Below are 57,092 nucleotides of genomic sequence, written 5' to 3' on the forward strand. Positions count from 1 at the left end.
CGGCAGCTCCGGGCTGCGGCGGTTGAGGAAGGCCATCTTCGGATGCATCTTCTGCAGCGAGATCAGGTCCTCGTCGTATAGATCGTGGCCCAGAACGACGATGCCGTCGCAATCGCGGCCGATCAGGAACTTGACCGCCTCGATGGCCTCGTCGCGCGGCGTGCCGTCGCCGCAGCCGGTGGCCACGACCACGTGCCGGCGCATGGCGCGCAACTCGATGTCGGTCTGCTTGAGGATGGTGCCGTAGTAGGCGCCGAAGAACGAGGGCGCAAAAATCCCGATCATCCCCAGCGACTGCGCGGACAGCGAGCGGCCGATGGAGGAGGGACGGAAGTTGAGCTGTTCTATCGCCGCCTGGACTTTTTTCATCGACTCGGGGGATACCGGACCGGCGCCGGAAATGGCGCGCGATGCTGTCGACATGCCTACACCGGCGAGCACTGCGACGTCTTTCAGCGTTGCCACAAACTCTCCTGAATTGAATGATGCGGCCTCTCGAGGCGGGCCGCCGGGTCAAACGCTATCCTATCATGATCTCCCTATGGCCAATGGGGTATAATGCTCGATTGCCCGCAATTTTCATGGCGCATTTAGCAACCTAAAGCAACCTATCATGCAATCGCAACCACTCACTCGTCTCCCCAAGCCAGCCGCCGGTGCGCCAGCACCCAAAGTGGGCTTCGTCTCGCTCGGCTGCCCCAAAGCGCTGGTCGACTCCGAACAGATCCTGACCCAGCTGCGCGCTGAAGGTTACGAGACCGCCAAGTCCTACGACGGCGCCGACCTGGTCATCGTCAACACCTGCGGCTTCATCGACGCCGCCGTGCAGGAATCGCTGGACGCCATCGGCGAAGCGCTGGCCGAAAACGGCCGCGTGATCGTCACCGGCTGCCTGGGCGCGAAAAAAGACGCCGCCGGCGACGACATCATCATGAAGGTGCACCCGAAGGTGCTGGCCGTGACCGGCCCGCACGCGCTGGCCGAGGTGATGGACTCGGTCCACCTGCACCTGCCGAAACCGCACGAGCCTTTCCTCGACCTGATACCGGCGCAGGGCGTCAAGCTCACGCCCAAGCACTATGCCTACCTGAAGATCTCCGAAGGCTGCAACCACCGCTGCTCGTTCTGCATCATCCCGTCGATGCGCGGCGACCTGGTCTCGCGCCCGATCGCGGACCTGATGCTGGAAGCGGAAAACCTGTTCAAGTCCGGCGTCAAGGAACTGCTGGTGATCTCGCAGGACACCTCGGCCTACGGCGTCGACGTCAAGTTCCGCACCGGTTTCTGGAACGGCCGTCCGATCAAGACCCACATGACGCAACTGATGGAAGCGCTGGGCGAGCTGGCCAAGTCCTACGGCGCCTGGGTGCGCATGCACTACGTGTATCCATACCCGCACGTCGACCAGGTCATTCCGATGATGGGCGAGCACATCCTGCCTTACCTGGACATCCCGATGCAGCACGCGCATCCCGATGTGCTGAAGCGCATGAAGCGTCCCGCCAGCGGCGAGAAAAACCTGGACCGCATCCTGGCCTGGCGCGCCATGAATCCGGACCTGACCATCCGTTCGACCTTCATCGCCGGCTTCCCGGGCGAGACCGAGGCCGAATTCGAATACCTGCTGGACTTCCTGAAGGAAGCGCAGATCGACCGCCTGGGCTGCTTCGCCTATTCGCCGGTCGAAGGCGCCACCGCCAACGAGCTGGCCAATCCGGTGCCGGAAGAAGTGCGCGAAGAGCGCCGCGGCCGCGTGATGCTGCTGCAGGAAGAGATCTCCAAGGCACGCCTGAAAGCCAAGGTCGGCAAGACCGTGCGCGTGCTGATCGATGAAGTCAACCGCAGCGGCGGTGTCGGCCGCTCCAGCGCGGACGCGCCGGAAATCGACGGCGTGGTGTATGTCAAGCCGCCATACGAGCCGCACAAGAAGCTGGCGGTCGGCCAGTTCGTCGACGTGAAAATCACCACGTCCGACGCCCACGACCTGTGGGGCGAGGCGCTGTAGGGCGATGCACTGTAAAATGAAGGCGGACGGCATGTCCGCCTTTTTTTTCGCCTGAAATTACCATGACCATCAAAAAATCCCCGCAGACCGCACTCGTTCACACCGACTACCAGGCGCCGGAAGGCTTTGCCGCATTCCCCAGCGCGATCCACCACGCCTCGACGGTGCTGTTCAAGAACGTCGCCGCCATGCGCTCGGGCGACTGGAAAGAGAAAAACGCCTATACCTACGGCCTGCACGGCACGCCGACCACCTTCACGCTGGAAGCGCGCCTGGCAGAGATCGAGGACGGCAAATACTGCCTGCTGGCGCCGAGCGGCCTGGCCGCCATCGCGATGATCGATTTCGCGATGCTGAAAACCGGGGACGACGTGCTGCTGCCCGATAACGTCTACAACCCCAACCGCGAGCTGGGCCGCTGGTTGACGGCCGACTACGGCATCACCGCGCGCTACTACGATCCGCTGATCGGCGAGGGCATCGCCGCGCTGATCCAGCCGAACACCAAACTGATCTGGACCGAGGCGCCCGGTTCGGTGTCGATGGAAGTGCCGGACCTGCCGGCCATCTGCAAGGCGGCGCACGAGCGCGGCGTGGTCGTCGCGCTGGACAATACCTGGTCGGCCGGCCTGGCGCTGCGCGGCTTCGACCTTGGCGTCGACATCATCATGCAGGCGCTGACCAAGTACCAGTCCGGCGGCTCGGATGTGCTGATGGGCGCCGTCATCACGCGCGACCAGGCGCTGCACGACCGCATCAGCCTGTCGCATATGCGCCTCGGCATGGGCGTGGGCGCGGACGATGCCTATCTCGTCTCGCGCGGCCTGCCGACGATGCGCATGCGCTTCGACGCGCACGACGCGGCGGCGCGCAAGCTGGCGGCGTGGCTGCAGGCGCGGCCGGAAATCACCAAGGTGCTGCACCCGGCCTTCACTGATTGTCCCGGCCACGAAATCTGGAAGCGCGACTTCAGCGGCGCCGGCGGCCTGTTCTCCGTGCTGTTCGACGAACGCTTCACCGAGGCGCAGACCGACCGCTTTGTCGACTCGCTCAAGTTCTTCAAGATCGGCTACAGCTGGGGCGGCGCCAACAGCCTGGTCATGCCTTACCGTATTCAGAACATGCGCAAGGACTGGCCGGATAAGGGTGTCCTGGTGCGCTTCAACGTCGGCCTGGAAGACGTCAACGACCTGATCGCCGACATCGAGCGCGCGCTGGGAGAAATGCAATGAGCCGCTTCTGGAGCAACGTCGTCCACGGCCTGACGCCGTACACGCCGGGCGAGCAGGTGCAGATGCCCGGCCTGGTCAAGCTGAACACCAACGAGAACCCGTACGGCCCGTCGCCCAAGGCCATCGCCGCGATGCAGGCCGCCGTCGGCGACCAGCTGCGCAAGTACTCCGATCCCGGCAACGCGGCGGTCAAGGATGCCGTCGCCCGCCGCTTCGGGCTGACGAGCGGGCAGGTCTTCGTCGGCAACAGCTCGGACGAAGTGCTGGCGCACACCTTCCACGCGCTGCTCAAGCACGAGTTGCCGCTGCTTTGCCCGGACATCAGCTACAGTTTTTATCCGACCTACTGCAGCCTGTATGGCATCGATGCGGTGCAGGTGCCGCTGAACGAACGCTTCGAGATCGACGTGGCGGACTACCAGCAGCCTTGCGGCGCCATCATCATCGCCAACCCCAACGCGCCGACCGGCATCGCGCTGCCGCTGGAGCGGATCGAGGCGCTGCTGGCCGCGCATCCGGACCAGGTGGTGGTGGTCGACGAGGCGTATGTGGACTTCGGCGCGCAAAGCGCGATCCCGCTGCTCGGCCGCTACGACAACCTGCTGGTGATCCAGACGCTGTCCAAATCGCGTTCGCTGGCCGGCCTGCGGGTCGGCTTCGCCGTCGGCCATCCTGACCTGATCGCCGGCCTGGAGCGCGTGAAGAACAGCTTCAATTGCTATCCGCTGGGGCAGGTCGCGCAAGCCGGCGCGGTGGCCGCGCTGGACGACGTGGCCCACATGGAGCAGACCTCGCAAGCGATCATCGCCACGCGCGCATGGCTGACGGCGCAGATGCAGGTGCTGGGCTTCGAAGTGCTGCCGTCGCACGCCAACTTCATCTTCGCCCGCCACCCGCGGCACGACGGTGCCCAGCTGGCGGCAAGCCTGCGCGAGCGGGCCATCCTGGTGCGGCACTTCAAGCAGGCGCGCATCGATCAGTTCCTGCGCATCTCCATCGGCACCGACGAGGAGTGCGCGAAACTGGTCGATGCACTGAAAGCGGTACTTCCTTAAATCGTTCTGATATACTGTATATAAACACAGTATATCGGGGCGATGATGGAATTGACGGACAAGCTGGAAATTCTCGCCGATGCGGCAAAGTACGACGCCTCGTGCGCCAGCAGCGCGGCGCCGAAGCGCAACTCCATCGGCAAGGATGGCTTCGGCGCCACCACCGGCATGGGTATCTGCCACAGCTACACGCCGGACGGGCGCTGCGTCTCGCTGCTGAAGGTCCTGCTGACCAATTACTGCCTGTACGATTGCCAGTACTGCGTCAACCGCCGCACGTCCAACGTGCCGCGCGCGCGTTTCACGGTCGCGGAGGTGGTCAAGCTGACCACCGATTTCTATCTCCGCAATTACATCGACGGGCTGTTCCTCAGTTCCGGCATCATCCGCTCGGCCGACTACACGATGGAGCAGCTGGTGCAGGTGGCGCGCGAGTTGCGCGAGGTGCACCAGTTCCGCGGCTATATCCATCTGAAGACGATACCGGACGCCGATCCGGCGCTGATCGCCGCCGCCGGCCGCTATGCCGACCGCCTCAGCGTGAACATCGAGCTGCCGACGCAGGACAGCGTGCAGAGGCTGGCGCCGGAAAAAAGCGTCCACACCATCAAGCTGGCGATGGGCTCGATCCGCCGCAAGCTGGACGAAAAGGCCGAGGAGCCGAAGTCGCCGCGCTTCGCGCCGGCCGGGCAAAGCACGCAGATGATCGTCGGCGCCGACGCCAGCGACGACCAGCAGATCCTGTCGACCGCCGAAACGCTGTACGGCAGCTACAAGCTCAAACGCGTGTACTACTCGGCGTTCAGCCCGATTCCGCAAAGCCCGAAGAGCGTGCCGCTGGCGCCGCCGCCGATGCTGCGCGAGCACCGGCTGTACCAGGCCGACTTCCTGCTGCGCAGCTACGGCTTCCAAGCCAATGAGCTGCTGCCGGCCAGCGGCGGCAACCTGGCGCTGGATATCGACCCCAAGCTGGCCTGGGCGCTGGCGCATCGCGAGCATTTTCCGCTGGACCTGAACTGCGCCGAGCCGCACATGATCGCGCGCGTGCCCGGCATCGGCTTGCGCAACGCGCAGCGCATCGTCGACCTGCGCCGGCTGCGGAAGGTGCGCTATGCCGATCTGTCGCGGCTGCGCTGCAGCATGAAGAAGATCTCGCCGTTCATCATCACGGCCGACTATTTTCCGGCCCGCGACGCCAGTCCGTCCGAACATCTGCGGCGCGCCATGGCCGACACGCCGCAGCAGATGAACCTGTGGCCGGAGCTGCAGGCGGCATGATGCGCATGGTCGTGCAGTCCTTCGACGAGTGGCGGGCGGCGGTTCGGGAACTAATTGCGCGCCGTGTCGCGCCTGAATCCGTAGAATGGACGTCCGGGCTTGGCGGCGGCGATTTATTCTCGTCCGCTGCCGACGACCTGCCCGCCGCGCCGTCAACGGCGACGTCGACGTCGCTGCGCGTGTCGCGTGAGCTGCTGGACTTGCTGGACAGCGCAGCCTGTTTCAGCGCGTGCGACCGCTGGGTCTTTCTCTACAAGGTGGTCTGGCGCTGGCAGTTGGGCGAGCATGACGTCATCTCGCCGGCAGATCCGGACGGCGCCCGTTTGCACGCCATGGTCAAGGCTGTTCACCGCGAGGAGCATGATATGCACGCCTATGTCCGTTTTCGCGAACGCTCCGAGGCTGACGGCGCGCCGCGCTTTGTGGCGTGGTTCGAGCCGACGCATGAAGTGTTGCCGCAGGTGGCAGGTCATTTCGCGCGCCGCATGGGCGGCATCACCTGGATGATCGCCACGCCGTCGGCAACGATGATGTGGGACGGCGCCAACCTGCACGCCGGCCCGGCTGTGATGCGCGGCCCGGCGGACATCGACGATGCCGGCGAATCGATGTGGCTGACCTACTACCGCAGCATCTTCAATCCGGCGCGGCTGAATGCGGACCTGTTGCGCAGCCATATCCCGTCGCGCTTCTGGAAGAACTTGCCGGAAGGCGCCATCGTGCCGCAGATGATCAGCGCCGCCGCCAACGGCGAGCGCCGCACCGGCCAGACCGAAACGGTAGGGCGCCGTGCCGGCGCCACCACGATACCGATCAGCGCCGAACGCGCCCAGCCGCAGCGCGAGCATCCCAGTTCGCTGGACCAGTGCCGCCGCTGCGACCTGTGGCAGAACGCCACGCAGGCCGTGCCCGGCGTCGGGCCGAAAAAGGCGCGCATCATGCTGGTGGGCGAACAGCCGGGCGACCAGGAAGATCTGCAGGGCCTGCCGTTTGTCGGACCCGCCGGCGCGCTGCTGGACCAGGCGATGGACGAAGCGGGCCTGGACCGCGGCAGCATCTACCTGACCAACGCCGTCAAGCATTTCAAGTGGGAGCTGCGCGGCAAGCGGCGCCTGCACAAGACGCCGGCGCAAAAGGAAATCAGCGCCTGCCATCTGTGGCTGGAAGAGGAGCTGGAGCGCGTAAGGCCGGAGGTGATCGTCGCGCTGGGCGGCACCGCGCTGAAGTCGGTGCTGCAAGACGGCAGCGCGACGATGAAGTCCGTGATGGACGCGCCGTTCCAGCATGAAGGGCGCTGGGTGATCGCGGTCTACCATCCATCCTACGTCCTGCGCGCGCCGGACGAGGCCAGCCGCCGGCAGGCCTACGAGGTGATCGTGGACGGCCTGCGGCAGGCGCTGCGCCTGCTGAAGGACTAAGGGACTAGACGGCGGCAGCCTCGTTGCGGTTCAGCCGAACGATGCCGCTGATCAGGCGGTAGGCCTTCCACAGCCAGGCGCCTACCCACACCACCCAAGCCAGCGGAATGCCGATGATGGTCACGAACAGCGCCGCGCCGACCACGATCCACACGACGTACCACCAGAAGGAGCGGATCATCCAGGTGTGGTGGCTGTGGACGAAAGTGCCCTCGGTGCCCGGCCGCTGCACGTAGTTGAGCACCAGCGGAATGAAGGAAAACGCACCCAGCGAAAACACGAAGCTCACCGCGTGGATGACGTACAGCCACCACGCGGTGCTTTTTGCCGACTCGAGGCGGCCATCCAATACCAGTTCTTGGGACATGGTGATTCCTTTTTTTAAAAGCTACAACTTAGTATAACGACAAGCAGGACTAAACGGCGCACAGTGTCCGCGTCAGAAAAGCGGTGATGTCGGCGAACAGTTCGGGCTGGATCGCCTCGCGGTCGAAGCCGGGCAGGTCCTGCGAAGGCTGGAAGTTCGGCCGTGTCATCTCGGGCGGGAACTTGCTCATGAAGGCGAAGTGGTTGGCGCCGGGGATATCCTTGTGCTCCACCAGCGACGCGTCCGGGACGCCGTCTATGACCCTGTATGCATGCTCGAGCGGCGTGAGTTTGTCCTGCTCTCCGGTGCGGATCAGGATGGGAACCCGCACCTCGCTGAATGATCCGGCCACGTACCAGGGCGTCGCTGGATTGAGCAGCACCAGCGCGCGCACGCGGCTGTCCGCGCGGACCTTGACGGGACTGGGCGGCGCGCCCTTGCTTTCGTGCGGGCCGGTCCAGGGCTGAGCACCGGCAACGGCCAGCGCAGTGTAGGCGCCGATGGAATGGCCGATCACCGCCACGCGTGCGTCGGCGATATGCGCGCCGAGCACGGCGTCTCCCAGCGCAGCATCGATGCTCAGCGAGATGTGGCGCGGCCGGTTTTCCAAATTGGCGGCGGTGCCGGCCAGCGTATTGTCCAGCCGCGTATTGCCGGTATGGGCCGGCAGCGCGACCACGTAGCCTGCCTGCACAAGGTGCTTGGCCATCTGGCGGTACGCCCACGGCGTGCCCGAATTGCCGTGCGAGATAACGACCAGCGGCCAGCTCCCCGCAGTCGGCGGCGAGTCCTTCGCCACCTCCAACGGGTACGGGCCGAAGTGCTCCTCGCTCTCCGCGCCGACGGCTGGATACAGCAGGGCCAGGGGAATGGCCGCGCCCTGGACAGCGTCTTGGACGCTGAGCAGGCGGCAACCGCAGGATAGGTTTGGGTCAGTGTTGGTCATTTTTCAATTATAGCAATGTGCTTCCATCTGGCGTACGGTAGCTGCTTCTCCAGATTGACTGAGTGTTTTCATGGGCAAGCCAATTTCGGTTCTCTTCGTATGCATGGGGAACATCTGCCGTTCGCCGACGGCTGAAGGCGTGTTTCGCCACCGGGTGGAGGAGGCCGGCCTGGCCGGGCGCTTCGTCATCGATTCGGCCGGCACGCACGGCTATCACGTGGGCGAGCCGCCGGACACGCGTTCGATGGAGTTCGCAGCCAAACGCGGCTACGACTTGTCGGCGCAGCGCTCGCGCAAGGTGGCCGCCAGCGACTTCGAGCAATTCGACCATGTGCTGGCGATGGACCACGACAATCTGCGCCTGCTGGAGGCGGCCTGTCCGCCGCAGCATCGCCACAAGCTCGGCCTGTTCATGGCGCATGCCAGCCGCAGCGGATCCGACGTGGTGCCCGATCCGTACTACGGCGGCGGCAAGGGCTTCGACCTGGTGCTCGACTATATCGAGGACGCTTCCGACGGCCTGATCTCCGCGCTGAAGGCGAAATAAGGTGGCGCTGAATAACCTGCTGCGGCGCCTGGACCTGACGACCCTGCAGCTGTTCCTGGCCATCCACGAGGAAGGCACGCTGACCAAGGCCGCCGAGCGCGAGGCCATCGCCGTATCGGCCGCCAGCAAACGCCTGCTGGAGCTGGAGCAGGCCATCGGCGTGGCGCTGTTCGTGCGCAAGGCGCGCGGCATGGACCTGACGCCGGCCGGCGAGACGCTGCTGACCCACGCGCGCCGCATGCTGCTCAGCGTCGAGAAGATCGGCCTGGAACTGGCCGAGCATGCGCAGGGCGTGCGCGGCTACGTGCGCATGGTGGCCAACCTGTCGGCCATCGTCGAGTTCCTGCCCGAGGATCTGCGCGGCTTCCTGCAACAGCACGAGCAGGTCAAGCTCGACCTGGAAGAGCGTCCCAGCGGCAGCGTGGTCAAGGGCGTGGAGGACAGCTGGGCCGATATCGGCATCTGTTCCGGCGACGTCGACACGCGCGACCTGCACACGGAGCTGTACCGCCGCGACCAGCTGGTACTGGTGGCGCGCGCCGATCATCCGCTGGCCGCGCGCGCCAGCGTCGCGTTCGAGGAGTCGCTGGACTACGACCATGTCGGCCTGCATACCGACAGTTCCATCAACGCCCGCAGCCACCTGGCCTCGCGCGCGGCGGGCAAGCTGCTGAAGGTGCGCATCCACGTGCCGGGCTTCGATGCCGTCTGCCGCATGGCCCAGGTGGGCATGGGCGTCGGCCTGATCCCGCGCGACGTGTTCAACGCCATCGGCCGTCCGCTGGGGCTGGCCGCCGTGGCGCTGGACGACCAATGGGCCGAGCGTGAACTGAGGATCGTGGTGCGCGATCCGGCCGGCCTGTCGCCGGCAACGCAGGCGCTGTTCCAGCATTTGCGCAGCGCCGAGGCGCGCGCCGCCGCGTAACGCCGAGCGTTCGCGTTTCGCGAACGCTGCTTGCGGATTTGCGGTTGGACGCCGGCGCCGCCATTTCCTATCCTGTCATTCATTAGCTAAAACGACAGGAGACAATCATGAGCGGACCGCTCACCGGAATTCGCGTCATTGAAATCGGCACCCTGATCGCCGCGCCGTTCGCCGCGCGGCTGATGGCCGAATTCGGCGCCGAAGTGATCAAGATCGAGGCGCCGGGCGACGGCGACCCGATACGCAAATGGCGCAAGCTGCACGAAGGCACCTCGCTGTGGTGGTATCTGCAGTCGCGCAACAAGAAATCCATCGCCGTCAACCTGAAGTCGGCCGAGGGCGTGGACATCATCCGCCAGCTGGCCTGCAATGCCGACGTGCTGATCGAGAACCTGAAGCCGGGCGCGATGGAAAAGCTCGGCCTGGGCTGGGACGTGCTGCACGAACTGAACCCCAAGCTGACGATGGTGCGCATCTCCGGCTACGGCCAGACCGGCCCGTACAAGGAGCGTCCCGGCTTCGGCGCCATCGGCGAGGCGATGGGCGGCATCCGCTACACCACCGGCGAACCCGATGGCGCGCCGGCCCGCGCCGGCATCAGCCTTGGCGATTCGCTGGCCTCGCTGCATGCGGTGATGGGCGCGCTGATGTCGCTGTTGCGCGTCAAGAGCGGGCAGGGCGATGGCCAGATGGTGGACGTGTCGCTGGTGGAAAGCGTATTCAACCTGATGGAAAGCCTGGTGCCGGAATACGACCTGCTGGGCCATGTGCGCGAGCGCAGCGGCGGCGCCTTGCCGGGCATCGCGCCATCGAACACCTACCCGACCCGCGACGGCGCCTACATCGTCATCGCCGGCAACAGCAATCCGATTTTCCGCCGCCTGATGCAGGCCATCGGCCGCGCCGACCTGGCCGACGATCCCAAGTTCGCCCACAACGACGGCCGCGTGGCGCGCGTGGCCCTGCTGGACGCGGCCATCGCCGGCTGGACCTCGTCGCTGCCGATCGCCGATGCGCTGGCACAGCTGGAGCAGGCCGGCGTGCCGGCGGGACGCATCTATTCGGCCGCCGACATCGTCGCCGACCCGCACTACCTGGCGCGCGACATGGTGCTGCAGGCCGAGCTGCCGGGCGGCGTGCGGGTGAAGATGCCGGGTATCGTGCCCAAGCTGTCGGAGACGCCGGGGCAGGTCAACTGGCAAGGTCCGTCGCTGGGCCAGCATACGGCGTCGGTATTGACGGAGTTGGGCATGAGCGCGCAGCAGATCGCCCGCCTGCAACAGGAAGGGGTGGTGCAATGAGCGCGGACCGCCTGATCGTCCAGGAAGTCGCCCCGCGCGACGGCCTGCAGATAGAACCCGTCTGGGTGCCGACCGATGAAAAGGTCAGCCTGATCAACCAGCTGTCCGGCGCGGGCTTCTCGCGCATCGAGGCCGGCTCCTTCGTGTCGCCGAAGGCGATACCGGCGCTGCGCGACGGCGCCGAGGTGTTTTCCCGCATCCGCCGCGCGCCTGGCGTGATCTATGTCGCGCTGATTCCGAACCTGAAGGGCGCCCAGCGCGCGCTGGAGGCTGGCGCCGATGAGCTCAATCTGGTGCTGTCCGCCAGCCAGACCCACAACCGCGCCAACATGGGCATGAGCGGCGACGATTCGATGACGGCATTTGCGGCGGTGGCATCGCTGACGGCGGCCGTCAACCGCGACGCCGCCAGCGCCTATAGCGTCGACGGCTTCCGTACGGCGGTCACGCTGAACGGCACCGTCGCCACCGCCTTCGGTTGCCCGTTCGAGGGCGCGATCGCGGAAGACCGCGTGCTGAAGCTGGTCGACCGCTACCTGGCGCTGGGCGTCGGCGGCATCACGCTGGCCGACACCACCGGCATGGCCAACCCGCGTCAGGTGGCGCGGCTGGTGCGGCGCGTGCTGGAGCGGGTGCCGGCCAAGGCACTGACGCTGCACTTCCACAACACGCGCGGCCTCGGCCTGGCCAATGTGCTGGCGGCCTATGAAGCCGGCGCGCGGCGTTTCGACGCCGCGCTGGGCGGCTTGGGCGGTTGCCCCTTCGCACCGGGCGCCTCGGGTAACATCTGTACCGAGGACCTGGTGAACATGTGCGAAGAAATGGGAATCGCCACCGGCATCGACTTGCCGCTGCTGATCGCGATGTCGCGCCGCCTGCCGCAACTGCTGGGCCACGACACGGCGGGGCAGGTGGCCAAGGCCGGCCGCAATTGCGACCTGCATCCGGCGCCGGCATCGATATCGGCAACGCGGCCGGCTGTACCGGCGGCGGCCTGAATCACCGCCGCATCATCCTTTTAAAACAATAGCCGGCGCCACGCAGCGCCGGATCAGGAGACTTACCATGCAAAGCCACACCACACTGGCCGCCCGCAACGCGGCCGCACCGGCGGTACTCGACGAAGCCACGGTTGTCCGCAAGGCGGCCTGGCGCATCATGCCGCTGATTATGATCTGCTATCTGTTCGCCTTTTTCGACCGCATCAACATCAGCTTCGCCAAGTTCCAGCTGCAGGGTGACCTGGGACTGAGCGACACCGCCTACGGCCTGGGCGCGAGCCTGTTCGTGGTCGGCTACGTGCTGTTCGAAGTGCCGAGCAATATGTTCCTCTACAAGGTCGGCGCGCGGCGCTGGATCGCCCGCATCATGATCTCGTGGGGCCTGGCCACGACGGCGATGGTGTTCGTGTCCAGCGAATGGCAGTTCTACGGCCTGCGCTTCATCATCGGCGCGATGGAGGCGGGCTTCGCGCCCGGCGTGCTGTACTACCTGACGCTGTGGTTCCCAACCACCTTCCGCGGCCGCATCACGTCGATGCTGTTCCTGGCTTCAGCCTTCGCCGGATTGTTCGGCGCGCCGGTATCGGGCCTGATCCTCGGCCACATGGAAGGCGTGGCCGGCATGCGCGGCTGGCACTGGCTGTTCATGCTGGGCGGCCTGCCGTGCATCGCGCTGGGGCTGGTGGTGCTGAGCCAGCTGAAGGACCGCATCGAGGACGCCGGCTGGCTGTCCGCCGACGAGAAGGCCCTGCTGCGCAGCCGCATCGAGCAGAGCGCGCCGCAGCAAGGCGGCCATTCACTGCTGAGCGCCATCAAGACCCCGGGCTTCCTGACGCTGGGACTGGTGTACTTCCTGATCCAGGTCGCGTCGTATGGCCTGAACTTCTGGGCGCCGCACCTGATCCGCAGCGCAGGCACGCAAAACCCGACCATCATCGGCCTGCTGACCGCCGTGCCCTATATTTGCGGCGCGATCTGCATGGTGGTGGTGGGGCGCATGTCGGACGCCAGCGGCGAGCGGCGCAAGTTCGTCACCGGCCTGCTGGTGCTGGCGGCGCTGGGTTTCTTCAGCGCCGGCATCTTTGACAAGCAAACCGGCTTGCTGATCGTGGCGCTGGGCGTGCTGGGCGCCGGCGTGGTCGCCGCGATTCCGGCCTTCTGGGCGCTGCCGCCCAAGCTGGTCACCGGCGCCGGCGCGGCGGGCGGCATCGCGCTGATTAACACGCTGGGCCAGCTGGGCGGCATCGTCAGCCCGGTGATGGTGGGCCGGGTGCGCGACCTGACCGGCAGCACCACGCCGGCGCTGTACGTCATCGGCGGCTCGACCTTGCTGTGCGCGCTGATCGTCATGTACGGCCTGCCGCAGCAGCTGCGCGAGAACGAGAAAAAATAAGCGTTGCTATAAAAATAAGTTGATGGCAGCATATGCCGGTCGATCGCCACTTGAGCGCGATCCGCACCGGGAGAACATATGTCGCAACACCGCAAGTGGATGCATGCCGCCGGCCTTGCCGCGGCCCTCACGTTCAGCGTCGTGGTTCAGGCGCAGGACGTCAAGCGGCTGGAAGCCGTCGCCGATTCCTTTGCCGCCACCAGCAAATTCTCGGGCACCGTGCTGGTGGCCAAAGGCGACCGGGTCTTGCTGGACAAGGGCTACGGCTCCGCCAACCTCGAATGGAACATCCCCAACGCGCCCAGCACCAAGTTCCGGCTGGGCTCCGTGACCAAGCAGTTCACGGCGGCCGGCGTGCTGCTGCTGGAGGATCGGGGCAAGCTCAAAGTGTCGGAGCCGGTCAGCAAATATCTGCCTGACCTGCCGGCCGCCTGGAGCAAGATCACCATTGCGCAGCTGCTGAACCACACTTCGGGCATCGCCAACTTCACGTCGCAGAAGGAGTACCAGTCGATAGAGCCGTTCACCAAAAAGCCGGCGGAAATCGCCGCGCTGGTGCGCGATCTGCCATTGCGGTTCGAGTCCGGTTCCAAATTCGAATACAGCAATACCGGCTATGTGCTGTTGGGCCAATTGATCGAACAGGTGAGCGGGGACAGCTACGCCACCTTCCTGCGCAAGAATATCTTCGAGCCGCTGGGCATGAAGGACACCGGCTACGACTGGAACGCCGCCATCCTGCCCAACCGCGCCGCCGGTTATGCACGCGGCAAGAGCGGCATCGCCAACGCCGGCTTTATCAACATGAGCATTCCGCACGGCGCCGGCGCGCTGTATTCCACCACCGCCGACCTGCTGCGCTGGCAGCGCGCGCTGTACGAGGGCAAGCTGCTGTCCGCCGGCGCGCTGCAGGCGATGACCACCGCCTACGAGTCCGGCTACGGCTACGGCCTCGCGGTGCGCGAAGCGCCGGGCAGCAAGGAACTTGCGCACAATGGCGGCATCGAGGGCTTCTCCACCGAACTGCATTATCGCGTCGCCGACAAGATCAGCGTCATCGTGTTGAGCAACGTGGAAGGCAGTCAGCTCGATCCATTTAGCTATGCCTTGTCGGCGGTGGCACGCGGCGACACGACGCTGCTGCCGTCCGAGCGCAAGGCGGTCGCGCTGACGCCGGAGCAGGTCTCCAGCGTGCTGGGTGCCTATGCGATGCCCAATGGCCGCCGCTTCTGGGTGCGCGAGCGCGGTGGGCAGATGACGGCGCGGCTGGACGGCCAGCGCGCGCTGCCGGTGTATGCGGAGTCGCCGGACCGGTTCTTCGGCCGCCTGATCGACGCGCAAGGCGAAATCAAGCGCAACGCCGCCGGCGCGGTCGAGTCGATAACGCTGGTGCAGGGCGGCCGGCGCATCCCCATGCTGAAGGTGCCCGATGTGGAACCGGACTACGATACGGCCGCGCTTTATCTGCGCGGCGACATGAACGAATGGGGCATCCGCGACCGCCTGCAAAAGACCGGGGCCGGCAGCTACGCTGCCACCATCGAACTGGCGCCGGGACGCTACGACTTCAAGGTCGGCTCGGAGGATTTCAAAACCGTCGACCTGGGCGGCCTGGAGGACGACCAGCAGGTGGCGCTGGGCGCCGCGCAGGTCATGGATGCTGTCGGCCCGAATCTGTCGGTCGAGATCCCAAGGCCGGGCAAATACACTTTTATTTTGAATGTCGCCAACGCGCAGGAGCCGGTCATCAATGTCGCGCCAGCCGCACCATAAGGGGAAATCATGAAATCTATTTTGTTCGCAGCCATCGCCATCGCATCCTTCCCGCTGCACGCCGAGGAAACGGCGCAGCAGCAGTTGCTGAAACTGGTGCAGGCTTATACCGAAGCGCAGCGCGACTTCGAGCCGTCGAAGATCGACGCCATCGTCACGCGCGATTTCTACGAGATATCGCCGGTCGGCGAAGTCGATCCGCGCGAAAAAGTGCTGGGCTTCTATCTGTCGGCCAACAAGCGCGAGGCTCCAACGATGGAAGTCTCCGAACCGGCCATCCGCACCTACGGCGGCACCGGCACCATCCTGGTCAAGCTGAGCGGCACCATGACCATGGGCGCCGAGAAGCGCAGCTTTGCCTTCCGCGCCGGCTACGTGGCGGTGAACGAGGGCGGCAAGTGGAAGCTGGCGTCGGCGCAATACACCGGCATCCGCCCGCCCAAGCCGCAATAGGCGAACCCGGGCCTCCCGTCCATCCCTCCATAACGACCTTTCATCGCCGTCGCGGCGGTGTTGGTCGGATTTCGCGCGCAAGCCGTGATTATTTTGTCTAAAGTGTGCATGTTGCCATCCACATTGTGAGCGATGGCGATCTTGACCTGGATGGAAAATATCATGCGTACTTTAGTATTGGCTTTGGCGCTGGGCTGCTGCATGGCCGGCGCCGCCGGGGCTGCCGAAAAAACGCTGCCCGCGTCGGACCTACAGGATTATCGCGGCCAGTACGAACTGGCCGACGGGCGGCTGTTGACCGTCACACAGCGCGGCAATAAATTGTTTGTGCGGATGAACAACGACACGCCGATCGAGGTGGTGCCGGCCGGGGACGGCGTGTTCGTCACGCGCTGGGGAGGCGTGCGGGTGGAGTTCGACCAGCGCGACAACGGCAGCGTGGCGGGCGTCCGCCTGCGCGGCCCGGACCGGCAGGTGGCGCGCAGGCAGGAATAGAAGTGCAGGCAGGGCGGCAACGGGGCCGCCGCGCCGCTCAGGTCAGCAGTGGCAGGATGCCGTCGAGGCCGACGAAGTTCAACGCGACGTTGGCCTGCTCGCGCACCACCGGCTTGGCGCGGAACGCCACCGACATGCCCGAGATGCTCATCATCTTCAGGTCGTTGGCGCCGTCGCCCATGACGATCGCCTGCGATGGCTTGATGCTCAGTTCCGCGCAGACGCGTTCCACCGTGCGCTTCTTTTCGTCCGCATCGACAATGCCGCCGACCACGCGGCCGGTGAGGCGGCCGTCGACGATTTCCAGTTCGTTGGCGTGGGTGTAGTCCAGCCCCAGACGCTCTTTCAGGCGCGAGGTGAAGAAGGTAAAACCGCCCGATACCAGCAGCGTTTTCAAGCCGGCCTGCTGTACCGCCTTCAGCATCGCCTCGGCGCCCAGCGACAGCTGCAGGCGCTCCGTGTACACGCGCTCCAGCGCCGACGCATCCAGGCCTTCTAGCAGCGCCACGCGCCGCTTCAGGCTCTCGGAGAAATCGAGCTCGCCGCGCATGGCCGCCTCGGTGATCTCGGACACCTGCGGCTTCAGCCCCTGCATGTCGGCGATTTCATCGATGCATTCGATGGTGATCAGCGTCGAATCCATGTCCATCGCCACGAGCTTGAATTCGCTCATCTTGTGGATGCCGATGGAATAGGTGGCGTCGAGTTGCGCCGCTTGCGCCGCCACTTCGATGGTCTGGCGCAGCGCGGGCGAGAAAGCGATGCCTTCGCAACGGACGGCGCGGTCGCTCAGCCATGTCAGGCTTTTGGGTGCGGTGAGCGCGGCGATACGCTCCAGTCGGGCCTTGCAATCGTCAAGCCCCTGCAGTACTAAATTCATGGTGTTTTTCATAAAAGGCATTAGCGTTTTTTGGGCTAAGTGTTTAAATTACGTGGTATGCGTCAGGCGGTCAACTGTTTGATGGCGCCTTTGATTTGCGCGACACGCGCCGCCAGGTCCGGCATGGCGGCGGTGATCTTCAGTTTGTCCTGGCCATTGAGCTTGATCTGGCGGTTTTTCTGTATCAGTTCGATGATGCGCATCGGGTCGATCGGCGGCTTGGCCATGAACTGCAGCGTGGCCGCTTCGCCATGGGCGTCGATCTTGATGATGCCGACCGTCTTGGCGGCGATGCGCAGGCGGTGCGTTTCGATCAGCGCCTTGACCGCGTCCGGCAGCTTGCCGAAGCGGTCGATCATCTCTTCCTGCATGTCGTCGATTTTGTCCTGGACGGTGCAGTTGGCCATGCGCTTGTAAATCGATAGCCGTTCGTGCACATCGCCGCAGAAATCGGCCGGCAGCAGCGCCGGCACGTGCAGGTTGATCTCGGTGGTGGTGGCCAAAGGCGCCGCCAGGTCCGGCTCCTTGCCGGCCTTGAGCGAGCGCACCGCCTCGTTCAGCATGTCCGAATACAGCTGGAAGCCGATCTCGGTCATCTCGCCGGACTGGCTGTCGCCCAGCACTTCACCGGCGCCGCGGATTTCCAGGTCGTGCATCGCCAGATAGAAGCCGCTGCCCAGTTCCTCCATCTGCTGGATCGCGTCCAGCCGGCGCTGCGCCTGCTTGGTCAGCGACAGCAGGTCGTGCACCAGCAGGTAGGCATAGGCCTGGTGGTGCGAACGGCCGACGCGGCCGCGCAGCTGGTGCAGCTGCGCCAGGCCGAACTTGTCGGCGCGGTGCATGATGATAGTGTTCGCGGTCGGCACGTCGATACCGGTTTCGATAATCGTCGTGCACAGCAGGATGTTGAAGCGCTGCGCCACGAAGTCGCGCATCACTTTTTCCAGGTCGCGTTCGTGCATCTGGCCGTGAGCCACGGCGATGCGCGCTTCCGGCAGCAGTTCGGTCAGCATCGCCATGCGGTTCTGGATGGTCTCGACCTCGTTGTGCAGGAAGTACACCTGGCCGCCGCGTTTCAGTTCGCGCAGGCAGGCTTCGCGGATGATCGATTCGCCTTCGCTGCGGACGAAGGTCTTGATCGCCAGGCGCTTTTGCGGCGCGGTGGCGATGACGGAGAAGTCGCGCAGGCCTTCGAGCGCCATGCCCAGCGTGCGCGGGATCGGCGTGGCGGTCAGGGTCAGCACGTCGACCTCGGCGCGCAGCGCTTTCAGCGTTTCCTTCTGGCGCACGCCGAAGCGGTGTTCCTCGTCGATGATGACCAGGCCGAGGCGGGTGAACTTGACGTCGTCCGACAGCAGCTTGTGGGTGCCGATGACGATGTCGAGCGTGCCGTCGGCCATGCCTTTGATCGCCTGCGTGATCTCCTTGCCGCTGCGGAAGCGCGACATTTCGGCGATGCGCACCGGCCAGTCGGCGAAGCGGTCGGCGAAGGTTTGCGCGTGCTGTTCGGCCAGCAGCGTGGTCGGCGCCAGGATCGCCACCTGCTTGCCGCCCATGACGGCGATGAAGGCCGCGCGCAGCGCCACCTCGGTCTTGCCGAAGCCGACGTCGCCGCAGACCAGCCGGTCCATCGGTTTACCGGACGTCATATCCTTGATGACGTTGTTGATCGCTTCCTGCTGGTCCGGCGTTTCGTCGAAGCCGAAGCTGTCGGCGAAGCGCTCGTAGTCGTGCGCCGAATATTCGAACGAGTGGCCCTGGCGCAGCGCGCGGCGGGCGTACAGGTTGAGCAGCTCGGCGGCGGTGTCGCGCACCTGCTCGGCGGCTTTTTTCTTGGCCTTTTCCCACTGGCCGGAGCCCAGCGAGTGCAGCGGCGCGTCGTCCGGCGAGGCGCCGGAGTAGCGCGAGATCACGTGCAGCTGCGACACCGGCACGTACAGCTTGGTGTCCTTGGCGTATTCCAGATGCAGGAACTCGGTCTCGCCTTCGCCCAGGTCCATGCTGGTCAGGCCCATGTAGCGGCCGATGCCGTGGTTGATGTGCACCACCGGGTCGCCGATCTTCAGCTCCGACAGGTCGCGCACCATCGATTCGACCTGCGTGACCGCTTCCTGCTTCTTCTTGCCGACGCGGCGGCCGGAGCCGGCATACAGCTCGGTCTCGGTGATGAAGATGATGTTCTCGTCCGGCGTCGACAGCTCGAAGCCGGCGTGCAGCGGCGCCACGCCCAACATCAGCTTCGCATCGGACGTGACGAAGCCTTGGTAGCCCTCGACCGGCGTCAAGGCCAGGTTGTATTCGTTGAAGTACTGCTGCAGCGTTTCGCGGCGGCCGTTCGATTCGGCGCAGATCATCACGCGGCGGCCGGCCTGCAGCAGGTAGGCGCGCAGGTTGGTCAGCGGGTCGTCGGTGTGGCGGTTGACGGCGATGTTGGGCACCGGCGCGGACAGTTCGGAGGCGCTGCCGTCGTTATCTTTCGATATCACCAGCCGGCCGTAGGGCTTGGCCAGCGTGAAGAACTGCTCGTCCGACAGGAACAGCGCTTCCGGCGCCAGGATGGGGCGGTCGCGGTCGGCCTTCAGGAAGCGGTAGCGCGAACCGGTGTCGGTCCAGAAGCGCTTGATGGCGGCGTCGATGTCGCCCACCAGTGCCAGCGCTGCGCCTTGCGGCAGATAGTCGAACAGCGTGGCCGTCTCGTCGAAGAACAGCGGCAGGTAGTACTCGATGCCGGCCGAGGCGATGCCGCTCTTGATGTCCTTGTACACCACCGTGCGCGAGGGATCGCCTTCGAACTGCTCGCGCCAGCGGTTGCGGAAGGTGGTGCGCGCCGCTTCGTCCATCGGGAATTCGCGGCCCGGCAGCAATCGCACCTCGTTGACCGGGTACAGCGAGCGCTGGGTGTCGGCGTCGAAGGTGCGGATGGTTTCGATGGTGTCGCCGAACAGGTCGAGGCGGTAGGGCAGCGCGGAACCCATCGGGAACAGGTCGATCAGTCCGCCGCGCACCGAGTATTCGCCGGGCGACATCACCTGCGTCACGTGGGTGTAGCCGGCCAGGCTCAATTGCGACTTCAGGCGCGCTTCATCGAGCGACTCGCCTTTTTTGAAGAAGAAGGTGTAGGCCGCCAGGAACGACGGCGGCGCCATGCGCACCAGCGCGGTGGTGGCCGGCACCAGCATCACGTCGCACTGGCCGCTGGAGATTTCGTGCAGCGTGGCCAGGCGCTCGGACACCAGGTCCTGGTGCGGCGAGAAGGCGTCGTAGGGCAGGGTCTCCCAATCGGGCAGCAGATGGCAGCGCAGCTGGTCGCCGCCGAACCATGGAATCTCGTCGAGCAGGCGCTGGGCGTCGCTGGCGCTGGCGACGATCACGGCCAGCATCCGGCCCTGGGATTTCAATTCCAGCGCGGTGAGCGCCAGGGCGTAGGCATCCGACGAGCCGTGCAGCGCGGGCAGGGCGAAGCGGGTGCCGGGTTTGGGGAGGGATTTTTTTAAGACCAGGGACACAACAGCCATTCAACGGTAGGGGGAGTGAGGGACCTGCCGACATTATAGTCGAAGCCCCGCTCCGCCGCCGCCTGCCGTTCACGCCGGCTTGGGCGGCCGGTTGGCTATGCCGAAGGGCACATGCACCATCGGTATATTGCCGCCGGCCGACTTCAGGTGGCTGAGCTGGTCGTCGAAGAATATATGCGGCTTGAAGATGCCCAGCACCCGCGCCTTTTCCATGCCGCCGAGGAAAAAAGTTTCATTGGCGGAAACGCCCCAGCTCTTCAGCGTGGTCACCACCCGCTCGTGCGACGGCGCGCTGCGGGCCGTGATGATGGCGATGCGCAGGATCTTCCTGTACGACGGATCGCGCCGCTGCGCGCGCTCCTCCAGCCGCTGCATCAGCGACAGCTTCTGGAACAGGTCGGCCAGTGGGCCGGGCTGGTGCGGAATCGCCACCCGCTCGCGTTCGTGGGCGTGGAATTCGTCGACGTCGTTGTTGCGCTTGAAGACGGTTTCCGATTCGTCGTCGGCGATCACGCCGTCGAAGTCGAAGGCCACGCGCAGCTCGGCGTCGCTGTCGTCGTCCTCGGTGCGCGACGGCAGCACCAGCCCGGCTGGATAGTTGGCCGCCAGCGCGTTGCGCACGTCTTCCTCATTGGCGCTCAGGAACAGCGAGGTATTGAAGGCCGGCAGATAGGTGTACGGCGATTGGCCGGTGACGAAGCAGGCGCGCGAGATGTCCAGCCCGTAGTGGGCGATGGAATTCATCACCCGCAGCCCGGTTTCCGGGGAATTGCGCGAAAACAGCACCACCTCGACCGGCGCCGATTGCGCGTAGTGCTTGTTGATGCCGAGAAAGCGGCGGATGAACGGAAACGCCACGCCCTTGCCGAGGATGACGTCGATATTCTGTTCCTGGTATTTGCGGTACTCCTCGGCGCCGCCTTCCAGGTAGATCTTGTGCGATTCGGTGAGGTCAAACAGCGCGCTGGAGGCGATGCCGATGACCAGCTTGTGCTCGATAGGGTAGGCCATGGCTGAAATGGATAAATTGCTATAAGCGCCACTTTAACCGATATGCGCGGTTTCCTCCGCGAATTTGACCGGCCGTCTGCGGTTTTTTGTTTCTATTTTGCATGAGCGATTGCCACCTGTGTTGCACTGAGATACATTGTCACATCATCAGGACGGACCTCAGCGTGCTCAATTTCGACACCTTATTGCTGGTTCAAGTCTGCATCACGCTGTTGACGACGGCGCTGCTGATTGCTTCCGCATGCTATTCCGGCAGTCCGCCCGAACTGCGTTGGTGGGCGGCGGGCAACCTGCTGGTGGCGCTCGGCCTGGCGATGGCCAACCTGGACAGCGCCCCGCCCATCTTCAACGCTATTCTCGGCTATGGCGTGATCGCGTTCGGCAATATGCTGGTGCTGCGCGGCCTGCGCGTGCATGGCTCGGACACGCTGCCATGGCGCACCGTCGCCATCGCCACCGCGCTGGCGATGTTGATACCTGCTTACTTTACCGTCATCGTCCCCAGCCTGCGCGCGCGGCTGTGCTTTAGCGGTTTTTATTTTGCCCTGCTCAACTGGTGGTGTGCGGCGACGATCGCGCGGCATGGCGGCTGGCGCGGCATCGCCATCAGCCTGATCGGCTTCACGGTGCTGGGCCTGGCCATGTTCCTGCGCGGCGCGCACATGCTGCTCAACGCCGATGCGGGCGACGTCGCCAGTTCGCGGGTGATGGGCATGACCTTGCTGGCGATTCCGCTGTCGCAGGTCTGCATCGCCTTCGGCCTGATCCTGATGGTGATGTGGCGCTATGCCGAACGCCTGCGCCACCTGTCGACGCTGGATGCGCTGACCGGTGCGCTGAACCGCGCCGGGCTGGAAATCCACGGCAAGCGGGTCGCTTTGCGCGCACTGCGCGCCTCCCGCAGCATGGCGCTCATCATGGTCGATGTCGACCATTTCAAGCTGATCAACGATACCTATGGACACCCGGTCGGCGACGAGGTGCTGCGGCATATCGCGCAGGTGCTCAGGCTGGAGCTGCGGCCCTACGACCTGCTGGCGCGCTTTGGCGGCGAGGAGTTCGTGCTGGTGCTCGACGGCCTGAATCTGGACGGGGCGACCAAGGTCGCCGAACGGCTGCGCGCCCGCATCGAACTGGAACTGGTGGAGATCGACGCGCTGTCGGTGCGCTACACCGCCAGCGTGGGCGTGGTCTCTTCGGACGAGCACGGCTACGACCTGATACGCCTGATCTCGGCCGGCGACGCCGCCATGTACGAGGCCAAGCGCTCCGGCCGCAACCGCGTGATCGGCGGGTGAGCTCTTAGGACAGCAGCGCGATCAGCGAGTCCGGGTGCAGGCCCCAGCCGGCCAGGCCGGACAAGCCCATCAGCACGCCGAAGGCGGTCGGCACCAGCGCCGTGAAGTACAGCGCCCACAACTGGGTCAGCGCGGTGATGGCCAGCAGGGAAATGGCGATCGCCAGCAGGGCGTCGGACAGGTCGAACTGGTCGTCCTTGAAATTGGCCGCGTCGTAGGTTTTCTGGTCCTCCTCGGCCTGCGCCTTGGCTTCGGCCTTCTTGCTGGCCTGATCCTGCGCCACCTTCTCATATTGCTGGATCGCTTCCTGATACGCCGCCTGTTCCGCCGCCGGCTTGCCAGCCGCCGCCAATCGCAGTTGCACCACGGTGGATTTGGCGACTTCCTCGCGCACGTTGCGGGCCTGGTAGAACGCCCAGTGGTCGACCCGGTTGGCCTGGGCCTGTTGCATGCCCTGGTTGATGTTGTCGTCCTTGACCTTGCAGATGCCCATGAAGGTGGCCAGCAGGGCGACGGTGATGGCGACGGTGGCGTTGAGTTTCTTGCCGGTGGCGGGGGTGTCGTTCTGGGTGTCGACGATGTCCAGTGGTTCCATGTTTCGGTGTTCCGAGTGTCAAAACCGCAAGCTTAACCTACAACTGTGCACTCGGCGCCACAGACTGAAAGAATGTGATTGACGGTATCCCGACGGAGCATCATATTGACCGACGAGAACCAACAATAAAGCAAGCCACTATCTGGCGCAGTAGTACAGTAAGGCAGCCCTAGTGGCTGCCTTTTTTTATTCGTATGCCGCCAGCCGCTTCTGCTCGTCGCTGGTGAAACCATTGTCCCGCAATTGCTGCAGTGCGGAAGGGTCGGTGCGGTTTTGTTGCTGCAGTTGTTGCCGTTGCGCCTGGTAGGCGGCGATGCGGCGCTGCCAGTCGGCTTCCTCGCGGTCGACGTTGGCCAGCCGCGCGGCGGCTTCGGGCGACAGGGCGCTTGAGCGCATGCGGTAGATCTCATTGTCGCCAGCTCCTTGCGCGCGCGCCTGCGCCACCGATTCCTCCAACCGCAGCACCTTGGTCGGCGCTTCGCGTTCCTCGCGTACTTTTTGCGGCAGCCGCGCGTCCAGCGCGGCGATGCGCTCCTTGCGCTGCGCGCTGGTCAGGCTCTTGTCGTTGTTGATTTCCAGCCGTACCAGCGCATCGAGGTCGTAGGCGTCGGTCGCGCTGAAGAGGCCTTCGGCTTCCTCCGCGCTGAAGTAGGCAAGGCGCAGGCGGCGCATCGCGTCCATCCGCTGGCGCGCGCCCTGCGCCTGATCCGCCACCACCGGCAGGCCGCGCTCGACGTCGACCAGCGCGCGCTTGTAGGCCAGATAGGCGTCCAGCAACCGCCTGGCCTGGGCCGCCGGCTTCGCGCTCAGGCGGCGATCCAGCTCACGGCCGATTTCGGTGCGTATCGCGTCCAGCGGCTTCTCGCCCAATCCGGCCAGGTAGTAGTCGAACAGGTAGGCCAGTTCGGCGTTGACGGCCAGCTTGTCGGCACCGTCCTGGCGGATATCGCCGTCGGGACGCGTGCCCTCCATCGAGCGCACAAACGCAAAATAGTTAGCATCGGCGGGTTTGGCCGGCGCCGTTGGCGCCTCGTTGCGCGCCTGCGTCAGATACAGGCCGGCACCGAGGACGGCGGCCAGCGCCATGAGCCACGACAGTTTTGCGTTTGTGTTCATTGCCGCTCCTTACAGTCCCAGGCCCTGCAGGCGATTGGCCTGTTGGCGGAAGATGGTCACCGGGCTGGTCTCGAACAGATTGGTGATGCCGATCAGCTGATTGACTTCATCGAGATGGTTCAATGCGTAGTCGTCGCGGATCACGCGGCCCAGGTGGCTGGAGCAGCTGCTGACCAGGCCATCGTTCTTGGCGCCGTCGAAGGCGATCGCGGTCAGCGCCAGCACGGGATCGCTGGCGTCGAGCACGTTGGTGTACGGCTGGGCGCCGCTCCACGAGAAGTAGGACACGCCGTTCACCTGGTACGCGCCTTCGCCGCAGGCGGACGTCGGCACGCCTTCCGGATGGCGGCTGTTGAACGCCAGCGTGCCGGCGGTGCTCAGCGAGGTCGCCGCCGCGCGCGCGTTCTGCGGCAAGGTCGGGCTGCCGGACAGGAAGCTGATCAAGCCCGATACCGCGTTGGCCAGGCTGTAGGTCACGTTCGGCACGGCGCCGATCAGCACATCGGCCACCTTGGAGCCTTTGTTCACGCCGCCCACGCTGCTGACCGACGCCACCAGGTCCGGCCGCACCGATGCCACGTAGCGCGCGGTCGGGCCGCCATGGCTATGGCCGATCAGGTTGACCTTGGCGGCGCCGGTGGCGGCCAGGATCTGCTTGACCTGCACCAGCAGCTGCTCGCCGCGCACCTCGGTGCTGTTGGCCGCCGACACCGACGTCACGTAGACATCGGCGCCGCCGCTGCGCAGCGCCGAGGCGATGCCGTAGAAGTAGTCGACCGGGCCCACGCTGTCGAAACCGAACAGGCCGTGCACCAGCACGATCGGGTATTTGGTCTGCGTGTAGCCGGCGGCCCAGGACGGGGCGGGCAGTGAGGTGAGGGCGATCAGACAAATCGCGACGATCTTCCAGAAGCGTTTTTGCATTTGTGGTCTCCGATTATTTTGTGATCCGGATATGCGTCCCGGTCAGTAAAATGTAGCACCGAGCCGTTGGCCTTGCAGTCCGCACGCTAGGCCTGCGGAGCCAAATTGCATTCCTGCTGAGCGGAGTTGTTTTCCTGCGCTATAATCGGACCAAAAATCACATCGAGACAACCTTGCAGGCACAATTCGACTTCCAACAATTCCAGGCGATGACGCCGCTGGACGGCGAAAATATCTGGGCCTATCTGCTCGACCACAATGCCGGGCGCATCACGGTCAAGCGCCGCAAACCTGCGCTGGAAAATCTGGAAAAGATATTCCGCGCCACCTTCAAGCTCGCCAACGACGTCGGCTTCCGCGCGATGAACCTGCGCGACCTGTGCCGCGAGACGGGGCTGTCGATGGGCGGCCTGTATGGCTACATCAGCGGCAAGGACCAACTGGCGGAAATGATCGAGGACGTGGTGCGCCACGCCACCCACGAAATGCCGCGCATGTTCGAGGACGTCACCGATCCGCTGGACAAGCTGGAAGCGCTGGTGCGGGCCTCGATCTACGTGTCTGAGATCTTGCAGCCGTGGTTCTACTTCGTCTTCATGGATTCGCGCGTGCTGCAGGCGGCGCAGCGCAACACGGCCAAGGAATCGGAGCTGCATGTGCAGGCGCTGATCGCCGGGGTGATCGCGCAGATGCCGCGGCGGGCGCAAGGCAAGCCGGAACTGCTGGCCGCGCACGTGATGGCCATGTTCCAGGATTGGTATGTGAAGCGCTGGAAGTACCGGGCTGCCGATGTCAGCCCGGACCAGTTTGCCGATAGCGCCGTGCGCATGATGCGCGGCTATCTCGCCCCTTAGTTGGACGGTGGTGGCGGTGGCGTTGCGCCCGTAGGCTGCGGCGTGACGTTCTCCGCTCCCGGCACCGCGTCGGCTTCGTCCATGTCCAGCGAGTGGCGCGCGGCGTCGCCGGTGAACTCGTCGTACAGCCATTCGCCGCCCACCTGGGTCAGGCCGGTCGGCACCTGGCGTTCCTGCGCCGGACGATTCTGCATCGCCACCTTCATGTAGTCGATCCAGATCGGCAGCGCCGCCGTCGCGCCGAACTCCTTGCCGCCCAGCGATTTGGAATCGTCAAAGCCCATCCACGACACCGCCACGATGCCGCCGCCGTAACCGGCGAACCAGCCGTCGACCGCGTCGTTGGAGGTGCCGGTCTTGCCGGCCAGGTCGGCGCGGCCAAGCTTGCCCACGGCCGCGCCGGTGCCCGAGCGCGTGACCTCGCGCAGCATGCCGTCGATGACAAAGGCATTGCGCGGATCGAGCACGCGGGCGTCGTCGGGCAGCGTGGTGCGCGGCTTGGCCTCGGAAATGAGCTTGCCGTTGCCGTCGACGATCTTGGCGATCAAATAGGGTTCCACCGTGTAGCCGCCGTTGGCAAACACGGCGTAGGCGCCGGCCAGCTGGTTGGGCGTGACCGAGCCGGTGCCCAGCGTCATGGTCAGGTTTTTCGGATGCTTGGACAGGTCGAAGCCGAACTTGCCCAGGTAGTTATGCGCAAACGGCACGGTGATCGAACGCAGGATGCGCACCGACGCCACGTTCTTCGATTCCGCCAGCGCGCGGCGCATGGTGATGGGGCCGTCGAACTTGCCGTCGTCGTTTTTCGGGCTCCACGGCTCGTTGCCGGTCTCCGCGCCGGTCAGGTCCAGCGGCACGTCGTTGATCATCGTCGCCGGCGAGAAGCCTTTTTCCAGCGCCGCCGAATACACGAAAGGCTTGATCGACGAACCGGGCTGGCGCCAGGCCTGCGTCACGTGGTTGAACTTCTGCAGGTTGTAATCGAAGCCACCGACCATCGCATGGTAGGCGCCGCTGACCATGTCCATCGACACGAACGCCGCCGATACCTGCGGCACCTGGGTGATGCTCCATGTCTTCTTGTCCTGCATGATGCGGATCACCGCGCCCGGACGCAGGCGCACAGTGTCCTTGGCCTTCTCGCTCAGCGCGTTGGACGCCAGTTTCAGGCCGTCGCCGGTGATGGTGATTTCCTCGCCAAACGGGTTCTGCACCTTGACCGCCTTGGGGCCCGCTTCCAGCACCACGGCCGGTATCAGGCGGTCGCTGCCCGGGCGGCGCTGCAGCGCTTCCTCGATGGCGTCGTCGCGCTCGTCCTCGCCGGCCGGCAGCGTGATGAAGGCTTCCGGGCCGCGATAGCCGTGGCGCTGGTCGTAGTTCAGCACATTGCGGCGCATCGACTCATAGGCGGCATTCTGGTCGGCCTTCAGGATCGTCGTGTAGACGCTGATGCCCTTGGTGTACGAATCTTCCTTGAACTGCGCATACACCACCTGGCGCGCGAGCTCGGCCACGTACTCGGCGTGGGTGTCGAATTCCTGGCCCTTGTGGCTGACGTGCAGCGTCTCGTGCAGCGCCTTCTGGTACTGGTCTTCGGTGATGTAATTCAGCTCGCGCATGGACTTCAGCACCACGTGCTGGCGTTGCTTGGCGCGCTTGGGATTGACGGCCGGGTTGTGACGGGCGGGATTCTGCGGCAGGCCGGCCAGCATCGCCATCTCGGCGACATCGAGGTCCTTCAGCGACTTGCCGAAGTAGACCTGCGCCGCCGCGCCGAAGCCGAACGAGCGCTGGCCCAGGTAGATCTGGTTCATGTACAGCTCGAGGATCTGTTCCTTGGTGAGCGCGGCCTCGATCTTATAAGCCAGCATGACTTCATTCAGTTTGCGGCCGTAGAACTTCTCGCGCGTGAGGAAGAAGTTGCGCGCCACCTGCATCGTGATGGTGGAGCCGCCCTGGCGCATGGCGCCGCCGAGGTTGGCACGCGCGGCGCCCAGCGCGCGGCGCCAGTCGATGCCATTATGTTCATAAAAACGCTTGTCCTCGATCGCCAGCACGGACTTCTTCATCATCTCGGGGATGTCCTTGATCGGCACGAAATCGCGGTGCTCCTCGCCGAATTCGCCGATCAGGGCGTTGTCGGCGGTGTAGATGCGCAGCGGGATCTTGGGCCGGTAGTCGGTGATGACGTCGAGCGACGGCAGGTTGGGGGCCACGTAGAGCAGCAGGTAGCCCAGCAGCAGGGCGCCGGCCACCAGCGCGGCGACGCCGGCCAGGATGAAGCCGCGGATGGCATTACGGCGGGTGAGCCACTTGGAGAAATCGATGGGGGAAGCAGTCAAAACTCAGTCTCACGGTTGCATCGGTTACCGGATTATAGACCATCAAAATTTGGCCACACTTAAAGAGAAACTGATAATTTGTGCAAATTTGGCCGCTCAGCCCTATGACTAATGGTGATTTTGTCGTAACGTACTAGGTATCTACATCTATTTGCTCTACCGGGGAAGACATGGCGGAACCGCAGCACACTCTCGATTGCGATGTCCTGGTGGTGGGAGGCGGCATCAATGGCGCCGGCATCGCGCGCGATGCGGCGGGGCGGGGATTGTCGGTGGTGCTGTGCGAGAAGGACGACCTGGCTTCGCACACGTCGTCCGCTTCCACCAAGCTGATACACGGCGGCCTGCGCTATCTGGAGTACTACGAATTCAACCTGGTGCGCAAGGCGCTGATCGAGCGCGAAGTGCTGCTGCGCGCCGCGCCGCACATCATGTGGCCATTGCGCTTCGTGATGCCGCATGCCGAAGGCCAGCGCCCGGCGCTGCTGATACGGGCCGGCCTGATGCTGTACGACCTGCTGGCCAAGCGCGAGCTGCTGCCCGCGTCGGCCGGCATCAACCTGCGCTGCCACCCGGCGGGCAAGCCGCTCAAGCCGGAATTCCGGCGCGGCTTTATCTATTCGGACGGCTGGGTCGACGACGCGCGGCTGGTGGTGCTGAACGCCATCGACGCCTGCGAGAAGGGCGCGACCATCCTGACCCAGACCGCCTGCACCGCGCTGGTGCGCAAGACCGGCGGCTGGGAGGCGGCGCTGCACAAGGCCGGCTGCGGCGACATCCGCGTCAATGCCCGCTTCGTGGTCAACGCGGCCGGGCCGTGGACGGCGGACTTCCTGCATGCGGCGGTGCCGAAGGAGGGCGGCGGCCACCTGCGGCTGATCAAGGGCAGCCATATCATCGTCAGGCGCATCTTCGAGCATGACAATGCCTACATCTTCCAGCACCGCGATGGCCGCATCGTGTTCGCCATTCCGTATGAGCGCGACTTCACGCTGATCGGCACCACCGATCTCGATTATCACGGCGACGCCAACCAGGTCGCCATCAGCGCGGATGAAATCTCCTACCTGTGCCAGCTGGCCAGCGAGTATTTCGTCCAGCCCATCGTGCCGGACGACGTGGTGTGGACCTACTCGGGCGTGCGTCCGCTGGTGGAGGATGGCGCGGACGCCAAGGCCGTCACCCGCGACTACCGGCTGGAGGTCGACAGCGACGGCGCACCCATCCTCAGCGTTTTCGGCGGCAAGATCACCACCTTCCGCAAATTGGCCGAGGAGGCGGTCGACCAGATCGCCAAGGCGCTGGGCAACCGCCACGGCGGCTGGACCCACAACGCCTGCCTGCCGGGCGGCGACTTGTTCGGCGCCGAACCGCAGAACCGTTCGGTCAAGGAATTCGACACCTGGGTGAACGGGGTCTGCGCCCGCTACAGCTGGCTGCCGCCGCTGCTGGCGATGCGCTATGCCCGCGCCTACGGCACGCGCATCCACACGCTGCTGGCGCAGAAAGAGGGCATCGATGGGATGGGGGACGAGATCGCGCCGGGATTGTACGCGGCGGAAGTGGAATACCTGCGCCGCTACGAATGGGCGCGCACCGCGCAGGACATCCTGTGGCGGCGCTCGAAACTGGGCCTGCACCTGCCGCAGGACGCCGGCGACACGCTGCAAGCCTGGCTGCTTGCGCATCCGATCAAATAAAAAAACGGCGCTTGAATCAAGCGCCGTTTTTCATAGTCTGGCTTTTTACTTCACGCCGTGCATCAGCTTCTGGATCAACGGTGCGAGCAGGAACAGCAGCACGCCGCCCGCCATCAGCGACCAGAAGCCGAAGGTGTAGCCGGACAGCGCCGACGTCACCGACATGCCGCTTTCGCCGCTGACCGCCGAGGCGAAGATGCCCGACAGGTTGTTGCCGATACCGGTCGACAGGAACCAGCCGCCCATGCCCAGGCCCACCAGGCGCGTAGGCGCCAGCTTGGTCACCATCGACAGGCCGATAGGCGACAGGCACAGCTCACCGACCGATTGCAGCACGTAGACCATGAACAGGGTCCAGAACGGGATCTTGTTGTCGATATCGACCAGCATCGACAGCGCGTACATCAGCAGGCCGAAGGCCGAGCCGTTGAACAACAGGCCCAGGCCGAATTTGCGCGGGATCGAAGGGTTGTTCTTGCCCAGCATGACCCAGATGAACGCGATCACCGGAGCGAAGGCGATAATGGCCAGCGAGTTCACGGTCTGGAACCACGCCACCGGGAAGATCCAGTCGCCGAACATCTTGCGGTTGATGATGTTCTCGGCCAGGAAGGTAAACGAGCTGCCCGCCTGCTCGAAGAACATCCAGAACATGATATTGAAGAAGAAGATCACCAGCATGGCGATGACCTTGTCGCGCGCCACTTTGCCGTTCCTGATCCCTTCGACCATCAGCATCACCGACAGCAGCACGAACAGCACCGACAGCACGGCCTGCAGCTTGTTGGCGCCGGCGGCCAGCAGGAAGTACACGACCGGAATCACGAACAGCGAACCGACGATCACGTACAGCAGGCGCTTTGGATCGGCGTTGGATGCGTCCGGGGCGCCGATGCCTTTGAGGTTGCGGCGGCCGATGAAGAACCATACAAGGCTGATCAACATGCCGACGCCGGCCGACATGAACACCACTTTGTAAGCGGGCATGCCGTTGTGGCCGAAGACGGTGGCAGCCAGCCACTCGGTCAGCACCGGTGCGACCAGCGCGCCGGAGTTGATGCCCATGTAGAAAATGGTGAAGCCGGAGTCGCGGCGGGTATCGGCCACGCTATACAGCTTGCCGACCATGGTCGAGATGTTCGGCTTGAACATGCCGTTGCCGACGATGATGGTGGCCAGGCCGAACTGGAACACGGTCTCGTTGGGGAAGGCGATCATGAACAGGCCGGCCGACATGAAGGCGGCGCCGACCAGGATCGAGCGCTGGTAGCCCAATACGCGGTCGGCGACATAGCCGCCGAACAGCGCGGCGGCGTACACCAGCGCGAGGTAGGAGCCGTACACCAGGTTGGCGGCGGATTGGCCGGATGGGTCGCCGTTGTGGAACTGGGCGACGACGTAGAGCACGAGCGCCCAGCGGATGCCGTAGAACGCGAAGCGCTCCCAGAATTCTGTCATGAACAACATCCACAGCGGAGCAGGGTGGCCCATGATCTGCTTGAATTCGGGAATGGCGACTTCCGTATTGGTGGTGGTAGCACCGCTCATGCGGCTTCTCCTAATTTTATGGATCTGTGAAAAGGGGATCGAGACTCCCTTGTGGGGAATCCAAATTGGGCGCCATTTTAATCTACAAACGGTTCCTGTCCAGCTTTTTGAGGCCTGTCCTGCACGATTGTGTCAATTGTGCTAATAAATGTGGCGATTCCCGCTATTGCAATCTCCGACCCAAAAAGTGCCGAGTTGTCGTATATTGGCACTGCAGGCTTACCTGTTATGCATCGAATTTGAATAAGGATTTACGCATCATGGAACATGACGTTGTCGATACCCTGATTTCGCCCGAAGGCCAGCTGGAGGTCCTTTCGAAGGCGGAAGTGAACAAGCTGCTCGACACTAGCCAGGGCGGCCTCTATAACATCTTCCGCAATTGCGCACTGGCCGTGCTCAATTGCGGCAGCACTATCGACGATGGAAAGGAATTGCTGGAACGGTATAAATCGTTTGACATCAGCATCGTGCAGCGCGAGCGCGGCATCAAGCTCGATATCAAGGGGGCGCCGGCGATCGCTTTCGTCGACGGTAAAATGATCAAGGGCATCCACGAACACCTGTTCGCGGTGCTGCGCGATATTGTCTTCGTCAGCAACGAGGTGACCGACAATCCCAAGTTCGACATGAGCGCCACCGAAGGCATCACCGACTCGGTGTTCCACATCCTGCGCAACGCGGGTGTGCTCAAGCCGATGCTCAATCCTAACCTGGTGGTGTGCTGGGGCGGCCATTCGATCAACCGCGCCGAGTACAACTACTCGAAGGAAGTCGGCTATCAAATGGGCTTGCGCGACCTGGACATCTGCACCGGCTGCGGTCCCGGCGCGATGAAGGGCCCTATGAAGGGCGCCACCATCGGCCACGCCAAGCAGCGCCTGCACAAGGGGCGCTATCTGGGCATCTCGGAGCCTGGCATCATCGCGGCCGAATCGCCGAACCCGATCGTCAATGAGCTGGTCATCATGCCGGACATCGAAAAGCGGCTGGAAGCGTTCGTGCGCACCGGCCACGGCATCGTCGTGTTCCCGGGCGGCGCGGGGACGGCCGAGGAGATCCTCTATATATTGGGCATCCTGCTGCACCCGGATAACGCGGACATCCCGTTCCCGCTGGTGTTCACCGGGCCGGAGACGTCGCGCGAGTACTTCGTGCAGATCAACCAGTTCATCCACGACACGCTGGGACCGGAGGCGCAGCAGCGCTACAAGATCATCATCGACGATCCGGAACTGGTGGCGCGCGAGATGCAGGCCGGGATCAAGCAGGTGCGCGAGTTCCGCAAATCCCGCAGCGACGCCTACTACTACAACTGGGGCCTGAAGATCGACCAGGAATTCCAGAAGCCGTTCGCGCCGACGCACGAGAACATGCGCAACCTGAGCCTGCACAAGAACCAGGAAGTGCACATGCTGGCGGCGAACCTGCGCCGGGCGTTTTCGGGCGTGGTGGCCGGCAACGTCAAGGACGAGGGCATCCGCGCCATCGAGAAGTTCGGCCACTTTGAAATCCATGGCGACAAGGAGATCATGGGCCCGATGGACGCGCTGCTGGCATCGTTCGTGGCCCAGCACCGCATGAAGCTGGCCGGCAAGCAGTACACGCCTTGCTATCGGGTGATCCAGTAAGCGTGTTATAGCGCGTGTTAACCTGAAAATGCCGCTCCCACCGAGCGGCATTTGTTCTGGCGAGCGCGTCGCGATCGATGTCAGTGCGGCTTTGCGGCAAAGTCGAGCACGATGCGACCTTCAATATCGCCCTCACGCATGCGCTGGAAAACATGGTTGATATTGTCAAGGCTATCGGTGGCGACTGTCGCCTTGACCTTGCCCTCGGCGGCGAAAATCAACGACTCCTGCAAATCAAGCCGGGTGCCGACGATCGAACCGCGTACGGTGATGCCGCCCAGCACCATGTCGAAGATCGGCAGGGGGAAATCACCCGGCGGCAGGCCGTTTAACGCGACCGTGCCGCCGCGGCGCACCATGCCCAGCGCCTGAGAGAAGGCGATCGGCGAGACGGCGGTCACCAGCACGCCATGCGCGCCGCCGATCTCTTTTTTGACCATGGCCGCCGGGTCCGTGGTCTTCGCGTTGATCGTCAGGGCGGCGCCCAAACGTCGGGCCAGCGCCAGTTTGTTGTCGTCGATATCGACCGCGGCCACATTGAGTCCCATGGCGCGGGCATATTGGACCGCCATATGGCCGAGCCCGCCAATTCCTGAGATGACCACCCAGTCGCCGGGTTTGGTATCGGTCATTTTCAAGCCCTTGTAGACCGTGACGCCGGCGCACAGAATGGGCGCGATATCGATGAAACCTATATCCTTCGGCAAGTGGCCGACGTAGTCGGCATCGGCCAGCGCGTATTCCGCGAATCCTCCGTTGACCGAATAGCCGGTATTTTGCTGCGACTCGCACAATGTCTCCCAGCCGCCCAGGCAATGCGTGCAGTGCCCGCAGGCCGAATACAGCCATGGAATGCCGACCCGGTCGCCGCTTTTGACATGCTTGACGCCGGCCCCGACCTCGACCACATAGCCCACCCCCTCGTGTCCGGGAATGAACGGCGGCGCTGGCTTGACCGGCCAGTCGCCTTGAGCGGCGTGCAGGTCCGTATGACAAACCCCGCAGGCCTCGATCTTGACGAGGATCTGTCCTGCCCCCGGCGTCGGCACCGCGACGTCCTCGATTTGCAGCGGCAGGCCGAACGCGCGCACCACCGCAGCCTTCATCATTTTGCTCATTGCTCGCTCCAGTTGGAATATATGATCTGATGTGGGACTGTTGGTATTCATACTATGAATCGACGTTCGAAAAACCTTTGATCTGGATCAAAATCATCCCCATCTTTTCAAACTAGCCCTCACACGGCGTCGTGTGGGAATCCGGAACGCTCCGTGGCATCAGGCTGGCTTTCCGCACAAATCGGGCCACCGTTCTCGGCAAATCGGCCTAAAATATCAAGCACTTGGCCGCGGTTGAGGAGGGCGCGCGCGATGGCATGGGAATTGCGAAGTACCGGACCACCATTAAAACAACCAAGGAGACATGCATGCGCAAATTTTTCTACCTGGCCCTGGCCATCCTTACCTTCAGCCTGGGCACCAGCAGCTGGGCGGCCGATTCCCACGGCACCCCCGAAGAGGCGGTGGCAATGGTGAACCGGGCCATCGCCGCCATCAAGACCGACGGGTTCGACAAGGTCGTTGCCGAGATCAACGAGGGCAAGCCGGGCCGCTTCAGGGACCGCGACCTCTACATCACGATCAACGACTTAAACGCGAAGAATATCGCGCACGGCGCCAATCCCAAGATGCAGGGCAAGGATTTGATCGAGTTGAAGGATGCCGACGGCAAGTACTTCATGCGCGAACGCATCCAGCTGGCCGTGGCCAAGGGCAAAGGCTGGCAGGACTATAAATTCGTCAATCCCGTCAGCAAGCAGATCGAAGCCAAGTCGATGTATTTCGAGCGTTATGGGGACCACATCATCAATTGCGGCATCTACAAGTAGACTGCGGAAACGCAGCCTGGCCGCCGGCGCCGAGCCGGCGGGCGCCAGGCTAAGGCTGCCCGGCCTGGGTCAGCGCGGCCACCTCCGGGCGGCCGGTCAGTATGCCGACATACCCGGTCAGCGCCTCGCGGATGGCGATGCCGTCGGACGTGATGTCGAAAAAGCGGATCTCCTTGCTATGGTCGCTGGCGCGTATCTTGATTACTGAAATCACACGCTTGAACTCGCCCTCCAGTTCAACGTAACGCTGCATGACGATGGCGTCGGCCAGGAAGGCGTTGCCGTAGGAGCTGAAGCGCAGCATCTCGTAACGGTCTTCCAGTTCGGCCGTCATCAGCACGGTCACACCCATCGCCGTCAGCACCGCCACCATGCGGTACAGCGATTCGCGGAAATCGTCGCGGAACGACGACGCCAGCGCCAGCTCGAAGCCGGACAGCGAATCGATCACCACCCGCTTGGCCTGCATGCGCTTGATCATGCCGACCAGGTCATGCAGTATCTCGTCGATCGACAGGTCCAGGGTGCGGGTATTGATCATGCCGACCTGGCCGCTTTCAAGCAGCGCGTTCAGCTGATGGCTGAGCAGCTGGTTCGGACTCTTCTCAAACGCCGCGATCACGCCGGTCTCGCCGTTGCGCACGCCCTCAGCCAGGAACTGCGTGGCCAGCACCGACTTGCCCGATCCCGACGGCCCGACCAGCAGCAGCGAATAACCGGCCGGCACGCCGCCGCCCATCATCGCGTCGAGTTCCTGCACGCCCATCGACAGCCGCTGCTGGCCGTCGATAATGACTTTGGCGGTGGTGGCGCTGAGCATCGCGCGCGGGAAGATATCGACGCCGCTGTCGCTGATGCGGAAGGTGTGCACGCCCAGGCTCTGCGCCTGGCCGCGCATCTTGACCACCTGGATCTTGCGCACCAGCGCGTCGCGGTGCACCAGCTGCGACATCCAGATGATGCCGTCGGCCACGGTAAACACCGGGCTAGACTCCGCCTCCGGCGCCAGGTATTCGCCGATCAGGAAGGTGGTCGCCAGCCAGCTGGTCATCTGCATGCCCAGCTGCTGCACAAAGTGCTGCAGGCCGGCGGCGCCGCGGTCCATGCCCTGGGCCGACTGCACCACCGAGCGGAACGAATCGACAAACACCAGGCTCGGCGCGAAATTGCGCACCTCGTCGGCGATGCGCGCCAGCACGCGGTCGAAATCGCCGTCCAGCAGGTCGGACGCCAGGTTGATGAACTTGATCGACTGGTTGACCTTGCTGACGTCGAAGAACGGGAACTGCTGCTGGTAGCGCAGCATTTTCAGCGGCGGCTCGCCCAGCACGGTGAAGAACAGCGCGCGCCGGTCCGGGTTGGCCAGCGAAAACATGATCTGGTGCGCCATCGTGGTCTTGCCGCTGCCCGGCGTGCCCGCCAGCAAATTGAATGAAAATTCCGGAATGCCGCCGCCCAGCAGTTCGTCCAACCCCGGCACACCCGTCGCCAGGCGCTGAATGTTGACTTTATTGCTCATTGTTGAATTCCCTTAGCGGCAGTGTCCGCAGTATCCTGGCCCCAGGCCGATTGGAGTATGGCAGTGGTCAATGACTCGCCGATCAGTTGGATCAGCGTGTCGGTGAAAGTAGTGAGCAGGGCGATGCTGGCGGTGGCCGCGGGCACCTGTTGCTGGCCGTCCAGGCTGGCCCTGAGTTTCTCGAAACGCGGGTCGCCGCCTTCAGTCAGCCACGGATGCTGCACCCGCACCAGGTGGATGCTGCGCGCATACAGCGTGTCGAAACCGCTGTGCCCGATAATGGCGACCAGTTCGACGGCCAGCCGTTCCCATAGCACGATGGTGTCGGCCTTGGCGGTCTCGGGGCGGCGCATCACGTTGCGCTCGATCATCTGGTGCCGTTCGTCGTTAGTCGCCATAGTTAAATATCAATACAGTAAAGCGATAAGGATGGTTGCCGCTTGCGCACCGGTGTGGGACGTCAATGCACATGCAGCTCTATCAATGCCAGCAGCATATCGATCGCCACCGGCTTGACCAGATAGTGATCGAAGCCGCTGCGGATGGCGCGCGCGCGGTCCTGCGGCTGATTGTAGCCGGATGTCGCGATGAAAAACGGCGCCTTGCCCGGCAGCCCTGCGCGGATGCGCTCGACGACGACAAAGCCGTCCAGGCTGGGCAAGCCGATGTCGCAGATGACCAGGTCGTAGCGTCCCGCCAGCGCCAGGTCCACCGCGGCGGCGCCGTCGTGGCACGACACCACCGTATGGCCGCCCAGCTCCAGCAGCAGGCACAGCGTTTCGGCGGCGTCCAGATTGTCCTCGACCAGCAGGATCTGCAGCGGGCGTGGGGTGGGCAGCCGCGGCAAGGGCAGGGCGGGCGCCGTGGCGACCTCGGTGCTCAGCGGCAGCAGCACGGTAAAGGTGCTGCCGAATCCTATGCCGTCGCTGTGCACGCGCGCCGTGCCGCCATGCATTTCGACCAGCGAACGCACCAGCGTCAAGCCTATGCCCAGTCCGCCTTGCGCCCGGTCCAGCGACTGCAGGCCTTGCGTGAACAGGTCGAAGATGAACGGCTGCAGCTCGGCCGCGATGCCCATGCCGTGATCGCGCACCGACACCTGCACCATGTTGCCCACCACTTGCGCGGCCAGCACGATGACCTGCTGCTCCGGCGAGAACTTGGAAGCGTTGTTGAGCAGGTTGGAAAACACCTGCGCCAGCCGCATGCGGTCGCCATAGACCAGCACCCTGATCGGCGGCAACACGATACTCAACTGCTGCTGCCTGGCGTCGAGCCGTTGCTGGCTGCCTTCCACCGCCAGCGCCACGATGTCCTCGAGCAGCAGCGCGGATTTGTCCAGGCCGATCTTGCCGCTGCTGATGCGCGAGGCGTCGAGCAGGTCGTCGATCAGGCGCGTCAGATGGCTCATCTGGCGTTCGATGATGGCGTGCAGGCGCGGCAGTTCCGGATGGCCGTCGGCCAGCTTGCCCAGCAAGGTATTGGCGTAGGCAATGGGTTGCAGCGGATTGCGCAGCTCGTGCGCCAGCATCGACAGGAAGTTGGTCTGGCGCTGCATCGACGCTTCCGCGTTGGCTTGCTTGTCCTGCGCGCTGAAGGTCGCCAGCACCAGGTGCTCGTTCGCCTCGCGCAGCTGTATCACGTGGCTCTCCAGCGTTTGCGCGCTGGTATGCTGCTGCTGCAGCAGCTCCATTTGCATCAGCAACTGGGCAATCAGGGCGCGCAGGTCGCCGAGCTCCTTGTCGTGCAGGGCCTGCTGGTACGGCCCGTCCCGCTCGGATGGGGCCGGTGATGCGGCGGCTGCATCGGATTCCGCGTTGTCGTTCATGATGGGGCAGGCCAGTCTTGATAAGTAAATCGGAACCACGCGGCGCACCGCTATGACGGCACAGTCTTACACCATACTCCGGATTGCCCTCCAGCGGGGGGAATACCGGGCATGGCAGGCCGTTTTAGCGGTCCAGACCCTGTCTGAGCAGCGCGGCAAATCCGGGCGCTGGCGATGGGTAGCGCCTGCAGAACATCCCAGCGCACGAATGCCTGTTACGATGAGCTTTCCGCTACGGAGGTGCTATGTCGATTTATCGTCCGGAAGGACAGTCCGAATTTACCGACCTGGCCACGGCCCTGGCCGAAGAACATGCCGCGGTGCATGAGTTGGCGCAGTGCGCCAAGATCGAGGTCTACCACCTGCTGGCGGCCGAACTGTTCGAACGGGTCACGGCGGCCCACAGCAAAACGATGGCGGCATTCAAGAAGATCGAGCCCTTTAAACAGTGATCCGCACTGGACAGGCGGTCTTACCATAAACCTATATTTCTTTATATGTGTTACGCTGCGGGACGGTCATCGTTTACCGTCTTAGCCTAACGCCTAGTTGACGACTGGAAAACAAGGAACGTTTTTCCATGCGTCTGAACGACCCCAATCAAAACCATTTGCTGGCAGCGCTGCTCGATGCCGAATTTCATCGGTTGTCGCCCCATCTTGAACCGATCATGATGCGCCTGGGCGACGTGCTGTATGAGTCCGGCGGCCAGCTCAATTACGTGTACTTCCCGACCTCGGCCATCGTCTCGCTGCACTACGTGCTGGAGAACGGCAGCTCGTCCGAGATCGCCGGCGTCGGCAACGAGGGCATCCTCGGCATCTCGCTGTTCATGGGCGGTAATACGACGCCGAGCCGGGCCGTGGTGCAGACCGCCGGCCACGGCTACCGCCTCAAGTCGCACATCCTGATGGAGGAGTTCAACCGCGCCGGGCCGGTCATGCGCCTGCTGCTGCGCTACACCCAGGCCTTGATCACGCAGATGTCGCAGACCGCGATCTGCAACCGCCACCACACGGTGGACCAGCAGCTGTGCCGCTGGCTGCTGCTGACCTTGGACCGCCTGCCGACCAGCGAGTTGACCATGACCCAGGAACTGATCGCCAGCATGCTGGGCGTGCGGCGCGAAGGCGTGACGGTGGCCGCCGGCCGCCTGCAGAGCCAGGGTTATATCAGCAGCCGGCGCGGCCATATCTCCGTGCTGGACCGCGTCGGTCTCGAAGCGGATGTCTGCGAGTGCTATGAAGTGGTCAAAAAAGAATTCGCCCGCCTGATGTCGGACGTACGTCAACGCCAGGGAGTGAAATGAAATCCGTCCGACCATCCGCAGCGCCGCTGCTCAAGGCCGATGCGCTGCAATTGGCCATCCATAACAGCGCCAATTTTTCCAGCATCGCCACCGACGCCCAGGGCGTGATCCAGATCTTCAACGTCGGCGCCGAGCGCATGCTGGGCTATAGCGCTTCCGAGGTGGTGAACCAGATCACGCCGGCCGGCATCTCCGACGCGCAGGAAATCGTGGCGCGGGCGGCCGCGCTCAGCGTCGAGGTCGGCATGACCATCCGGCCGGGCTTCGAGGCGCTGGTGTTCAAGGCCTCGCGCGGCATCGAGGACATCTACGAACTGACCTATATCCGCAAGGACGGCAGCCGTTTCCCGGCGATCGTCTCGGTCAGCCCGCTGCGCGACGCCGACGAAAAAGTCATCGGCTACTTGCTGATGGGGACGGACAACACGGCCCGCAAGCGGGTCGAGCAGGAGCAGGCGCTGTTGGCCCAGCGGCTGCACGAACAACAGCTGGCGCTGCAGGAAACCAACGTCGAACTGGAGGCGGCCCGCGCGCTGGCCGAGACCGCCAACCGCGCCAAGTCGGAATTCCTGTCTGCCATGAGCCATGAGCTGCGCACGCCGCTGAACGCGGTGCTGGGCTTTGCGCAATTGCTGGCGTCCGACAAGCCGCCGCCGAGCCCGTCGCAACAGCGCTCGCTGGACCAGATCCTCAAGGGCGGCTGGTATCTGCTGCAGTTGATCAACGAGATCCTCGACCTGGCCATGATCGAATCGGGCAAGGTGACGATGTCGCAGGAATCGATGGGCTTGTCGGAAGTGCTCAAGGATTGCCAGGCGCTGATCGGGCCGCAGGCGGAGAAGCGCGGCATCCGGCTGTTCTTCGCGCCGATGAGCGAGCCGTTCTTCGTCCACGCCGACCGCACGCGCGTCAAGCAGGTGATGATCAACCTGCTCTCCAACGCCATCAAATACAACCGCCGCGACGGCATGGTGACGGTCGAGTGCACGGCGGCCAGTGACGGCATGGTGCGCGTCAGCGTGACCGATACCGGTGCCGGCCTGTCCCAGGAACAAGTCGAACAATTGTTCCAGCCCTTTAACCGCCTGGGCCAGGAGGACGGCGCGGAAGAGGGCACCGGCATCGGCCTGGTCGTGACCAAGCAGCTGACCGAGCTGATGGGCGGCGTCATCGGCGTGCACAGCGAGATCGGCGTCGGCACCACATTCTGGATCGAGCTGGCCGCCAGCAGCGAACCGGTGCTGGAAATCGCGGCGTTCGGGCGCCCTCTGTCGCTGCGCGACTTCGACAGCGCGCCGCTGAAGACGCTGCTGTACATCGAAGACAACCCGGCCAACCTGAGCCTGGTGGAGCAACTGGTGCTGCGGCGCAGCGACCTCAAGCTGTTGACCGCCATTGACGGCTATGCCGGCATCGAGCTGGCGCGCACCTACCAGCCCGATGTGATCCTGATGGACATCAACCTGCCCGGCGTCAGCGGCTTCGGCTGCCTGAAGATATTGCAGGACGATCCGACCACCGAGCACATTCCGGTGGTGGCCCTGTCCGCCAACGCCATGGCGCGCGACATAGAGAAAGGCGTGGACGCTGGCTTCTTCCGCTATCTGACCAAGCCGATCAATGTAGTCCAGTTCATGAGCGCGCTCGATCTAGCGCTTGAATTCGCCGCAACGCACGGCAGCCTGCATCCAAATACCGAGGGACCCGCATCATGATAGAACCAGCCGAAATGCTTGCCGCCGAGATCCTGATCGTCGACGACCAGGAAGCCAATGTGATGCTGCTGGAACAGATGCTGGCCAACGCCGGTTATACCAACGTCAGCAGCACCATGGATCCGTTCGCCGTGTGCGAGCTGCATCGCCGCCATCACTATGACCTGATCCTGCTGGACCTGCAAATGCCGGGCATGGATGGCTTTGCGGTGCTGGAAGCGCTGCACGACATCGAACCGGACGGCTATGTGCCGGTGCTGGTGGTCACCGCCCAGCCCAATCACAAGCTGCGCGCGCTGCAGGCCGGCGCCAAGGACTTCGTCGGCAAGCCGTTTGAGCTGATCGAAGTGGAAACGCGCATCCACAACATGCTGGAGGTGCGCCTGCTGCACCGCAAGCTGCGGCGCTACAACCAGCAGCTGGAATACACGGTCCTGGAGCGCACGGCGCAGTTGCGCGCGAGCGAGGCGCGCTTCCAGCGCTTCGCCGAATTGTCGACCGACTGGTACTGGGAACAGGATGCCGAAGGAACGCTCAGCAACTGGTCCGGCCCGGTGGCGGACATGGTGGGCATAGGCGGCCGCGACACCGGCGGATGGGATATCGCCGAGCGCGCGCTGCTGGAATCGAATATCGCCGACCGCAAGCCGTTCCTCGATTTCGTCTACAGCCGGACCACCGCAGCCGGCGTGGTTCAGTATCTGCAGGTCAGCGGCGAGCCGATGTTCGACGAGGCCAGCCGCTTTGTCGGCTATCGCGGCGTCGGCCGCGATGTCACGGCGATGGCGGCGATGTTTGCCCGTTCGCCCTGAGCGATCACGGCGCGGCGCTCATTTAGCCAGTTGCTCGGCGCGGGGCGCGTAGTTGTCGTAGCCGTAGTTGCCGTAGATGCGCTTGACCGTGCCGTCGCGGTGCATGGCGCGCAGCAGCGCGTTCAGGCGCGCGACCTCGTGGTTGTCCATCGCCTTGTTGCAGGCCATGTACATGTCGTAGTGGGCGAAGGTGAGCACCGCCTCGACGTCGGTGATGCCCATCTCGCGCATCATGTACAGGCCGGGCAGGCGGCCTTCCGACCATAGCTGGATGCGCTGCATCTTCAACTTGGGCCCATTGGTGCGGTTGTACGGGACGATGCTCAGCTTGAGCTGGTTCTCGCGCAGCAGCGGGATCACGGCGTCGCCGATGATGGTGCCGACTGTGTAGGGCCTGGCGTCGGCCAGGCTGGCGAGGGCGATATGGTCTTCGCGGCGCGCATACATCACCCATTCATTGCGGCCTATCGGGCCGACCCAAGCATAATTGGCCTCACGTTCCGGCGTGCGCGCCATCGAGAACAGGCAGCTGTTGGCATTCTTGTTGGTCAGCGCCATCGCGCGGGCCCAGGGCATCACGGCCGCGGCGCTGACCGGGATTTCGGCGCGCCGCATCAGCTCAACGACGATGTCGTGCGACAGCCCGGTGGCGGTGCCGGTGGCCTTGTCGTTCCAGTTGAAGGGTGGGTATTCTTCGGTGTAGAGCGTCACCATGTCCGTCGCGTGCGCGGCGAGGCATGCGGCTGCCGTCACCAGCGCCGCACCAAGGCGTAGCAGCGTATGGCGGCGAGCCATGTCGCTTCCTTTCCATTTAATAGTCGGTGTTCTGAAGACTACTCGCTTTATCGAGGGCGGTCGAGCAAAAAGGTTCTTGGCAGATTACTTGTAGTAGGCAAAATTTAACCTGACGCGATACGGGCTCGACCGGTTGAATCCGCAGTCGGGAACTGCCAGCTATGGGGATACCCAGTGCGTTTTTTTTAATATAGTTCCAGTCGAACCAACTTCAACTGACCATGCCTCAAACCCTTTAAGTATCGGATGTTCCCACCAAAGCCGTCTCACACATGGGAGATGGCACGGTTCGGATGCGTACCTAAAAAAAGGAGAAGTGAAGGTCTCGACAATATCAGGTGTGCCGAGTTTTTTTACTGCGTTGTTTTCTGGGGCACCATCATCGATCAACTCAAACTCCCGCTCCGTTTCAGCAACCCGGTAGGTACATGCAGAAATTCCGCAGAGAATAACTGCGCTGACAGCTAACGAAATGTATCTAATCTTCACTATCCACCTCTGAAATTCAAGGTCTGTATATGGACTCCTCCTCGTTTGCAAACATTCCGTCAAAGTTCGTATTGCGCTCCTTGATTTGAGCGTAACAGAAATCGCATACTACTTTGAAGTCGTTAAACTCCCTGAACGCTTCGGTCATCTCCTCTTCTTGCAGGAAGAGCTGCTCACACTCGTCGCACCAAGCTTGCAAATCGTCGGGGTCAGAGCTGTTCTCGACAAAGCCAACGATGCGGTCACGGATGTTGACTTGGTGGCAGCAGACAACTGCTGGTGTTCGGCTTCCATGAGTTCCGCATTTGATTAACGATTTATCATCCGGCATTTTTTCTCTCGATTTTCTCAGTCTGCTTTTGGCCGACCTCAGCCGATCAAAATATTATTTCTCAAGTGATGTACACGCTCAAACATAGCGCGATCACGGGTGACAAAGAACAGGTTAGGCCACCGAGACGTGGCATCCTACATGGTGGAGTTCGGGATTCCCCAGTCCGTTTTCGGCATCGGCAAGCCATTCGGTGGGGGACATCACCTTGCCCCAGTTATACACTTTCCCTCCGACATCGCGGTAGACCCAATGCACCAATTCATTTTTACTGTTCATGATCCCCAGGATGCCTTGTCCGCCAGGATCGGCATCGGCAGTCAGGGTTGCCGTTGGTATGCCGCATATCACCTGCAGGTAAAGTGTCAGCGCTTCCGGTGTCATCGCGCATTGGAAACGATTGCTGTCTCCAATTACTCGCTGTTGGCGTACGAACCGATCAGCAAAAAGCATGAAACTCGCAATACCATGACGCATGACAGGCGACTGGAGTCGCCTGTTCAATACTTCGAGGTCCGGAAGCAGGTCGGTCCGGAACGCGCACACGTATTTCAGAAATGTCAGCACCTCAACCAATAGGCCCAGCCGAATGGCGTGCGGGGTTTTCGTGTCGATCCGGTTCCGCAAGCGTACGTCCGAAGTGTAGAGGTGAGTTAGAGCAGACGTGAAGCCGCATATTCCCCACGTCGAGTTGTACTTGCTGATGCTTTCCGCCGGCATAATGTCTCCTTTCCATGAAACGACATTGTTCGATCACTGATGCCCATGCACTGAGTTCATCCACACTTCACGATAATCTAGCAAGCACGTCTATCACTTCGGCTTTAGGTACATCATCAAGTCATACGACATGCGAATCTCCAAAGAGTAATTGCACGGGGGGTGTTTATTCTTGTCTGCTGCTGGCCGAACTCGGCCGACGGCGTTCAGGATAGCAGCTTGCTTATCTGCAAAACTCACGAATTCTCACTTCAGGCTGAAGCCGCTCCGTTGCGGACGGTCGAGAATTGAAGGAGCTGCCGGCCCTTTTGAGGGGCTGCTCGACGGAAGGGTTACCGTACCTCAAAAGTGTCAACCTATTCCAGGACGGGGCAGGGAGCAAAAAAAAGCCGCTCAGTTGAGCGGCTTTCGGGGCGATTACTCTTCGCGTCGCAAGTGCGGGAACAGCAGCACGTCGCGGATGTTCGGCGAGTCGGTGATGATCATCATCAGGCGGTCGATGCCGATGCCGCAACCGCCGGCCGGCGGCATGCCGTATTCCAGCGCGCGGATGTAGTCGGCGTCGTAGAACATCGCCTCTTCATCGCCGGCGTCCTTGGCTTCGACTTGCGCCAGGAAGCGGGCCGACTGGTCTTCCGCATCGTTCAACTCGGAGAAGCCGTTGGCGATCTCGCGGCCGACCATGAACAGCTCGAAGCGCTCGGTGATGCCTTCGCGGTCGTCCGACGCGCGCGCCAGCGGCGACACTTCGACTGGATAGTCGATGATGAAGGTCGGTTCCCACAGCTGCGCCTCGGCGGTTTCCTCGAACAGCGCCAGTTGCAGCGCGCCCAGGCCGGCGGTGGCGAACGGCTTGACGCCAAACTTCAGCAGTTCCTTCTTGATGAATTCCACATCCGTCAGCTGCTCCGGCGTGTAGCCCGGCGCGTACTTGTTGATCGCCTCGACGATGGTCAGGCGGTGGAACGGCTTGGCCAGATCCAGCTCGCGGCCGCCGTAGGTCAGCGTCGCCGTGCCGTGCGCATCGACCGCGGCCTGGCGGATGATCTCTTCGGTGAAGTTCATGATCCAGGTGTAGTCGGTGTAGGCCGCGTAGAACTCCATCATCGTGAATTCAGGGTTGTGACGGATCGACACGCCTTCGTTGCGGAAGTTGCGGTTGATCTCGAACACGCGGTCAAAGCCGCCGACCACCAGGCGTTTCAGGTACAGCTCGGGCGCGATACGCAGGAACATCTGCATGTCCAGCGCGTTGTGGTGGGTGATGAAGGGCTTGGCTGCGGCGCCGCCCGGAATGGCGTGCAGCATCGGCGTTTCCACTTCCATGAACTCGTTCTTTTCCATGAAGCGGCGCATCGACGAGATGGCGGCGGTACGCGCCTTGAACGTGCGGCGGGTGTCCTCGTTCATGATCAGGTCGACGTAGCGCTGGCGGTACTTGGTTTCCTGGTCGGCCAGGCCGTGGAACTTGTCCGGCAGCGGGCGCAGCGACTTGGTGATCAGGCGCAACTCGGTGACCTTGATGGTCAGCTCGTCGGTCTTGGTCTTGAACAGCGTGCCGGTCACGCCCAGGATGTCGCCCAGGTCGTAGTGGTGCAGCGCGGCCATCGCGGCTTCGCCGGTCAGGTCCAGCGTGGCGTAGATCTGGATGCGGCCGTCGGCTTTCGGGCCGGAGGCGTCCTGCAGCGTGGCGAAGGCGGCCTTCTTGCCGGCTTCGCGCTTGAGCATCATGCGCCCGGCCAGCACCACGGTGACCGGAGCGGCTTCCAGCTCTTCGCGCGACTTCTCGCCGTACTGCGCGTGCAGGTCGGCCGCCTTGTGCTGCGGCTTGAAGTCGTTCGGGAAGGCGACGCCCTGTTCGCGAATCGCGGCCAGCTTGGCGCGGCGTTCGGCGATGATCTTGTTTTCGTCTTGTGGCGCAGGCGTGCCGGCTTGGTCTTGAAGATCCGTAGTCATGGTCTGTTCTTTTGTTGAGGTGATGATTAGTTGGTGACGGAGGCGAAGAGCTCTTCGACATCCAGCTCGCTGAAGTCGCGCGCCATGGCGATCACGTTGTCGAATTCGGCAAACGCTTCGGCCGGCAGGGTGGTGGTCAGCACCACCGCGCGCATGCCGGCGCGGCGCGCCGCTTCCACGCCCAGGGGCGCGTCTTCGAACACGATGCTGTTGACGGGCAGGGCGCCGGTGCGTTCGGCGGCCAGCAGGAACACGTCCGGATTGGGCTTGCCGCGTGCGACGTCGGCGGCGCCGGCGATGGCGTGGAACTCCTTGCGCAGGTCCAGGCCATCGAGCGTGAAGTCGATGTTTTCGTTGGGCGCGGCGGTTGCCACGGCCAGCTTGACGCCGGCGTTCTTGGCGCGGGCGATGAAGTCTTCGAAGCCGTTGACCGTCGCCAGGTGCGGCGCGTACAGCTCGCGGTACAGCGATTCCTTCTCGAAATCGAGCGCGGCGCTTTCTTCCTTGGTCATCGGCTTGCCGAAGTAGGTGCTCATGATTTCATGGCCCTGGCGGCCGGCCGTGGCGCGGAAGAATTCGTCCGCGTCCAGCACGTGGCCGCGACGTTCGAAAAAGGCCAGCCACGATTTGGTGTGGAAGGCCATGTTGTCGACGATGGTGCCGTCCATGTCGAAGATGAACGCGCGCTGCGATTGAGAAGTCATTGGTTATACGCCTTGCTTGAGCGATGCGGAGATGAAGTCGTCCAGGTCGCCGTCCAGCACGCCCTTGGTATTGCCGGTTTCGAAGTTGGTGCGCAGGTCCTTGATGCGGGACTGGTCCAGCACGTAAGAACGGATCTGGTGGCCCCAGCCGACGTCGGTCTTCGAGTCTTCCAGCTTCTGCTGCTCGCTCATGCGCTTGCGCAGTTCCATCTCGTACAGCTTGGCCTTCAGCATTTCCATCGCCTCGGCCTTGTTGCGGTGCTGCGAGCGGTCGTTCTGGCACTGCACGACGATGCCGGACGGGCCGTGCGTCAGACGCACCGCGGAGTCGGTCTTGTTAATGTGCTGACCACCGGCGCCGGACGCGCGGTAGGTATCGATGCGCAGGTCGGCCGGGTTGATCTCGATGTCGATCGAGTCATCCACTTCCGGGTACACGAACAGCGACGTGAACGAAGTGTGGCGGCCGTTGGCCGAGTCGAACGGAGACTTGCGCACCAGGCGGTGCACGCCGGTCTCGGTGCGCAGGTAGCCATAGGCGTAGTCGCCTTCGACCTTGATGGTGGCGGTCTTGATGCCGGCCACCTCGCCGTCGGACTGTTCCATTACTTCGACCTTGAAGCCTTTGCGTTCAGCATAGCGCAGGTATTGACGCAGCAGCATCGACGCCCAGTCCTGGGCCTCGGTGCCGCCGGCGCCGGCCTGGATGTCGATGAAGCAGTTGTTCGGGTCCATCGGATTGTTGAACATCCGGCGGAACTCCATGCCTTCGATGACTTTGCGGACTTCTTCCGCGTCAACGATCAGCGCTTCGAGCGTGTCGTCGTCGCCTTCTTCCTTGGCCATGGCGAACAGGTCGCCCATGTCTTTGAGGTCGGTGTCGGCCTTGGTCAGCGCGAAGACGATGGCTTCGAGCGATTTTTTCTCTTTACCGAGGTCCTGGGCCTTCTTCGGGTCGTTCCAGACCGTCGGGTCTTCCAGTTCTTCGTTTACTTGTTCGAGTTTCTCTGACTTTTTATCGAAGTCAAAGATACCTCCGTAGTTCGGCTTCGCGCGAGGTCAGATCGGCGAGCAGGGCGGAGAGGGCGTTGATGCGTTCGGCTTCCATGGTTTTCTTCTTTTCTATGCTGAATTCAAACCTTAGATTATACCGTAACCGGCTACGGTCTCCCAGCGCTGTGCTGCAACCGCAAAATACTGCCTAATTTGCCACGGAAAGTTTAAAATATCGTGCTCAAGACTTAAGTGACTTGATTCAAGGAAACACGCTGCGTATGATGTGGCGCAGTGCCCGTTGCCCAGAAAATTGCAACTTTATTCATAGATCATTCATGCGTCCAGCGTATCTCGTGTTGCCCATCATGCTGCTCGGCTGTTCCAGCCTGCCGCAGGGCGGTACGACGCCCGTCGGGACCGAGGCCACGCTGGCGCTGCTGGAAACGACCGACCTGCACGCGACCGTGCTGAGTTATGATTACTACAAGCTCAAGGCCGATCCGGCCATGGGCCTGGAGCGCACCGCGACGCTGATCAAGCAGGCGCGCGCCGAATTCCCCAACAATCTGCTGCTCGACAACGGCGACGCCCTGCAGGGCACGGCGCTGGCCGACTACCAGGCGCTGGTCAAGCCGGTCGATTGCGGCCAGCCCTTGGCGATCTACAAGGCCATGAACCTGCTGCGCTTCGACGGCGCCGGCATCGGCAACCATGAATTCAACTACGGCCTGGCCTACCTGAACCAGGTGACCGGCAGCCATTTCGACGTGGACGGCGTGCCAGCCGACGCGCCGCGTTGCGCCGGGCCGGCGTTCCCCATCGTGCTGGCGAATATCTACAGCGCCAGGACCCGGCAGCCGCTGTTCCAGCCTTACCGCATCCTCACGCGCCGGATCGGCGCCACCGGTCCAGACGGCAAGCCGCTGACCGCCACGATCAAGGTCGGCATCATCGGCTTCGCGCCGCCGGCCGTGCTGTCGTGGGACAAGCGCTGGCTGGACGGCAAGGTCTACGCCGAGGGCGTGCGCGAGACGGCGCAAAAATACATCCCGCAGATGCGCGCCGAGGGTGCCGACCTGGTGGTGGCCGTGTCACACGGAGGTCTTGATGGTGCGCCATACTCTGCCCGGATGGACGACGCCAATTACTACCTGTCGCAAGTGCCGGGCGTGGACGCGATGCTGATCGGCCACTCGCACCAGCAGTTCCCCAACGCGGCCAGCAAGCTGCCTGAATTCAACCTGCCGGGCGTCGACAAGGCGGCGGGCACGGTGCACGGCGTGCCGGCGGTGATGGCCAGCCTGTGGGGCAAGCACCTGGGTGTGATCGGCCTGCGCCTGACATACGACGGCAAGGCCTGGGTGGTGGACAAGCGCCGCACCACGGTGGAGGCGCGTGGTACGCAAAATCCCGACCGCAGCTACGTGGCCGCCGATCCCGCCATCGCCGCGCTGGTCGCCGCCGAGCACGAGGCCACCATCCGCTACGTGCAAACGCCGGTCGGCACCAGCGACTTCCGCATGACGACGTACTTCGCCGACGCCGGCGACATCAGCGCCATCGAACTGGTGAACCAGGCGCAGACGGCCTATGTGCAGGACTACGTCAAGGCCAACCTGCCGCAGTACGCCGGCCTGCCGGTGCTGTCGATGGCGTCGCCGTTCAAGACCGGCGCCGGCGGCGTGGGCGACTACACCGACGTCAAGCCTGGCGGCCTGGCGCTCAACAACGCCGCCGACCTGTATCTGTATCCGAACGCGCTGCATGCGGTCAAGCTGAACGGCGCCGGGCTCAAGGCCTGGCTGGAAAAATCGGCCGAGCGCTTCAACCGCATCGACCCGGCCAGCGGCGCGCAGCAGGAGCTGGTCAACGCCGCCTTTGCCGGCTTCAACTTCGACATGCTGACCAGCGCCGACGTCTCCTACCAGATCGACGTCACCAAGCCTGTGGGCCAGCGCGTCGTCGACTTGCACTATAAAGGTGCGGCGTTGTCGCCGTCGCAGGAGTTCCTGGTGGCGACCAATAACTACCGCGCCAGCGGCGGCGGAGGTTTCCCCGGCCTGGATGGCGGCAAGACCGTGCTGGCGGCGCCCGATTCCAGTCGCGACGTGCTGATCGCGTATATCCAGCGGCAGAAAAATCTCACCCGGGCGCGCAACGGCTCCACGCGCAGCTGGCGGTTCGCTCCGGTGGCGACCAGGGGCGCCGTGGTATTTCACTCGGCCCCCGGCATGATGGAATTGGCGAAGGAGGCCGGCTTGAAGTCGGTCTTCCAGGTTAAAACGGACGATGGCGGCGGCAAGGGCTTTGCCCTGTACGCCATCGATTTGTCGATATGAATGGAGGGCGCATGAAGCTCATGCGGAAAATGGCGGCGGTATCGATGTTGTTCGTTTCGGTCGGAATGGCTCACGCCGGGCCGGTCGACGAGGCGCGCTTGTACCTGCGCGGCGGCGAGGGCGTGGCCGTCAACCTGCCGAAGGCGTTCTCCCTGTTCAGCGGCGCCGCCAAGGCGGGCGATCCGCTGGCGGCCTACTACCTGGGCTTGATGTACAAGAACGGCATGGCCGTGGCGCGCGACGCCAGGGCCGCCGCGCGCTGGCTGCAGTTCGCGGCCGATCGCCAGATGCCGGCGGCGATGTTCGCGCTGGCCAAGCTGTATCTGAGCGGGGACGGCGTCAAGCGCGACGAGCAGGCCGCGCGCCATCTGATAGAAAAGGCCGCCGACCTGGAGTATCCTGACGCGGTGATGGCGATGGCCATCGGCCTGCGCGACGGCTCGATGGGCTTCGACCGCAACGAGGCGCTGTCCGAAACCCAGATGCGCTTCGCCAATCGCGCGCTGGCGCAACGCGGCAGCAGCCGTGTAACTCCGGGTATGTAAACGTTCCCGAAAAATCCACTGAATTCTTACTGTTTGCTTACACGCGGCAGGGCTTTGCGCCTTGCTGCGACGCGGCATATCTATCTGTTGCTGCTGTCGATGTAGTCACCTACAATGGCCCATCGATGGGATGGCTATCCGGCTGAGTTTCCAACGTAACGACTATTAAAAAAATGTTGTAATACAGGAGATGACAGATGAACTTCAAGTTGAAATTGCTCGTTGCAAGTGTAGCTTTCGGTATCTCGGCTTCCTCCATGGCGGCCGATCCCATCAAGATCGGCGTGGCCGGTCCGTTCACCGGCGGTTCCGCGCCGATGGGCGTGTCGATGCGCGACGGCGTCAAGCTGGCCGTGGCGGAGATCAACGCCAAGGGCGGCGTGCTGGGCCGCCAGATCCAGCTGGTCGAACGCGACGACGAAGCCAAGAACGAACGCGGCGTGCAGATCGCCCAGGAACTGATCAATAAAGAGAAGGTCGCCGCCACCGTCGGCTACATCAACACCGGCGTCGCGCTGGCCTCGCAGCGCTTCTACCAGGAAGCCAAGATCCCGGTCATGAACAATGTGGCCACCGGCTCCATCGTCACCAAGCAGTTCGCCGACCAGCCGGAGAACTACATCTTCCGCAACGCCGCCAACGACACCATCCAGTCGGGCATGATCGTGCACGAGGCGGTCGAGAGCCGCAAATTCAAGAAGGTCGCGATCCTGGCCGACTCCACCAACTACGGCCAGTTGGGTCGCGAAGACCTGGAAAAAGCGCTCGACAAGAAAGGCCTGAAAGCGGTCGCCGTCGAGAAGTACAACCTGAAGGACGTCGACATGACCGCCCAGCTGCTGAAAGCCAAGCAGGCCGGCGCGGAAGTGGTGCTGACCTACGGTATCGGCCCCGAGCTGGCGCAGATCGCCAACGGCATGGAAAAGCTGGGCTGGAAAGTGCCGCTGATCGGCAGCTGGACGCTGTCGATGGCTAACTTCATCGACAACGCCGGCAAGAACGGCAACGGCACCCGCATGCCGCAAACCTTCATCCAGGATCCGACCACGCCCAAGCGCAAAGCCTTCATCGACGCTTACGTGAAGGCCTACCATCCGCCTGGCGACCGCATGCCGTCGCCGGTGTCGGCCGCGCAGGGCTACGACTCGATCTACCTGCTGGCCGCCGCCATCAAGCAGGCCGGTTCCACCGACGGCCCGAAGGTCAAGGCCGCGCTGGAAAACCTGAACGAGAAGATCGATGGCGTGGTGACCTCGTACAGCAAGCCGTTCAGCAAGGATAACCACGAAGCGATCACTGCGGACATCACCGTCTTCGGCGAGGTCAAGGACGGTAAAGTAGTCCTGGCCAAGTAAGCTCGCGAGTCTTTGCACTGGCCAGTCTTGACGAGTCAAGCCTGGCCATTTTCTTGCCGTCTTCTGTAGACCTCACTGGTGGTGGAAATCATGGAAATCTTATTGCAACTGGCGTTCAGCGGCATCGCGCTCGGCATGATCTACGCGGTGATCGCGTTCGGCTACCAGCTCACGTTCGCCACCTCCGGCACGCTGAACTTCGGCCAGGGCGAATCGCTGATGCTGGGGGCGCTGGTCGGGCTTAGCCTGGTCGGCAATATCCACGGCGGGCCTTACATGAGCTACCTGCTGATGATACCGCTGGTGATCGTGTTCGGCGCGCTGCAGGGCATGTTCGTCGAATGGATAGGCGTGCGGCCCGCGATCAAGATCAAGTCCGAATTCGGCTGGATCATGTCGACCATCGCGCTGGCCATCATCTTCAAGAACGTGGCCGAGAACATCTGGGGCAAGGACGACCTGACTTTCCCTTCGCCTTTGAGTTCGACGCCGTTCCAGGTGCTGGGCGCCAACGTGCAGCCGATGCAGGTGGCGGTGGTGGTGGGCGCGCTGGCCATCATGGCGGCGGTGGAGATCTTCAACCGCAAATCGATCTACGGCAAGGCCGTGGTGGCCACCGCCAACGACCGCGACGCGGCCGGCCTGATGGGCATCAACACCGGCATGGTGATCACCTTCTCGTACGCGCTGTCGTCGGCGGTGGCGGCGTTTGCCGGCGTGCTGGTGGCGCCGCTGACGCTGACCGGCGCCACCATGGGCGCCTCGCTGGGCCTGAAGGCGTTCGCGGTGGCCATCATCGGCGGCCTGACGTCTGGCGTGGGCGCCATCGTCGGCGGGCTGATACTGGGCATCGCCGAGACCACCACAGGCTACTACATCTCGACCGGCTACAAGGAAGTGCCGGGATTGCTGCTGCTCCTGCTGGTACTGGCCGTCAAGCCGTCCGGCCTGTTCGGCAAAGCCGCCATCAAAAAGGTCTGACCCATGAACAAGAAACTCCTGGCTGCGAGCATAGCGGGACTGGCGGTGCTGGTGCTGTATCCGGTGCTGATCCCCAATCCGTATTACATCCACCTGTTTGAAACGATCCTGATCTACGCCATCCTGCTGTTCGGGCTGGACATCGTGGTCGGCTACACCGGGCAGGTGTCGCTGGGCCACGCCGGCCTGTTCGGCATCGGCTCCTACGCCACCGGCGTGCTGGTGTTCAAGCTGGGCGCGCCGTTCTGGATCGCCATCCCGGCCAGCGTGCTGGGGGCGGCGGTGTTTGGCGCCATCCTCGCGCTGCCGGCCTTGCGCGTCACCGGTCCCTACCTGGCGATGGTCACGCTGGCCTTCGGCACCATCATCCAGATCCTGATCAACGAGATGACCTTCCTCACCGAAGGCCCGATGGGCATCAAGATCGCCAAGCCGATGATCGTCGGCCAGAAGCTCAATGAGGTCAGTTACTACTACATGGTGGCCGCGTTGATGGTGCTGTCGCTGATCGTGGTGCACCGGATCCTGAAGTCCAACCTGGGGCGCGCCTTCGAAGCGCTGCGCGACAGCCCGATCGCCTCCGACTGCATGGGCGTGTCGGTCTACCGCTACAAGGTGTACGCCTTCATCATCAGCGCCGGCTTTGCCGGCCTGGCGGGCAGCCTGTATGCGTATTCGGAAGAGTACATCTCGCCCAACACCTACAACTTCGAGCTGACCATCCTGTTCCTGCTGGCGGTGATCATGGGCGGCCGCAAGACCCGTTCCGGTTCGCTGATCGGCGCGCTGATCGTGGTCATGCTTCCAAGCCTGCTGGCCGACATCGAACTGTTCCGCCAGATCGCCACCGCCGCCGCCGTGCTGGGCGTGGTCGGCTCGGCCTACATGCTGGCCAAGAAGCGTTCGACGCCGCGCGACGTGATCGTGCCGCTGATCGCCACCATCGGCATGGCCGCCTTCTCGTACAAGCTGGAAAACATCGTCGACTGGCGCCTGACCGTGTTCGGTTTGATGACGCTGTTCGTGGTCTACTACCTGCAGGACGGCATCGTCGGCTTCCTGTTCAGCCTTGTCGGCAAGGGTGCCGTGCATGCGAAGGCGGTGGCGGCCAGCGGCGTCGAGCCGTTCGCGCGCGCCAAGGGCGGCAACGCCGGCGACACGCTGCTCAGCGTCGACCAGATCCTGATGCAGTTCGGCGGCCTGAAGGCGCTCAACCAGGTCAACCTGAACGTCGTGCAGGGATCGGTGCACGGCCTGATCGGCCCCAACGGCTCGGGCAAGAGCACGATGATGAATGTGCTGACGGGGATCTACAAACCGACCGACGGCAAGGTGTCGTTCAGCGGCGCGGTGATCTCCGGCCGCACGCCGTCCGAGATCGCGTTGGGCGGCGTGGCGCGCACCTTCCAGAACGTGCAGCTGTTCGGCGAGATGACGGCCACCGAGAACGTGCTGGTCGGCCTGCACAACACCTTCGAATCGAACGTGCTGGACGTGATGCTGCAGACGCCGCGCTACAAGCGCGAGGAGAAGGCCGCGCGCGAGCGTGCCGCCAGCATCCTGGAGTTTGTCGGCCTGTCGGCGATGGCCGACGAGGAAGCGCGCAATCTCCCTTACGGCAAGCAGCGCCTGCTGGAGATCGGCCGCGCGCTGGGCCTCAGTCCGCGCCTGCTGCTGCTCGACGAGCCGGCGGCCGGCCTGACCGCGCCGGACATCAAGGAGCTGATGGCGATCATCCGCAAGATCCGCGACCACGGCATCACCATCATCCTGATCGAGCACCACATGGACGTGGTGATGGCCTTGTCCGACACGGTGACGGTGCTGGACTTCGGCCAGAAGATCGCCGAAGGCGTGCCGTCGGCCGTGCAGAGCGATCCGAAGGTGATCGAGGCCTACCTGGGCGGCAGCAGCGAAGAACATGGCGGCACCAAGGCGCCGGCGGCGCATTAAAAAGGACAGCACATGCTATCGATCACCAATCTGCAAGCGTCGTACGGCAAAGTCGAAGTCCTGCACGGCATCTCGCTGGAGGTCCCGAAGGGCAAGCTGGTGACGCTGATCGGCTCCAACGGCGCCGGCAAGACCACCACCATGCGCGCCATCTCCGGCATGCTCAAACCGAAGGGCGGCAAGGTCACGCTGGACGGCAAGGACATCACGGGCCACGACTCGCACAAGATCGCCCGCGCCGGCCTGGCGCATTCGCCGGAAGGGCGGCGCGTGTTCGCCTCGATGACGGTCGCCGACAACCTGCTGCTGGGCGCCTTTCCGCGCTTCACGCGCGCACGGCCCAAGGGCGACATCAAGCACGACCTGGAACAGGCGCTGGAACTGTTCCCGCGGCTGAAGGAGCGCCGCACGCAGCTGGCCGGCACCCTGTCCGGCGGCGAGCAGCAGATGCTGGCGATGGCGCGCGCCGTCATGCTCAATCCGGAAGTGGTGCTGCTGGACGAGCCGTCGATGGGCCTGGCGCCGATCCTGGTGGAGGAAGTGTTCCGCATCATCCAGCGCCTGAAGTCGGAGGGCGTGACGATGCTGCTGGTGGAGCAGTTCGCCGCCGCCGCGCTGAACGTGGCGGACTATGGCTACGTGCTGGAAAACGGTAGTATCTCGGTTCACGGTCCTGCCGAAAGCCTGAAAACCGATCCGAAGGTGATCGCAGCCTATCTGGGCGGAGGCCAGGGCCACTGATCTATCGGAGGCGGCAATGAAGACGATAAGTTTCCCTTCGGGGCGGCAGGTTCCCGTGCTGGGGCAGGGCACCTGGGCCATGGGCGAACAGAGCGCCCGCAAGCACGATGAAGTCCGGGCCCTGCAGCTCGGCCTCGATCTCGGCATGACGCTGATCGATACCGCCGAGATGTACGGCGAGGGCGGGGCGGAGGAGGTGGTGGGCGAGGCCATCGCCGGCCGGCGCGACGAGGTCTACCTGGTCAGCAAGGTCTACCCGCACAACGCCGATTTCGAAGGCACGCAGGCGGCGTGCGAGCGCAGCCTGCGCCGCCTGAAGGTCGATTGCATCGACCTGTACCTGCTGCACTGGCAGGGACACTACGCCATCGACGAAACCTTTGACGGCTTCGAGGCGCTCAAGAAAGCCGGCAAGATCAAGGAGTACGGCGTCAGCAACTTCGACCTGGAGAGCATGCGCGACGCCGTCGATTGCGGCACCGTCGCCACCGACCAGGTGCTGTACAACCTGAT

The 57,092-nt window shown here is 63.6% G+C and carries 50 protein-coding genes (2 of these 50 only partly in view); 29 read left to right on the forward strand and 21 right to left on the reverse strand.

Annotation, left to right across the window (positions count from 1 at the left end; genetic code table 11):
- A protein-coding gene (locus ABWW33_RS01200; RefSeq protein WP_176650385.1) for a LacI family DNA-binding transcriptional regulator crosses the window boundary here: on the reverse strand, positions 1–465 show its 5' end (the start). The gene continues 540 nt to the left of window position 1, outside the view; 465 of the gene's 1,005 nt are visible here — the first part of the coding sequence; it begins with the start codon at positions 463–465; its stop codon lies off the left edge, out of view.
- Between the two features lie 148 nt (positions 466–613).
- Between ABWW33_RS01200 and rimO the strand changes: the two genes are divergently transcribed.
- The 5 genes from rimO to ABWW33_RS01225 all read left to right on the forward strand — a co-directional run bounded on the left by rimO (position 614) and on the right by ABWW33_RS01225 (position 6,988).
- Positions 614–2,005 carry a 30S ribosomal protein S12 methylthiotransferase RimO gene (gene rimO, locus ABWW33_RS01205; RefSeq protein WP_176650386.1) on the forward strand — a complete coding sequence of 464 codons (1,392 nt, stop codon included), beginning with the start codon at positions 614–616 and terminating at the stop codon, positions 2,003–2,005.
- Positions 2,006–2,067: 62 nt separating this feature from the next.
- Positions 2,068–3,237, forward strand: a complete 1,170-nt coding sequence (locus tag ABWW33_RS01210; RefSeq protein ID WP_353397986.1) for a cystathionine beta-lyase — start codon at positions 2,068–2,070, stop codon at positions 3,235–3,237.
- The gene (hisC, locus tag ABWW33_RS01215; RefSeq protein ID WP_353397989.1) at positions 3,234–4,292 is read left to right on the forward strand and encodes a histidinol-phosphate transaminase; all 1,059 of its coding nucleotides are present in this window, start codon (positions 3,234–3,236) and stop codon (positions 4,290–4,292) included. Before ABWW33_RS01210 ends, hisC begins: the two co-directional genes overlap by 4 nt.
- Positions 4,293–4,337: 45 nt before the next feature.
- Positions 4,338–5,570, forward strand: coding sequence for a putative DNA modification/repair radical SAM protein (locus ABWW33_RS01220; protein WP_353399198.1), 1,233 nt, complete (start codon positions 4,338–4,340; stop codon positions 5,568–5,570).
- Positions 5,567–6,988: a UdgX family uracil-DNA binding protein gene (locus tag ABWW33_RS01225; protein ID WP_444550974.1), complete on the forward strand. Its 1,422-nt coding sequence runs from the start codon at positions 5,567–5,569 to the stop codon at positions 6,986–6,988. Before ABWW33_RS01220 ends, ABWW33_RS01225 begins: the two co-directional genes overlap by 4 nt.
- Before the next feature lie 4 nt (positions 6,989–6,992).
- On the opposite strand, the gene ABWW33_RS01230 is transcribed toward ABWW33_RS01225, so the two are convergent.
- Both ABWW33_RS01230 and ABWW33_RS01235 read right to left on the reverse strand, forming a co-directional pair.
- Entirely contained in the window at positions 6,993–7,355 is a 363-nt protein-coding gene (locus tag ABWW33_RS01230) for a DUF4870 family protein (RefSeq protein WP_176650389.1), read from the reverse strand.
- A gap of 49 nt (positions 7,356–7,404) precedes the next feature.
- A complete protein-coding gene (locus ABWW33_RS01235) occupies positions 7,405–8,301 on the reverse strand; it encodes an alpha/beta hydrolase family protein (protein WP_353397992.1) in 897 nt (298 codons plus the stop codon).
- Between the two features lie 70 nt (positions 8,302–8,371).
- Here ABWW33_RS01235 and ABWW33_RS01240 point away from each other — a divergent pair, with 70 nt between their 5' ends.
- From ABWW33_RS01240 to ABWW33_RS01275, 8 genes are all read left to right on the forward strand, one after another.
- On the forward strand, positions 8,372–8,848 hold the full coding sequence (locus ABWW33_RS01240; protein ID WP_353397995.1) for a low molecular weight protein-tyrosine-phosphatase: 477 nt from the start codon (positions 8,372–8,374) through the stop codon (positions 8,846–8,848).
- 1 nt (position 8,849) lies between these two features.
- Positions 8,850–9,773: a LysR family transcriptional regulator gene (locus ABWW33_RS01245; protein WP_353397998.1), complete on the forward strand. Its 924-nt coding sequence runs from the start codon at positions 8,850–8,852 to the stop codon at positions 9,771–9,773.
- A 107-nt stretch (positions 9,774–9,880) separates the two neighbouring features.
- Positions 9,881–11,074: a CaiB/BaiF CoA transferase family protein gene (locus ABWW33_RS01250; RefSeq protein ID WP_353398001.1), complete on the forward strand. Its 1,194-nt coding sequence runs from the start codon at positions 9,881–9,883 to the stop codon at positions 11,072–11,074.
- On the forward strand, positions 11,071–12,072 hold the full coding sequence (locus ABWW33_RS01255) for a hydroxymethylglutaryl-CoA lyase (protein WP_353398004.1): 1,002 nt from the start codon (positions 11,071–11,073) through the stop codon (positions 12,070–12,072). The genes ABWW33_RS01250 and ABWW33_RS01255 overlap by 4 nt, the downstream gene beginning before the upstream one ends.
- Before the next feature lie 67 nt (positions 12,073–12,139).
- Positions 12,140–13,468 carry an MFS transporter gene (locus tag ABWW33_RS01260; protein ID WP_176650396.1) on the forward strand — a complete coding sequence of 443 codons (1,329 nt, stop codon included), beginning with the start codon at positions 12,140–12,142 and terminating at the stop codon, positions 13,466–13,468.
- Between the two features lie 78 nt (positions 13,469–13,546).
- Positions 13,547–15,241, forward strand: coding sequence for a serine hydrolase (locus tag ABWW33_RS01265; RefSeq protein WP_353398009.1), 1,695 nt, complete (start codon positions 13,547–13,549; stop codon positions 15,239–15,241).
- Positions 15,242–15,250: 9 nt separating this feature from the next.
- Entirely contained in the window at positions 15,251–15,694 is a 444-nt protein-coding gene (locus ABWW33_RS01270) for a nuclear transport factor 2 family protein (protein WP_353398012.1), read from the forward strand.
- 162 nt (positions 15,695–15,856) lie between these two features.
- Positions 15,857–16,189, forward strand: coding sequence for a DUF3471 domain-containing protein (locus ABWW33_RS01275; RefSeq protein ID WP_176650399.1), 333 nt, complete (start codon positions 15,857–15,859; stop codon positions 16,187–16,189).
- 37 nt (positions 16,190–16,226) lie between these two features.
- On the opposite strand, the gene serB is transcribed toward ABWW33_RS01275, so the two are convergent.
- The 3 genes from serB to ABWW33_RS01290 all read right to left on the reverse strand — a co-directional run bounded on the left by serB (position 16,227) and on the right by ABWW33_RS01290 (position 21,595).
- Positions 16,227–17,069: a phosphoserine phosphatase SerB gene (serB, locus tag ABWW33_RS01280; RefSeq protein ID WP_353398015.1), complete on the reverse strand. Its 843-nt coding sequence runs from the start codon at positions 17,067–17,069 to the stop codon at positions 16,227–16,229.
- Between the two features lie 62 nt (positions 17,070–17,131).
- Positions 17,132–20,575, reverse strand: coding sequence for a transcription-repair coupling factor (gene mfd / locus ABWW33_RS01285; RefSeq protein ID WP_353398017.1), 3,444 nt, complete (start codon positions 20,573–20,575; stop codon positions 17,132–17,134).
- Positions 20,576–20,653: 78 nt separating this feature from the next.
- On the reverse strand, positions 20,654–21,595 hold the full coding sequence (locus ABWW33_RS01290) for a 5'-nucleotidase (RefSeq protein WP_176650402.1): 942 nt from the start codon (positions 21,593–21,595) through the stop codon (positions 20,654–20,656).
- A gap of 164 nt (positions 21,596–21,759) precedes the next feature.
- On the opposite strand from ABWW33_RS01290, the gene ABWW33_RS01295 reads away from it, so the two are divergent.
- Positions 21,760–22,893 (forward strand): GGDEF domain-containing protein, encoded by a 1,134-nt coding sequence (locus ABWW33_RS01295; protein WP_353398021.1) that lies wholly within the window; start codon positions 21,760–21,762, stop codon positions 22,891–22,893.
- Between the two features lie 4 nt (positions 22,894–22,897).
- Here ABWW33_RS01295 and ABWW33_RS01300 read toward each other — a convergent pair whose 3' ends face one another.
- The 3 genes from ABWW33_RS01300 to ABWW33_RS01310 all read right to left on the reverse strand — a co-directional run bounded on the left by ABWW33_RS01300 (position 22,898) and on the right by ABWW33_RS01310 (position 25,528).
- A complete protein-coding gene (locus ABWW33_RS01300) occupies positions 22,898–23,488 on the reverse strand; it encodes a DUF4337 domain-containing protein (protein WP_353398024.1) in 591 nt (196 codons plus the stop codon).
- Positions 23,489–23,674: 186 nt separating this feature from the next.
- On the reverse strand, positions 23,675–24,604 hold the full coding sequence (locus ABWW33_RS01305; RefSeq protein ID WP_353398027.1) for a lipase secretion chaperone: 930 nt from the start codon (positions 24,602–24,604) through the stop codon (positions 23,675–23,677).
- Positions 24,605–24,613: 9 nt separating this feature from the next.
- On the reverse strand, positions 24,614–25,528 hold the full coding sequence (locus ABWW33_RS01310) for a lipase family alpha/beta hydrolase (protein ID WP_353398030.1): 915 nt from the start codon (positions 25,526–25,528) through the stop codon (positions 24,614–24,616).
- Positions 25,529–25,701: 173 nt separating this feature from the next.
- Here ABWW33_RS01310 and ABWW33_RS01315 point away from each other — a divergent pair, with 173 nt between their 5' ends.
- Complete coding sequence (locus tag ABWW33_RS01315; RefSeq protein ID WP_353398032.1) at positions 25,702–26,382, forward strand: TetR/AcrR family transcriptional regulator; 681 nt, start codon at positions 25,702–25,704, stop codon at positions 26,380–26,382.
- On the opposite strand, the gene ABWW33_RS01320 is transcribed toward ABWW33_RS01315, so the two are convergent.
- On the reverse strand, positions 26,379–28,724 hold the full coding sequence (locus ABWW33_RS01320; protein ID WP_353398035.1) for a penicillin-binding protein 1A: 2,346 nt from the start codon (positions 28,722–28,724) through the stop codon (positions 26,379–26,381). The genes ABWW33_RS01315 and ABWW33_RS01320 overlap by 4 nt on opposite strands.
- A gap of 170 nt (positions 28,725–28,894) precedes the next feature.
- Here ABWW33_RS01320 and glpD point away from each other — a divergent pair, with 170 nt between their 5' ends.
- Positions 28,895–30,424, forward strand: a complete 1,530-nt coding sequence (gene glpD, locus ABWW33_RS01325) for a glycerol-3-phosphate dehydrogenase (protein WP_353398038.1) — start codon at positions 28,895–28,897, stop codon at positions 30,422–30,424.
- A 45-nt stretch (positions 30,425–30,469) separates the two neighbouring features.
- Here glpD and ABWW33_RS01330 read toward each other — a convergent pair whose 3' ends face one another.
- Positions 30,470–31,972: a peptide MFS transporter gene (locus ABWW33_RS01330; RefSeq protein ID WP_353398041.1), complete on the reverse strand. Its 1,503-nt coding sequence runs from the start codon at positions 31,970–31,972 to the stop codon at positions 30,470–30,472.
- 260 nt (positions 31,973–32,232) lie between these two features.
- Here ABWW33_RS01330 and ppnN point away from each other — a divergent pair, with 260 nt between their 5' ends.
- Positions 32,233–33,603, forward strand: coding sequence for a nucleotide 5'-monophosphate nucleosidase PpnN (gene ppnN / locus ABWW33_RS01335; protein WP_176650415.1), 1,371 nt, complete (start codon positions 32,233–32,235; stop codon positions 33,601–33,603).
- An 80-nt stretch (positions 33,604–33,683) separates the two neighbouring features.
- On the opposite strand, the gene adhP is transcribed toward ppnN, so the two are convergent.
- Positions 33,684–34,721, reverse strand: coding sequence for an alcohol dehydrogenase AdhP (adhP, locus tag ABWW33_RS01340; RefSeq protein WP_353398044.1), 1,038 nt, complete (start codon positions 34,719–34,721; stop codon positions 33,684–33,686).
- A gap of 308 nt (positions 34,722–35,029) precedes the next feature.
- Here adhP and ABWW33_RS01345 point away from each other — a divergent pair, with 308 nt between their 5' ends.
- Positions 35,030–35,491 carry a cache domain-containing protein gene (locus tag ABWW33_RS01345; protein WP_353398047.1) on the forward strand — a complete coding sequence of 154 codons (462 nt, stop codon included), beginning with the start codon at positions 35,030–35,032 and terminating at the stop codon, positions 35,489–35,491.
- Positions 35,492–35,540: 49 nt separating this feature from the next.
- Here ABWW33_RS01345 and ABWW33_RS01350 read toward each other — a convergent pair whose 3' ends face one another.
- The 3 genes from ABWW33_RS01350 to ABWW33_RS01360 form a co-directional block, all read right to left on the reverse strand.
- A complete protein-coding gene (locus tag ABWW33_RS01350) occupies positions 35,541–37,010 on the reverse strand; it encodes an ATPase domain-containing protein (protein ID WP_353398050.1) in 1,470 nt (489 codons plus the stop codon).
- Positions 37,007–37,408, reverse strand: a complete 402-nt coding sequence (locus ABWW33_RS01355; protein ID WP_353398052.1) for a hypothetical protein — start codon at positions 37,406–37,408, stop codon at positions 37,007–37,009. Before ABWW33_RS01355 ends, ABWW33_RS01350 begins: the two co-directional genes overlap by 4 nt.
- Positions 37,409–37,470: 62 nt before the next feature.
- Positions 37,471–38,838, reverse strand: coding sequence for a hybrid sensor histidine kinase/response regulator (locus ABWW33_RS01360; protein WP_353398055.1), 1,368 nt, complete (start codon positions 38,836–38,838; stop codon positions 37,471–37,473).
- Between the two features lie 245 nt (positions 38,839–39,083).
- Here ABWW33_RS01360 and ABWW33_RS01365 point away from each other — a divergent pair, with 245 nt between their 5' ends.
- From ABWW33_RS01365 to ABWW33_RS01380, 4 genes are all read left to right on the forward strand, one after another.
- Positions 39,084–39,290, forward strand: coding sequence for a hypothetical protein (locus ABWW33_RS01365; protein WP_176650425.1), 207 nt, complete (start codon positions 39,084–39,086; stop codon positions 39,288–39,290).
- 128 nt (positions 39,291–39,418) lie between these two features.
- A complete protein-coding gene (locus ABWW33_RS01370; protein WP_353398059.1) occupies positions 39,419–40,147 on the forward strand; it encodes a Crp/Fnr family transcriptional regulator in 729 nt (242 codons plus the stop codon).
- Positions 40,144–41,862 (forward strand): PAS domain-containing hybrid sensor histidine kinase/response regulator, encoded by a 1,719-nt coding sequence (locus tag ABWW33_RS01375; RefSeq protein WP_353398062.1) that lies wholly within the window; start codon positions 40,144–40,146, stop codon positions 41,860–41,862. The genes ABWW33_RS01370 and ABWW33_RS01375 overlap by 4 nt, the downstream gene beginning before the upstream one ends.
- Complete coding sequence (locus ABWW33_RS01380; RefSeq protein ID WP_353398065.1) at positions 41,859–42,674, forward strand: response regulator; 816 nt, start codon at positions 41,859–41,861, stop codon at positions 42,672–42,674. Before ABWW33_RS01375 ends, ABWW33_RS01380 begins: the two co-directional genes overlap by 4 nt.
- An 18-nt stretch (positions 42,675–42,692) precedes the next feature.
- On the opposite strand, the gene ABWW33_RS01385 is transcribed toward ABWW33_RS01380, so the two are convergent.
- From ABWW33_RS01385 to prfB, 6 genes are all read right to left on the reverse strand, one after another.
- Positions 42,693–43,469, reverse strand: coding sequence for a substrate-binding periplasmic protein (locus ABWW33_RS01385; RefSeq protein WP_353398068.1), 777 nt, complete (start codon positions 43,467–43,469; stop codon positions 42,693–42,695).
- Positions 43,470–43,974: 505 nt separating this feature from the next.
- Entirely contained in the window at positions 43,975–44,289 is a 315-nt protein-coding gene (locus tag ABWW33_RS01390; RefSeq protein ID WP_353398071.1) for a hypothetical protein, read from the reverse strand.
- Between the two features lie 114 nt (positions 44,290–44,403).
- On the reverse strand, positions 44,404–45,009 hold the full coding sequence (locus ABWW33_RS01395) for a hypothetical protein (RefSeq protein WP_353398074.1): 606 nt from the start codon (positions 45,007–45,009) through the stop codon (positions 44,404–44,406).
- 417 nt (positions 45,010–45,426) lie between these two features.
- The gene (gene lysS, locus ABWW33_RS01400) at positions 45,427–46,965 is read right to left on the reverse strand and encodes a lysine--tRNA ligase (RefSeq protein ID WP_176650432.1); all 1,539 of its coding nucleotides are present in this window, start codon (positions 46,963–46,965) and stop codon (positions 45,427–45,429) included.
- A 26-nt stretch (positions 46,966–46,991) separates the two neighbouring features.
- Positions 46,992–47,669 (reverse strand): HAD family hydrolase, encoded by a 678-nt coding sequence (locus ABWW33_RS01405; RefSeq protein ID WP_353398076.1) that lies wholly within the window; start codon positions 47,667–47,669, stop codon positions 46,992–46,994.
- Between the two features lie 3 nt (positions 47,670–47,672).
- Positions 47,673–48,777 (reverse strand): peptide chain release factor 2 gene (gene prfB, locus ABWW33_RS01410; protein WP_176650434.1). Its coding sequence is split into 2 segments (ribosomal slippage): positions 47,673–48,695 and positions 48,697–48,777, totalling 1,104 coding nucleotides; the frame shifts between segments, so codons are not numbered across the junction.
- 253 nt (positions 48,778–49,030) lie between these two features.
- Between prfB and ABWW33_RS01415 the strand changes: the two genes are divergently transcribed.
- The 7 genes from ABWW33_RS01415 to ABWW33_RS01445 form a co-directional block, all read left to right on the forward strand.
- Positions 49,031–51,004 carry a bifunctional 2',3'-cyclic-nucleotide 2'-phosphodiesterase/3'-nucleotidase gene (locus ABWW33_RS01415; RefSeq protein ID WP_353399204.1) on the forward strand — a complete coding sequence of 658 codons (1,974 nt, stop codon included), beginning with the start codon at positions 49,031–49,033 and terminating at the stop codon, positions 51,002–51,004.
- Positions 51,005–51,015: 11 nt separating this feature from the next.
- A complete protein-coding gene (locus ABWW33_RS01420; RefSeq protein ID WP_353398079.1) occupies positions 51,016–51,549 on the forward strand; it encodes a tetratricopeptide repeat protein in 534 nt (177 codons plus the stop codon).
- Between the two features lie 197 nt (positions 51,550–51,746).
- Positions 51,747–52,904 carry an ABC transporter substrate-binding protein gene (locus ABWW33_RS01425; protein WP_176650438.1) on the forward strand — a complete coding sequence of 386 codons (1,158 nt, stop codon included), beginning with the start codon at positions 51,747–51,749 and terminating at the stop codon, positions 52,902–52,904.
- 90 nt (positions 52,905–52,994) lie between these two features.
- Positions 52,995–53,885 (forward strand): branched-chain amino acid ABC transporter permease, encoded by an 891-nt coding sequence (locus ABWW33_RS01430; protein WP_176650439.1) that lies wholly within the window; start codon positions 52,995–52,997, stop codon positions 53,883–53,885.
- A gap of 3 nt (positions 53,886–53,888) precedes the next feature.
- Positions 53,889–55,838 (forward strand): branched-chain amino acid ABC transporter ATP-binding protein/permease, encoded by a 1,950-nt coding sequence (locus tag ABWW33_RS01435; RefSeq protein WP_353398084.1) that lies wholly within the window; start codon positions 53,889–53,891, stop codon positions 55,836–55,838.
- 12 nt (positions 55,839–55,850) lie between these two features.
- Positions 55,851–56,579 carry an ABC transporter ATP-binding protein gene (locus tag ABWW33_RS01440; RefSeq protein ID WP_353398087.1) on the forward strand — a complete coding sequence of 243 codons (729 nt, stop codon included), beginning with the start codon at positions 55,851–55,853 and terminating at the stop codon, positions 56,577–56,579.
- Between the two features lie 16 nt (positions 56,580–56,595).
- Positions 56,596–57,092, forward strand: the 5' portion of a protein-coding gene (locus ABWW33_RS01445) for an aldo/keto reductase (protein WP_353398090.1). 343 nt of this gene lie beyond the right edge of the window; the window shows 497 of its 840 coding nt (coding positions 1–497); its start codon is at positions 56,596–56,598; the stop codon falls past the right edge of the window.

The sequence above is a fragment of the Duganella hordei genome (assembly GCF_040369125.1).
GTDB classification, from domain to species: domain Bacteria; phylum Pseudomonadota; class Gammaproteobacteria; order Burkholderiales; family Burkholderiaceae_D; genus Rugamonas; species Rugamonas hordei.

Excerpts from the sequence above, each read along its gene's own strand:
- ABWW33_RS01220 (WP_353399198.1), top strand. The coding sequence starts at position 4,338 with ATGGAATTGACGGACAAGCTGGAAATTCTCGCCGATGCGGCAAAGTAC.
- ABWW33_RS01395 (WP_353398074.1), bottom strand. The coding sequence starts at position 45,009 with ATGCCGGCGGAAAGCATCAGCAAGTACAACTCGACGTGGGGAATATGC.
- ABWW33_RS01240 (WP_353397995.1), top strand. The coding sequence starts at position 8,372 with ATGGGCAAGCCAATTTCGGTTCTCTTCGTATGCATGGGGAACATCTGC.
- ABWW33_RS01390 (WP_353398071.1), bottom strand. The coding sequence starts at position 44,289 with ATGCCGGATGATAAATCGTTAATCAAATGCGGAACTCATGGAAGCCGA.
- ABWW33_RS01345 (WP_353398047.1), top strand. The coding sequence starts at position 35,030 with ATGCGCAAATTTTTCTACCTGGCCCTGGCCATCCTTACCTTCAGCCTG.
- adhP (WP_353398044.1), bottom strand. The coding sequence starts at position 34,721 with ATGAGCAAAATGATGAAGGCTGCGGTGGTGCGCGCGTTCGGCCTGCCG.
- ABWW33_RS01405 (WP_353398076.1), bottom strand. The coding sequence starts at position 47,669 with ATGACTTCTCAATCGCAGCGCGCGTTCATCTTCGACATGGACGGCACC.
- ABWW33_RS01370 (WP_353398059.1), top strand. The coding sequence starts at position 39,419 with ATGCGTCTGAACGACCCCAATCAAAACCATTTGCTGGCAGCGCTGCTC.
- ABWW33_RS01350 (WP_353398050.1), bottom strand. The coding sequence starts at position 37,010 with ATGAGCAATAAAGTCAACATTCAGCGCCTGGCGACGGGTGTGCCGGGG.
- ABWW33_RS01275 (WP_176650399.1), top strand. The coding sequence starts at position 15,857 with ATGCGTACTTTAGTATTGGCTTTGGCGCTGGGCTGCTGCATGGCCGGC.
- ABWW33_RS01365 (WP_176650425.1), top strand. The coding sequence starts at position 39,084 with ATGTCGATTTATCGTCCGGAAGGACAGTCCGAATTTACCGACCTGGCC.
- ABWW33_RS01425 (WP_176650438.1), top strand. The coding sequence starts at position 51,747 with ATGAACTTCAAGTTGAAATTGCTCGTTGCAAGTGTAGCTTTCGGTATC.
- ABWW33_RS01260 (WP_176650396.1), top strand. The coding sequence starts at position 12,140 with ATGCAAAGCCACACCACACTGGCCGCCCGCAACGCGGCCGCACCGGCG.
- ABWW33_RS01270 (WP_353398012.1), top strand. The coding sequence starts at position 15,251 with ATGAAATCTATTTTGTTCGCAGCCATCGCCATCGCATCCTTCCCGCTG.
- ABWW33_RS01225 (WP_444550974.1), top strand. The coding sequence starts at position 5,567 with ATGATGCGCATGGTCGTGCAGTCCTTCGACGAGTGGCGGGCGGCGGTT.
- ABWW33_RS01435 (WP_353398084.1), top strand. The coding sequence starts at position 53,889 with ATGAACAAGAAACTCCTGGCTGCGAGCATAGCGGGACTGGCGGTGCTG.
- ABWW33_RS01255 (WP_353398004.1), top strand. The coding sequence starts at position 11,071 with ATGAGCGCGGACCGCCTGATCGTCCAGGAAGTCGCCCCGCGCGACGGC.
- ABWW33_RS01385 (WP_353398068.1), bottom strand. The coding sequence starts at position 43,469 with ATGGCTCGCCGCCATACGCTGCTACGCCTTGGTGCGGCGCTGGTGACG.
- ABWW33_RS01430 (WP_176650439.1), top strand. The coding sequence starts at position 52,995 with ATGGAAATCTTATTGCAACTGGCGTTCAGCGGCATCGCGCTCGGCATG.
- ABWW33_RS01355 (WP_353398052.1), bottom strand. The coding sequence starts at position 37,408 with ATGGCGACTAACGACGAACGGCACCAGATGATCGAGCGCAACGTGATG.
- ABWW33_RS01375 (WP_353398062.1), top strand. The coding sequence starts at position 40,144 with ATGAAATCCGTCCGACCATCCGCAGCGCCGCTGCTCAAGGCCGATGCG.
- glpD (WP_353398038.1), top strand. The coding sequence starts at position 28,895 with ATGGCGGAACCGCAGCACACTCTCGATTGCGATGTCCTGGTGGTGGGA.
- ABWW33_RS01330 (WP_353398041.1), bottom strand. The coding sequence starts at position 31,972 with ATGAGCGGTGCTACCACCACCAATACGGAAGTCGCCATTCCCGAATTC.
- ABWW33_RS01380 (WP_353398065.1), top strand. The coding sequence starts at position 41,859 with ATGATAGAACCAGCCGAAATGCTTGCCGCCGAGATCCTGATCGTCGAC.
- serB (WP_353398015.1), bottom strand. The coding sequence starts at position 17,069 with ATGAATTTAGTACTGCAGGGGCTTGACGATTGCAAGGCCCGACTGGAG.
- ABWW33_RS01420 (WP_353398079.1), top strand. The coding sequence starts at position 51,016 with ATGAAGCTCATGCGGAAAATGGCGGCGGTATCGATGTTGTTCGTTTCG.
- rimO (WP_176650386.1), top strand. The coding sequence starts at position 614 with ATGCAATCGCAACCACTCACTCGTCTCCCCAAGCCAGCCGCCGGTGCG.
- ABWW33_RS01230 (WP_176650389.1), bottom strand. The coding sequence starts at position 7,355 with ATGTCCCAAGAACTGGTATTGGATGGCCGCCTCGAGTCGGCAAAAAGC.
- ppnN (WP_176650415.1), top strand. The coding sequence starts at position 32,233 with ATGGAACATGACGTTGTCGATACCCTGATTTCGCCCGAAGGCCAGCTG.
- ABWW33_RS01300 (WP_353398024.1), bottom strand. The coding sequence starts at position 23,488 with ATGGAACCACTGGACATCGTCGACACCCAGAACGACACCCCCGCCACC.
- ABWW33_RS01290 (WP_176650402.1), bottom strand. The coding sequence starts at position 21,595 with ATGGCCTACCCTATCGAGCACAAGCTGGTCATCGGCATCGCCTCCAGC.
- ABWW33_RS01440 (WP_353398087.1), top strand. The coding sequence starts at position 55,851 with ATGCTATCGATCACCAATCTGCAAGCGTCGTACGGCAAAGTCGAAGTC.
- lysS (WP_176650432.1), bottom strand. The coding sequence starts at position 46,965 with ATGACTACGGATCTTCAAGACCAAGCCGGCACGCCTGCGCCACAAGAC.
- ABWW33_RS01310 (WP_353398030.1), bottom strand. The coding sequence starts at position 25,528 with ATGCAAAAACGCTTCTGGAAGATCGTCGCGATTTGTCTGATCGCCCTC.
- ABWW33_RS01265 (WP_353398009.1), top strand. The coding sequence starts at position 13,547 with ATGTCGCAACACCGCAAGTGGATGCATGCCGCCGGCCTTGCCGCGGCC.
- ABWW33_RS01415 (WP_353399204.1), top strand. The coding sequence starts at position 49,031 with ATGCTGCTCGGCTGTTCCAGCCTGCCGCAGGGCGGTACGACGCCCGTC.
- hisC (WP_353397989.1), top strand. The coding sequence starts at position 3,234 with ATGAGCCGCTTCTGGAGCAACGTCGTCCACGGCCTGACGCCGTACACG.
- ABWW33_RS01250 (WP_353398001.1), top strand. The coding sequence starts at position 9,881 with ATGAGCGGACCGCTCACCGGAATTCGCGTCATTGAAATCGGCACCCTG.
- ABWW33_RS01360 (WP_353398055.1), bottom strand. The coding sequence starts at position 38,838 with ATGAACGACAACGCGGAATCCGATGCAGCCGCCGCATCACCGGCCCCA.
- ABWW33_RS01235 (WP_353397992.1), bottom strand. The coding sequence starts at position 8,301 with ATGACCAACACTGACCCAAACCTATCCTGCGGTTGCCGCCTGCTCAGC.
- ABWW33_RS01210 (WP_353397986.1), top strand. The coding sequence starts at position 2,068 with ATGACCATCAAAAAATCCCCGCAGACCGCACTCGTTCACACCGACTAC.
- ABWW33_RS01305 (WP_353398027.1), bottom strand. The coding sequence starts at position 24,604 with ATGAACACAAACGCAAAACTGTCGTGGCTCATGGCGCTGGCCGCCGTC.